Below are 57,671 nucleotides of genomic sequence, written 5' to 3'. Positions count from 1 at the left end.
TTCGTTCTGGCTCGCGGGAGGACCGCTCGCCAGACTGCTTCGCCGGCCTGGTTCTGTGGTGCCAGCAGCAGGTTTTCCAGCACGGTCATCTCCGATAGCTCCCGTGCGATCTGGAAGGTCCGGACGAGGCCCTGGTTTGCGACCTGATCCGACCGGTACCCCGTTATCTCCGTGTCGTTGAACTCGACTTCGCCCCCGTCCGGGCGTTGCACACCGGTAATCAGGTCGAACGTCGTCGACTTGCCAGCCCCGTTCGGGCCAATCAGGCCGGTGATCGACCCCTTTTCGACGTGGAAAGAGACGTCGGCGACAGCGGTAATACCGCCAAACGTCTTTCGTAGGTTCTCCACTTTGAGTATCTGCTCTTGCTGTCCCTTCTGGGTCTGGTCGCTCCGTGCTGAGTGCGCGTTCTTACTCATTGTCGTCCTCGCGAGTCGCCTGTTGTGCGAGGTCAACGCTCGATGCGATTGCTTTTCGATGGCCAAGCAGCCCGTCCGGATGCCGTTGCATGAGATACACCAGAACGGTACCTAGCAGCATGAGACGGAGCGCGGAGATGCTCACGTCCTGCACGGAATAGGCCAGCAGCGGCGTGACATCAAGGGTCCCCAGCTCGGCAAGGGCACCGACAAGCGTGTCGGGGGCGTTGCTGAGCTGGAGATACTCTGCCACGACCCGGCGGACGAACGAGGGTCCCTCGAAGAGCAGACTCGCGAACAGAGCACCGCCGACGATACTTCCCGTTGGCGACCCAGTCCCGCCGATAAACAGCGCAATGAAGATGTAGAACGTCTGTATCGGCTTGAACATCCGTGGCGATGCATAGCCTCCGGAGAGCCGCCAGAGGATGGCGATCAAGCCCATGAGCGCACAGCCGAGCGCGAACGTCTTGATCTTGAACAGGCGCGTGTCTTTCCCCAGCGCCTGCGTGACCTGCTGGTCCTCGCGGATGCTCTTGAGGACCCTGCCGAAGGGTGACTTCCCGATACGGATCATCAGCCAGTACAGGAGGCCGAGACAGAGACACAGCACGACCACGTACGCCCAGCCGATGACCAGCGTCTGCTCGATTCCCAGTGGTTCCACGGCGCTGAACATCGCCGCACCCAGCGCATTGGGCGCCGGGGCTGTTGCGGCCGGGTCTGTGTAAAAGAGAATCCGGATCGGGTTCGATGGGAGGGACAGGCCCGTCGCACCGCCAGTCCCGAATGCGACGCCGGCAATGCGAGTGTTCGCGAATTCCGGGGCACGGAGTGTGAGGCGAACGATTTCCGAGAACGCGACAGTTACGATTGCGAGATAGTCGGCACGGAGTCGGATCGCCGGCAACGCTGCGAGGCCGCCGACGACCCCGGTCACGAGGATAGCAGCCACGATGGCGACCGGAAGCGGCAGCCCGAAGCCGGGTGGACTGGCCGTCACTGGGGCGGCCAGTATCCCCATCGTGTACACACCGATCGCCATGAACCCGGCCGCTCCGAGATTGAACAGGCCCGCGTACCCCCACTGGAGGTTCAGTGCGAGCGCTAACATGGCGTAGATCGCCGAGAGGAACGCAACACGACGGAGCGTGTTGACTGTGCCGTTCAGCTGGAACCCGAGAACGACACTGAAAAGCGCGTACAGTCCCCCGATCGCGAGAGCAAGCGCGACAAGCAGGCGCACGTCATTGTTGCCAAGCCAGCCCTCAGCCCGCGCCTGAATGGAACCCGTACTCATGCCGTCGTCCTCCCACTGAACAGACCCGACGGGCGCACGAGCAGCATGACGATCATAATGACGAATGCCGCAACCAGGAGGAAGCTAGCCGGGATCCAGACGAGCGCGAGTCGACTCGCGATGCCGAGGATGACCCCGCCGACCATTGCGCCGTAGATCGAGCCGACACCGCCGAGGATGACCGCTGCGAACACCAGTAACAGCAGGTCCCACCCCATTGTAACTGTGAGCGTTCCCTGCTGTAACGCGATAAGAAAGCCCGCACACCCGGTAAGCCCGCCGCCGATAATCCATGTGAGCTTGACGACGCGCTCCGTTGGGATGCCCGTGACTTTTGCGAGGTCTTTGTTCGCAGCCATTGCGCGCATCGCCATGCCGATTTTGGTGTACTGGAGCAGAATGTGCGTGCCGAGCATCAGGAGTGCGGCGACGACGACCAGCGTAATCTGGTGCCCTCCGAACGTGACATCCGCGATGGTAAATTGGGGGACGTTGCCGCCTGTCAATCCGCGGCTGTCAGTCAGGAACGAAAAGGTGAGGAAATTACGAAGGAACAGTGCGACGCCGACGCTGGCAATCATCAGCGTCACGCCGTCGGCACTGCGCATCGGTTTGAACACGATTCGATCCAGCAAAAGCGAGAGGACGGCTGTGAGGGCCGCGGCGACGAGTAATCCAGCCAGAAGCGCCAGTGGGGTGTTGACGACGTTTATTCCGAGCTCATTCGAACCGACTGCGATTGGGCCGCCGATGAGGACGAGCGCTTCGACGGAGAATTCCCCCAGGCCCGCAATCAGAAACGCTGTCGCCCATCCGGCGAACGCACCGCTCGTAATCAAGTCACCGTGGGCAAAGTTCGCGAAATTGAGGATACTGTACGTCATCGAGAGGCCGACACCGGCCAGTCCAAGCGACATCCCAAGCACCAGTCCGTTCCAGAGATAACTCATGAGGTCTGTGACGACGATTGTGCCAGTGCCTAACTGTCGAAGGATGTCGAATACGAGAAACACGCCGATAACGGCGAATATAACGAGTACTGGGCGGTTGTATAGTAGATTCTGTCCACGGCTGTAGTAGTCTCGTGCCGCCATATTATCGTGCTCTGTACCCAGTGTTAAAAATCTTGATGTAAAATCGTCATAGAATCACAGGGAACCGAAGATATACGCCCGTTTCATGCTAGTACTACACACGGTAATTACCAACATATATCAGACATTGTAACTAAGTCAGGCGAGCTTTGCAACCGCAGGCGTTGATATCAGGGTTCAGCGTTGATACCAGGGGTCAGTACACAACCGCGGGCGCATACGCTCCCGACTTCGGCAGTGCTTCCTTGAATCGCATATGTATCTATGTCCACGACGAGAAATATGAAACCGATTGCCGGAAGGCGAAGTCAGTCGCGAGTCCCTGCTGGCGCGCTACAGAGAATCCGTGACCGTTCCCATCACTTCCAGCGCCTCTTTCAGTTCAGCTGTGCTCGTAGCATACGAGATCCGCGCCTGTCCCTCACCGCTCGGCCCGAATGCCTCGCCAGGAACCACGATGACGTCGTTGTCCAGCATCTTCTGGGTCCATCCGTCCGGGACGTGGGGCATCGCGTAGAACGCTCCCTTCGGCACTGGTGTGTCGAGGCCGATATCCTCCAACCCATCGAGAAGTACGTTTCGACGCTCTTCGAAGGCCGACACCATCTCTCGCACCGGTTCCTGTGGGCCGGTAAGCGCCGCTTCAGCAGCGTACTGCGATGGAGCGCTGGCACACGCCTGCACGTACTGGTGCACCCGGAGCATCCGTTCGATCCGCTCCGAACTGGCCGCCACCCACCCGAGCCGCCACCCCGTCATCGAGTACGTTTTCGAGCACGCGCTGGCCTGAATGACCCTATCGGAGCTAGCGAACTCCGCCGGTGAGTGGTGTTCACCGTCGAAGACGATCTTCTCGTAGACCTCGTCGGAGAGGCAAATGACTTCGTGCTCATCCGCTAGCCGCGCGAACTCCGCCATATCCCGCTTCGATTGCACCGCACCGGTCGGGTTCGCAGGACTGTTAACGATAAACAGTGACGTGTTGTCCGTGATGGCATCCTCCACAGCAGCGGGGTCGAGGGTCAGGTCATCTCTGAGTTCGACCCGCTTCGGTTCGCCACCGGCGAGTAGCACCAGTTGTTCGTAGGCCAGAAACCCGGGGTCGGGGCAGAGCACTTCGTCACCTGGCTGGACGTGGGCTTCGATGGCGACGTGGATCGCCTCGCTTGCGCCGGCAGTGGCGATGATGTTTTCGGGCGGTATGTCCTGTCCGTTGTCGGTGGCGTAGCGTTCACTGATGGCGTCTCTGAGTTCTGGAATGCCCTTGTTGGACGTGTATGAGTCGCCCATCCCATCCTGAATCGCACTCGTCGCTGCCTCCCGGGCGTGTTCTGGAGTTGGGAAATCAGGCTGACCGAGACCCAGGTTTATTGCGTCTTCGCCTGCCGCCTCGAAGACTTCTCGGATGCCGCTGATATCCATCTCTTCGACGCGTGCTGCGTACTGAGACATCAGTTCATGAGTATAACGGTATTTGATTATAGTCTTTCGGTTGTACGACAGGTGCCGTCCCTTCAACTTTGCCAGACAGTATGATGACTAGGTTCTATCTGAGCCACGGCAATGGTACAAAATCCACTTCGACTGTCATACTGAGGGGCAATTGCAGTTAGAGGAGAAAGCCCAGCAGTATTTCGGTTACACCTCCACCTGTTCGATATTCTCTGTGCCGTCCTCCGTGTACCTGAAGTAGTTGTACACGGCGCTGGCCAGGTCCCCGTTCTCGTCGAACTCAACCGGACCCGAGACGCCCTGATAATTGATTTCGTTCCCGTCGGCCGCCAGCGAAACACCCTCTCCAAGGTTTTCGGGTCCGACTGTTTCGCCGCCTGGTTCTGTGACTGCCCGCATTTGATCGCGGATTGCGGTCCCAGCATCTTCACCGGCTGCCGCGCGTGCCAGCAGCAGAACCGCCGCAGCATCGAACGACTGCTGATTGAACGGTCCCGGTGCAGAGTCGTACTCGTCTTCGTATGCAGACCTGAAGTACTCGATTCCCGGTCCGGCCGAGGACGGATTGGTCCCGCGGACGTTTGTCATGTCGTGGCCCACATTCCCGGGCAAGTCATCGGCCCTGAGCCCGTCCGGCACCAGGATATCCATGTCCGCTCTGTCGAAGTTCTCGTAGAAGTTCCGGAAGATCTTGTTCCCACTCTCCGGATAGCCGATAATCACGAGCGTCTCCGGGTCACCGTCAAGCACGTTCTGCAACTGGGAGGTGTACGAGGACCGACCCGCCGAGTACGAGACCTGATTCAGGACCTCACCGCCGTACTCCCCCTCGAACGTCTTCGTGAATCCGTTCGACAGGCCGTTCCCGTACGCGTTGTTGAGAAAGAGGATAGCTGCGCTCTCCTTCTCAAGCCGTTCGGCCGCTATCTGTGCCAGCAGTGATCCTTGCAACTTATCGGTCGGCGGCGTCCGGTACACGAAGTCGTTATCCTCCAGTGATGTGACGTCCGGCGACGTCGCCGATGGTGAGCACATCACGGTCTGGTTCGGAATTGCGACGTTCTCCGCGACCTGCAGTGTCACCGATGACGCCAACCCCCCGCAAATCATCGGGTAGCCACCGTTCACGAGGGCTTCCGCGCCACTCACACCCCGACTGGGCTTGGTCTCCGTATTCTCAAACTGCGTATCGACTGCGAACCCGTTGTCCGCGTCTCGGACCTGTTTTACGGCTAGTTCTGCTGCGTCCCGAATCGCGGGACCCACTTCGGACAGACCACCTGTGACTCCCATTAGGATACCCATGCTGATGGTGTTCTCGCTGCCACCATCACCACCATCTGCCGAACAGCCTGCAAGTCCGACAGCGCCTGCGGCACCAATGCTCTTCATGACAGTTCGACGGCTGACTGTATCGTGCATCGCAACACTACCCATGACACCATCTTTCGTGATAAACGTTATTATGAACCGTAGCGGTTCTGCTCAGAGACGAAACGGGCCCTGAGAGGGACGAGTCCGATCCGATCTCGAACACACCGATACGCAAAAGGCTCTCACCTGACGTGCCTGTATTGTCCACGTTGTCTTGTGCGTGCCGCGCCAGTGCCGATATTCGTTCGAACCATACGAACGGTGTCCGCGACAGGGTGTCGTACATACCCTATACCCCTTCAACCTACTTCTGGCCCTCATAGGCACGGATATCCAATGCGAAAACTCTGATTCGCTCGTCCAATCGGTCACCAGCGCTGGACCAGCTGCGCCGAGCGCGTAGTCCGGTTCTCGTATCGGAATGCAGTCTCAGATTCGTCGATCCGTCGTCACTCTCCGCTCGGACAGACAGCTATCCGGAGGTTTCTGGTATATAAATCAATCGTAGAGCGTAGTGGTTCGAATTATTCGAACAAACAGACAGCCACGCCCACTGAATCCCCGTCTGTAGTTCGGTGAATAAGTCCCCAGCTGCTACGGACTCCTCAGAACCGCTACTGCCTCTACAGCATCGAAGAACCGATAGTTCCGCTCCAAGCAAGAGTTATTCGTCGAGGTAAATAACAAAGATATGAGGACAATGACAAACGAGCCTGCACAGCAGTTCTGTTACAGCTATATGAGTGTAACAGTATGCGGAAATCGTGTGACAAACGCTGTTACAACAGTAACGCTGTAATCCCCCAACCGTAGTATCCGATGCTCCAAGGTTCAGGTGTCTTACTCAGTAGGTGAAGTCGAACTTAGAGGGGCTTTACCGACTATTCGGATAATCTATCACTTCTGTGGATATATGAATCTATATATTCTTCACTGGAATTTATTCTGTTCTAACTATTAGAACAGTTTTCGGGAGCTATAACGAGGAATCCGAGCGGTCAAAGGACCGAGTCTGCTAGAAATTGGTACTATGGCTTGGTCGAATTACTTGAACACCGCGGCAGGACATCTAGTTTCGCAGGGCCCCGAATAGTACGTCCGTGCAACCGGGATTGGTGCAACGTTGACCCCAAACTCTATATCTTGGGAGTCACCCACAGTGGGACGTAACGCGACAATCGATAATGACTCCCAAATTCACTACCCATGACTGAAACAGGAAAGCGCCTTGTCGAAGAACTGGACGAACAAGGCGTCGAGTACGTCTTCGGATATCCCGGCGGTCGTGCCATCGAGATTCTCGATCACGTACCGGATGCCGACGTCGAGATGGTTCGACCGCGCGACGAGCGCGAAGCCAGCGTCATGGCCGAGATGCACGGGCGCCTCACCGGCAATCCCGGGGTCCTCGCGGGGCAGGGCCCCTGGATCGGGAGCCTCGGCGCGATCGGCCAGATGGAGGGAAAGCTCGCTTCCTCCCCAATGGTCGTCATTACCGAGGCGAGCGAGCGTGGCGACTATTCGACGCTCGCGCCGTACCAGCAGGCTCGCGGTGACTACGGCGGACTGGACCTGCCGTCCGCGCTCGATGCCTACACCAAGGAAAACTGGTTCCCGCGCTCACCGACGGAGACGGTACGGAGCCTCCAGCTCGCGTTCAAACACGCGACTGCCGGCCGGCCCGGACCGACTGCGATAATCCTCGACGGCGACGCCGTCACCGAGGAGATGCCCAAGGACCCGATTCCGCCGGTCTGGGACGGCCACGATCAGGTGCAAAACTGGGAATCGCGACCGGCCCGCGAGGACGTCCAGACAGCGATAACAGCCCTGAGCGAAGCTGACCGACCGGTCATCATCGCCGGCAACGGCGTTCACGCGGCCGACGCCTACGACCAGCTCGAAACTGTCGCTGAGGCTACTGATGCCGTCGTCACTACCTCCTATCTCGGCAAGTCGACGTTCCCCGAAACCCACGACCTGGCTGCGGGCGTTATCGGCTCCTTCGGGCACGAGGGCGCAAATCAGGTTGTCAGCGAGGCAGACGTCCTCCTCGTCGTGGGCTGTCGGATGAACCCGATGGACACGAACTGGCAGTCACCGGAGTTCATCCGACCCGACGAGCAGACAATCATCCACGCTGACATCGACACACGCAACGCTGGCTGGGTCTACCCCGCGGATGTCGCACTCATCGGTGACGCCGCACAGAGCCTCGACGACCTGGCGGCAAACCTCCCCGAGAGCGCTGGAAACGACTGGGCGCGCGACCGTGCGGCCGCGGCGCAGGAGTCGTTTTACGCCCCCAGATGCGAGTCGGACGCGTCGCCAATCAAGCCACAGCGGGCAGTCAAGGAGATCGAGGCAGTGGTTGATTCGGAGACCATCGTGACCGCCGACTCGGGCAATAACCGATTCTGGTTGCTGAACTACCTCCAGACACCGGACACCGGGACCTACTACGGCAGCGGTGGCGTCGGCGCGATGGGATGGGCAACGCCGGCCGCGGTGTCCGCCGCCATCACGACGGAAAAAGATGTCATCGCCGTCGCCGGCGACGGTGGCTTCACCATGACGATGACGAGTGTGGAGACAGCCGTCGAGAACGGCGTCGCGCCCACGTTCGTCGTCCTCAACGACACCAGCCTGGGGATGGTCCGTCAGATGCAACACGAGGCGGGCGATATCGCCGGCGTCGAGTTCCACGATACCGACTTCGTGAAGGCAGCCGAGGCGTTCGGCGCTGAAGCGACGCGAGCCGCGACGCCTGCTGAACTCGGGGATGCACTCGCCGAAGGAACCAGCGCCGATGTCCCGTTCGTCATCGACGTCCGCATTGACCGGGACGAAGAGATGGTCGAGTCCCTCCAATCGTCGTTCTACAAGGAAGTCGGCGGGCTCCACGAATGACGTCCCAGACACGGGTTAGCAAAGAATATAAATCAACCACGGAACACACACTGATATAACAATGACAGATACGACGGTGCTTGTCACTGGTGGAACCGGCTTCCTCGGCTCGTATGTGGTCGAGGACCTCATCGAACACGGCCACGACGTCGTCGCCTACGACCTCTCGACGGACGACCACATCCTCTCGAAGTTGGGTGTCGCCGACGACGTGACCATCCGACGCGGTGACGTCTCGGAGGCGACGGACGTGATCCGGGCGGTGAAGGAGACGGGGACGACACACATCGTTCACCTTGCGGCACTGCTGACGAACACAGCACGGGACAACCCGCGGGCTGGCCTCGATGTCAACATCAAAGGGACGAACAACGTCTTCGAGGCCGCACGCACCCTCGACGACCAGATAGAGCGTGTCACCTGGGCCTCCAGCGCTGCAGTGTACGCGCCGCCACACAACTACGCCGCCGAGTACGTTGACGAGAGCGAACTCGTCTATCCTGACACGCTCTACGGCGCGACCAAGGAGTACAACGAACATCAGGCCCGTGTCTACCACGAGGACTACGGCGTTGACCACGTTGGGCTTCGTCCGACAGTCGCGTACGGCCCCTACCGCGAAACCGGTGGGTCGGCGTTCCTCGCAAACATCATCGAAAAACCGGCACTCGGCGAACCGTTCAGCGTCGAGTACGGTGACCAGGTGATCGACTGGCAACACGCCCGCGATATCGCGCAGGCGTTCCGGAAAGCGACGTTCGTTGACGAGGACAACCTCAGCCAGCGTATCTACAACGTCCGCGGCGTCCTCGCGACTATCCGTGAAGCCGCCAACGCTGTCCGGGAAATCGTCCCGGACGCCGACCTCGATGTCTCCGACGAGGGCGAACTCCCCTGGACGCAGAATCTCGATATGACCGCTGCGCAGAACGATCTCGGCTACGAGGTCGAGTACGACCTCGAATCCGGGTTCCGGTCCTACATCAACACGCTCCGGGAAGAGAACGGGCTCGAACCGCTCTGACACTGGCCCGCCGGCTGTGTGCGTGCTTCCGAACAGGAGTGGCTGCGAGCGTGTTTGCCTCATTGTATCAGGGTGAACCCGGTGTTTGATTAGGGACCTCCGTGTACGCACAGGTGATGTACGAGCGCGACTTCATGGAAGGAACGCGTGGCACCATGGCCGTCGACTGGGAAGAGCGGATCGACGTCCAGCGGATGCGACGCGAGCGCAAAGAGCGAGCCCTCGACCGACTGCAGGACTCCGAACTGGGGTCGATGCTGCTTATCAATGACCCGAATGTCCGGTACGTCACTGGGCTGGCGATGACCGGTGGGAGCGGGGCAGATCACTACACGCTCCTGACCGAAGACGGCGACGTAGTCCACTGGGACACTGCGGACCACGCATCGAACCAGCGGTTCAACTGTCCCTGGCTCGACGACATCCGGTATGCCTGTCCCGGACTCGGCAACGTTCCCCGGGCGTCAGGCAGCGCCTCCGCGCGTGACTGGCTCAAAGACAAGATGGCCGAGACGGTGTACACGGCCATGGAGGAGTACGGTGTCGACCGGGAGCCGATGGGTATCGACGTGGGGAACGGGACGCTCATCCAGAAGTTCGAGGACCGCGGCGTCGATGTCGACACCAGTGCAGCGACCGACATCATGCTCGACGCGCGGAAGACCAAAACCCGCGACGAGGTCGAGTGTCTGCGACAGGTCGCTGCCATCTGTGAAGCGGGCTTCCAGAAGATTACTGAGAGTGCGAAGCCAGGCAAGCGCGAATCGGAAGTCTGGGGCGACGCGGTCGGCGAACTCTGGGGGCACGGCGCGATGGCCCAGGGTGGCTACGTGACCGCTGGTCCGAACACCTGGCCGAAACACCAGGCGAACACGACCGACCGAATGATCCGGCCGAACGACCTCGTCTACGCGGATTTCTACAACATCGGCTACCTGGGCTACCGCTCCTGTTACTACCGAACGTTCAGCATGGGCGAACCGACGCAGGCACAGAAAGACGCCTACGAAAAGGCGCGTGACGACCTCTACGACGTCCTCGAACGAATCGAGCCGGGGGCCACGACCGACGAGATCTGCAAGGGCTTCCCCGACAGAGAGGGGGAGCACATGGACTGGTACGACGCCGACGAGTTCTGGCAGATGACGACCAACCACTGGGCCCATGGGCTGGGGCTACAGCTCTACGAGACGCCGCTCATCTGGCGCGGGCTCTCGCCGGACCACCCGATTGAAATCGAGGAGGGCATGACGATGGCTGTCGAGACGATGCAGCCCGCGGAGCGGCAGGGCGTCCGCGTAGAGGAGATGGTCGTCGTCCGTGAGAACGGCGTCGAAATCCTCAGTGAGTGGCCCGTGTCGGAGATCACTCGGATCGACTACTGACTGGCAGGCATCGCGGCCGGTCTCACGCACTGTTTGGGTGCCGGCGCGCCACTACCGTTAAGTCGGTCGCGCCGTAACGGGGATTTATGCAACTGGGAACAGGCCTGTTTACCTGTCAGCAGCGCCCGGACGACGACCGCGAAACCAGCGAGATTTACGACGAAATGCTCGAACTGGGGGAAGTTATCGACAATGCGGGTCTCGATAGCGCCTGGGTCTCAGAGCATCACTTCCTCGACGACGACTATCTATCGGGCGTCACGCCGGCGCTTGGGGCGTTAGCCGCAGTCACCGACGACATCGAAATCGGGTCCTGCATCGCACTCGCGCCGCTGTACGATTCGATCCGGCTCGCCGAGGATATCGCAACGGTGGACCAGATATCCGGTGGCCGCACGACGCTCGGGCTGGCGATTGGCTCCAACGTCTCCGAGTTTGACGCTTTCGGGATTCCTGACGACGAACGGGCCGAGCGGCTAGTCGATACGGTCAACACACTTCGCGGGGCCTGGTCTGACGGGCCGCTCGACTACGACCCGGAGTTCCACGACATCTCGTCGGACGTCACTGTGACACCGAAGCCTGCCCACGACGTCCCGCTCATGCTCGGTGGCGCGTCGCGGCCTGCCGTCCGGCGGGCCGCCCGAACCGCCGACGCATGGTGTGCCCCGTCGTCACTGTCAGTCGGTGGCGTCCGCAAGCGTGTTGAGGACATCCGTAACGTCCGCGACGACGAGGATATCGAGGGCGACTTTCAGGTATATGTCCTGCAGCATGGGTTCGTCGGCGACTCCCGCGAGGACGCGTGGGAGCGGATGCGCGACGGCTACCTCTACATCCAGCGCCGGTACGAGGAGATATTCTCCGGCGAGACGGTTGCGGAACTGGACGAAGACCGCAAACAGGAACTCAAAGAACAGGCTATCTTCGGGACGCCCGAGCAAGTCACGGCGGAACTCGAAACGTACCGCGAGGCGCTGGGCGACGACATTCACTTCATCTTCCGGACGTACCACCCGGGAACCGGAACGCAGGAGATGGCCGAGTGTATCCGGCGGCTGGGTGAAGAGGTGCAGCCGAAGGTCAGGTGAGAACTGGGACATCGTGTCTGTGACCGGCGAGACGCCAGACGAAGTCCGGGCCAAAGGGACTGAGACACTACGAGCGCCAGGGGACTCCCTTGATGCCGCCCGTGTGGTCCGGCCCCCTGTGAACACCAATACTTATTTCCCCAGGTGAAGAACCGAATAGATGAGTATGGACATCGAAGCGTTCTTCGAGAACATGCCGTTTGCCGACCTGCTCGATATCGAAATAACCACAGTGGACAACGGGTACGCCGAAGGCCATATCGAAATGCGCGAAGAACTGTCGTGGAACGAAGACCAGATAATGGCCCATGGCGGCGTTACATTCACGCTCGCAGACACCGTTGGCGGGGCCGCGCTCGTGTCCCTCGTCGACCAGCCGGTGCCGACCATCGACATGCGTATCGACTACCTCGAAGCCGGGACAGGTGACCTCCGAGCGGAGGCGGACGTGGTTCGCCACGGGGGAGACGTTGGTGTCGTCAGTGTTGACGTGTACGCTGAAGACGGCACACAGGTCGCGGACGCACGCGGCGTCTACAAGACGGGGTAGCTCAACTAGACGGTAGCTCGACTGCAGCGACTGCACAGCTTCCGGACACTGTCACAGCCACTTGAATCCAATGTCAGACTCACTCACAGCACTCGAGGAGGTACGGTACGAACCGAGCGAGGCGTTCGTCACCCAGAGCAACGTCTACGCGTTCATGCAAGCGCACGGCATCGAGACCTTCGAAGAACTCCACAGACGGACGGTCACCGATATCGACGGTGAGCCGGCGTCCGGACTTGACTGGTTCTGGGACGAGATAGTCGACTATCTCGACCTGGAATTTTACGAGGCGTACGAGCAAGTCCGCGATGACACAGACGGTCCGCAGTTCACGGACTGGTACGTCGGTGGAGAACTCAATATCGCTCACAACGTCGTCGACCGTCACGCGGCCCCCGACTCAGAGAACCGAAATACCGTCGCGACAATCTGGGAAGGCGAGGGCGGGACCGTCCGTGAGGTCACCTATCACGAACTCCACCAGCAGGCCAATCAAGTCGCCAATGCACTCGAAGAGCGCGGTGTCGGAACCGGCGACACCGTCGGGCTGTACATGCCGATGGTCCCGGAGATCGTCCCACTGCTGTACGGCTGTTTCAAAGTGGGTGCGATTGCCGTCCCTATCTTCTCCGGCTTCGGGGTCGACGCGACAGCAACTCGCATCGAAGACGCCGAGTGTTCAGTCCTGTTCACCGGTGATGGTTTCTACCGCCGGGGAAGCGAAATCGACCTGAAGTCGGCCGCAGACGAGGCTATCGAAGCGGCCGGTCACGTCGAGCACACAATCGTCTACAATCGGCTAGGTTCTCGGGAATCAACCCTCTCGTGGGACCCCGCTCGTGACGAATGGTGGGCGGATGCAGTCGGTTCCCAGTCTGCCGACTACGAGACCCAGTCCCTTCCCGCCGATCACGAGTCGATGCTGCTGTACTCGTCCGGGACAACGGGCAAACCCAAGGGTATCGTCCACACGCACGCTGGCGGGCTCGTCCAGCCGGCGAAGGAGATCTTCTTTTCGTTCGACCACAAGCCCGCAGACCGCTTTTTCTGGGTCTCGGACATCGGCTGGATGATGGGGCCGTGGACGCTAATCGGCAATCACGCCCACGGTGGAACCGTCTTCCTGTACGAGGGGGCACCCGACTATCCAGACCCGGACCGGTTCTGGGAGCTGATCGACACCCACAATCTGTCGGTGTTCGGAATTTCACCGACAGCAATCCGTGCGCTACAGAAACACGGCGACGAGTGGCTGGAGGGACACGACCTCTCGACGCTGCGCCTGCTGGGTTCGACCGGTGAGCCGTGGGACCCGGACTCCTGGGAGTGGTTCCTTGAGAACGTCGGCGGCGGGACGACACCGATTATGAACATCTCCGGGGGAACGGAGATTTTCGGCTGTTTCCTCCAGCCGACGCCGCTGCATTCGCTGAAGCCGGGGACGCTCGGCGGCCCGGCGCTCGGCATGGACATCGACGTCGTCGATGCACAGGGGGAATCCGTCGCCGAAGCCAACGAGAAGGGGTATCTGGTCTGTCAGTCGTCAGCGCCGTCGATGACAAAATCGCTGTGGAGCGGTGACGAGCGGTACCTCGAAGAGTACTGGTCGCGGTTCGGCGATATGTGGGACCACGGCGACTGGGCCCAGAAAGACGAGGACGGTTTCTGGTTCCTGCACGGTCGTTCGGACGACGTGCTCAACGTCGCCGGCCGGAAGGTCGGCCCGGCCGAGGTCGAGAGCGCACTCATCGAACACGATGCGGTCAACGCCGCTGTTGCGATCGGTGCGGACGACGAAACGAAGGGGACCGCGGTCGTCACATACGTCATCTGCAACGAGGGGTACGAGGAATCAGACGAGCTTCGCGAGACGTTGCGGACGCAGGTCGGGACTGCGCTCGGCAAGCCGTTCCGACCGCGTGAACTCCACTTCGTCGACGCGTTCCCGAAGACCCAGTCGGGAAAGATTGTCCGGCGAATCGTTCAGAACGTCTACGAGGGGGCAGCACTGGGGGACCTCTCGAGTATCGAAAACCCCGACGCGATCGACGAAATCGACAACGCGCGATGAGATAATTCCCGACCTGGTTGCGACTGTTTACAGATACAGGCAAACGCGAGGACGTCGCCGATCTCGCTACGATACTATCGAACCGCGGCGGCGGACGGAAGCGCGGCCGGCGTCTACGTAAAGCTCACACCGACATCGTGCATATCCTCGTTGTATCGAGCGATGTTGATGAGCAGCGGCGTCAGACTCTCGACTTCCGCGGCGTTCGAAAGCGGCCCAGCAGGGATCGGTCGGACGCCCGCCAGGTCATCGGTTAGCGCCACGACTCGTTCACTGACCGCCGGGTCGTCCGCGACCACTAGCGTATCCACATCGAGCGTGGCCTCCAGATCCGCTAGCCGGTCCGCGGCGAGGTTATGGAACGCGCCGGCCACTGGAACCGATTCAGGGGCCCGCTCCGCGACAAACTCAGTTACGCTTCCCGTCGACGGCGGTCGGTAGTGGAGCCCATCCCCGTCGCCGTTCATCCCGACGGCAGGGCTGATGAGCAGTTGGTCCGAGAGCACGTCATCCGCAGTCAGTGCTTCAACCGTATCGCCGACGTGGTGTGGCGGAATAGCCAGGATAACCACGTCTGCACCGGCCGCGGCGCTACTGTTGTCTGTCCCGTTGATTCCAGTCTCGACGCCGTGATCGGACAGTCGTTCTTCGTACGCGCTCGCCCGGTCGGTGGCTTTTGCAGCGTCCCGTGAGCCGATCGTAATCGTATGGTCCGTGTCCGAGGCAAACCGCATCGCGAGTCCCTCACCGATGTCACCAGTACCGCCCAGTATTGCTAACTCCATGCGCTTGCATAATGTCCCTTGAAACAAGAAGGTTTGTTCTATCGCGCGAACCGCTGGATCGTAGTTGATGCTGGCAGACGAGAGCCGAGCGCGTCAGCAATGTGAAGACCACCCAGTTGAAAACGCGAACGGTTATTCGACCCAGACCGTCTTTTTGTTGACGAACTCTTTGATTCCCATCTCCGAGAGTTCACGGCCGTAGCCGGCGTCTTTGATGCCGCCGAACGGAACCCGCGGATCTGATTTGGTCATCTCGTTGATGTAGACACAGCCCGCGGAGACCTCTCGTGCCAGACGCTGGCCGCGTTCCCTGTCCGCAGTCCAGAGGCTCGCACCCAGCCCGAAACGGGTGTCGTTCGCGACTGCAATCGCTTCCTCCGCATCGGCGACCTCGTAGACGGTCGCCACTGGGCCGAACGTCTCCTCGGTGTCAGCAGGGCACCCTGAAGGAACGTCAGTCAGTACTGTCGGCGGGTAGAAGGCCCCGGGCCGGTCAAGCGGTTCGCCGCCAGTCAGCACCGTTGCACCGTCGGCAACGCTGTCCCGTACTTGTTCGTGGAGTTCGGCCATGAGGTCCGGATCAGCCTGCGGGCCGACGTCGGTTTCGTCGGCCATCGGGTCGCCGACAGTGAGGTTTTCGAAGGCAGCGACGAGCCGATCAACGTACTCATCGTAGACGTCTGTGTGAACGATGAAGCGCTTGGCGGCAATGCACGATTGTCCGCCGTTGAGTATCCGTGCTTGTACCCCAGTCTCAACGGCAGCATCGAGGTCCGCGTCGTCGAGGACGATAAACGGGTCGGACCCACCGAGTTCCAGCACGGTCTTTTTCAGATGTTCACCGGCTGTTTCGGCGACGGCACGACCAGCGGGACCACTTCCGGTAAGCGTCGCCGCGCGAACGCGGTCGTCTGCGAGAACGCCGTCGATGTCGCTAGAGCCGACCAACAACGTTTGGAATGCGCCTTCGGGATAGCCCGCTTCGGTAAACACCTCTTCGAGCGCGAGCGCACACCCGGGAACGTTCGAGGCGTGTTTGAGGAGGCCGACGTTGCCGGCAGTGAGATAGGGCGCGGCAAAGCGAACGACCTGCCAGAACGGGTAGTTCCAGGGCATCACCGCGAGTACCGGCCCGAGCGGGTCGTGGACCGTCTTTACTTCTGTCCCCGGCGGGCTGGGGTGGTGCTCATCGGAGAGATATTTGTGCGCGTATTCAGCGTAGTGGTCACACGCCCAGGCACACTTTTCGACTTCAGCGACGGCCTGAGTGATGGGTTTGCCCATCTCCCGGGTCATCAGCTCTGCGTACCGCTGTTTGTTCTCCCGGAGGACCTCGCCGGCGTTTACAAGCAATTGCTCGCGCTCACGCAACGGGACATCACGCCATTCCTCGAACGTCGATGCGGCTCGGTCCAGTTTTCGTTCGACTGTGTCGTCATCATCCGGGTCATACACGTCTAGCCGCTCACCCGTGGCTGGGTTTACTGACTCCATATCGGTTCAGTCTTCGGCGTCACGCGTACATTAATCTTTACTGACCTAACTAATCTGATAGACGACAGCGTTAGCTTTTATATTCATAGGTCAGAAATGTGCTGATGATGTACAAGCACGTAGCCCTGTTAGTCAGACAGGACGATATGTCTCACGAGGAGTTCGTCGACTACTGGCAGACCAATCATACGCCGATCGCGAAGGACATCGAGGGCGTGGTTCGCTACCAGCAAGTCCTTCCAACAGAACCAGCACACGCCGAATTCGACGGACTGGCGGAGCTGTACTTCGAGACGCTTGCGGACCTGCACGAGGCGCTGGGTAGTCCCGGCTCCCGTGACTATGACCCCACGAAAGCGGTCGCCGCGAAGGCCCGCGAGGACGTGAACAACTTCCTTGCTGTCGAGGAGCGGCCGCGTATTATCGGCGAGGAGATCGTCCAGAAAGACGAGGTCGACGGCGACACCGATGGCCTCTACAAGCACTCGGCGTTTCTCGTCCGGCAGGACGACATGACACACGATGAGTTCGTCGACTACTGGCAGACCAACCATACGCCGATCGCCCGTGAGATCGAGGGCGTCGTCAAGTACAATACGGTCATCCCCACTGACCCCGAGAACGCCGAGTTCGACGGCGTCGCCGAGCTCTACTTTGACGACCTCGAGAAGCTATACGACGCGCTCGGCAGCGAAGGATCGCGGGATTACGCGCCTGACAGAGGGAAAGCGAAAGCGGCCCGCGAGGACGTGGATAACTTCTTGGCTATCGACGAGCGGCCCCGGTTTATCGGCCAGGAACAGCTCGTCAAGGACGAGGGGTAGTATGCCCGACTACGAGGAGCAAGTCACGGAGGCGTTCCCGGAACTCGACTACATCTCGTCGGACAGCCTCCGCAGCAACGTCATCGAGGCGTGGACACTCGCGCTCGACCGAGGTGGCTGGCGCGACATTACGGATATCCCCTACGCCTGGAACATCCACGAGGTAACCAACGTCAGGCACGTCCGCGGTGTCACCAGAATCGCACGGGAATCCGCTATCGAGCAGCAGGAGTTCCACGGTGCCGATCCCGATATGGACGTCATCGTGGCAGCCACACTACTCCACGACGTCGGAAAGTGCTACGAGTACGTCGACTTCGTCGAGGACGAGAAGCTCCTCGACCCGGACCCGAGATACGCAACCGAAGAGGTCCCACACTCCCTGTCGGGCTATGCACTCGCACACGAGGTCGGCTGTCCGCTGGCGGTCCAGCGAGCGATTCCGCACTTTATCGGCGAGATTCCGACGCGGACACTGGAAGCCGAACTCGTCAAGAGTGCGAACTCCGCGTCCTCGAACGCGATTACGCAGTCAACGATGGGCATCACGCTGCAGGAGTGGGTCGATGAGTACTCCCAGACGTAGCCACTGGCGCGAACGATAGCGCGCTCTGCTAAGGCGTCGACCGGCGAAATTAGTCCATTTGCGATCACTGGTCGGAGGTATGCTATCTCCCCTTCAAAGTTCGCTGACACCTTCGGGTTCGACGGTACGCGGAGACACTAACCACGATTACCCTCACTCGCATTTCGAGCGGGCGGGGCGGGACGACGCAGCGCGTCCACTGTCCGTGCGGCAATGAGTCGAGACCACATCGTCAGTCTCCGAACGCGTTTTGGGGGACAACCGAAGGGATAGCTGTGCATTCAATAACAAAACTGTCGACCGCTTCGAACGTGCTCTGGGATTCAGCAGCTAAATAATGTGTACGGAAGCAGTTTTGAGGGTTTCATTTTGAGGGTTCAATGTATTTCTACGCTCTCAACAGATACTTACGTCTAAACATGCCGTAGGTATCTTCATATAACAATATTGTCGACATAAATGCCTCCAGAGAAGCCCGGTATCGAATTTTCTCGTCAAAAGAGTGACTAAGGCGATTATTTATGTAGAAATGCGGAGGGGATACCACTCTCTCAAGTGAATATGCACATATCGATGGTATGCTGCAGCTTATGTGCTGAATTCGATGTACGATTTGATAGTCTCCGGTGACTCCTCGAATGCGTCTGCAAACTCCGACACCGAACACTGGGTCGTCATGATAGACGCAAGGAACCAGTCCGGGTATTCTGCAAGTGTGTTACGAGCGCGTTTGTAATGCCGGACGTTGGAGTTCACGCTCCCGAGCAACGCTTTGTTCTGGAGGACCAACTGCCTGTGAAGCGCCCCGCCATTGACAGTGAATTCCCAATCCTCGGGGATGCCGAGGAGGACGCCGACTCCGTTCGCACCGAGTGCCTCGACCGTCGAAAACGCGTGTTTTGCGTGCCCCGTCGCCTCGAACACCAGATCCATCGGCTCGTGGACATCGGGTATCTCGTCGACGGCCGTCTGTCGAGAATTGACGTAGGTAGCCCCTAGTTCCTCGATAATGTCGATGGTCGGGTCCGGCCGTTCACGACGGCCGAGACAGTACGTCCGCTCACACCGGTCTGCAAGCATCGCCAATGTGAGCAGTCCTAGCGGTCCGTTTCCGAGGACGAGTCCGGCAGAATCCTGCCACTCGAAGGTCGATCTGGAGCGCTGTGCCAGCTCAAGTGCCTTTTCGGCATTGCTGATCGGTTCGACCAGAAATCCGACATCTGCCAGTGGTTCCGGAATTGGGACGAGAAACGATGCGGGTGTGGTGAAGTACTCGGCCATGTAGCCGTGCGCCCCCGCAATCCCCCGTTCGACATACTCACCTGGTGGAGCCATATCGGGCTCGTTGTTCTCGAAGAACCGGCTCGACGTGTTTGCGGGCCGCCGGACTGTCGGGACGACAATCTCTCCCTCGTTCAGCGCGGTCCCGTTCGAGGACTCCACGACGCCGACGGCCTCGTGGCCCAGTATCTGGTAGTCGCTGCCCTCGGGAAACTCGCCATGTGATCCCGATAGCACCTCAAAGTCCGTTCCGTCGATGCCAACACGGAGCGTCCGCACGAGCACCTCTCCCTCGTCCGGTTCCGGGCGCTCGATGTCGATGCGTTCTGGCCGAGTCTTCCCCCGCTTGACAGCGATTGCATCCATTGTTGTAGGTATCCCCGTGAGTGAAACGCACCATCCATCAACAGTTGAATGTTTCGACCAATCGACAGAGGGAGTTCGGCGAAATTATTTCGTATTATGAAAAGCTGTGGGGATGCGGGAAGCATACTGAACGACAGCGGTGGAACGGCAAGCAGATGAAAGCGGACCGGTAGAGCACGGCTACAGGATGATATGTGCATATTTGGGAGAGGCTGGGTTCAACTAAGTGAATGGGTATAATAAGTGTACGTCTGTTATACCATTCGCGGCCCGCTCTCAAATAGTTTCGCTAAAAGAAATACTCTACTTCGGATGAAAATTTTTGTTGAGATATGTCTGGCATTGCTGAAACTGCCGTCGGTCAAATAGGACCGGGGTTGATGCGACTGTACTGGGCATTGCCGATTGGCTGTCCTGATAATGGCCGTGAACAGGAATGGCTGACGAATGACTCACATTTGCTCCGCATTGAGTTGCCTGACGGCGCTCAGAATCATCCCGGGGACATCCTCCTGTAACCGCTTCCCGCTCAGCCGTTCAGCGTGTCCTGCCACGTACACGGCTGCGGTTGTAGACTGGTCCTGAATCGGAACCGCGACACAGTTTACGTCTGGATACTGCTCGCGACGCTCAAACGCGATACCCCGGTCCCGGATATTGTCGAGTTCGGCGGTGAGCGTCTGGCGATCCGTAATCGTGTTCTCGGTCATTGCAGGCAGACCAGTGTGGTCTAAAATAGCATCGACCGCCTCTGGGTCGGTCGCCGCGAGGATTGCCTTTCCCGGAGCGCTGCAGTGAAAACACGGGGAGTTTACGTGTCTCGGAGAGTCGTCAACGGCGGTATGATAGACGTCGGCAATTTGCTTTTCGCACTTGATAACCAGTCCGGCGGACTCGCCGGTCGTCGCCGATATCTGGTCTATCTGGGGCTTCGTATCGTGGTAGATGGGTGCCTGAGATTTGACGTGTTCGCCGATATCGGCAAACTGTAACGTCAGCTGATAGTTCCCTGTACTCTTTGTAACGTAGCCTGACTGCAACAGCGTATTCAGGTGCTTGTATGTCGTACTCCGAGTGTACCCGAGTTGCTCGGCCACCTCTGAGACGCCAAGCGGCCCGTCGGCGTCTCTGAGCACGTCGACGATGGCGAACGTCTTCATCGGTGCCGAAAGTGTTGCTGTCTCAGTTTTATCGGGCATAAGATTACTACTCCCGTCTATAGCTTAAGTTTTTATTATTATGAAACAATCGTTACCAGTCGGCGACGCTGCCGTCCTCGTGCCGCCATATCGGGTTGTGCCAGTCGAGATCGGCTTCTGCCTTCTCCCGAACGACGTCTAGCGCTACGTCGATACCCAGTCCCGGGCCGTCCAGCGTCTTCAGGTAGCCGTCGTCGAACGCAAACGGGTTCGAATTCAGCAGGTCGTGTGCGGGACTGGTCGTCTCAGAGTGTACGTCGAACCCCTGATCCTGGACTAACAGGTTCGGAACGACCGTATCGACCTGGATCGACGCAGCCAGCGCAATTGGACCCAGTGGGCAGTTCGGTGCAATGGCGACGTCGTGTGACTCCGCCATGTTAGCCAGTTTGACCATCTCTGAAATACCGCCTGCATGAGAGACATCGGGCTGAATCACGTCAATCGCCCCCGTTTTGAGGAGGTCTTTGTAATCCCATCTCGAATACAGTCGCTCACCCGCTGCGATTGGTGCGCGTGTCTGGGCCGCGATGTTCGGAAGGTGTTCGATGTTCTCGGGAAGCACCGGCTCTTCGATGAACATCGGTTCGACGGATTCGAGGCGGTTGGTGAGGGTCTTGGCCATCGATTTTGATACTCGGCCTCTGAAATCGATCCCGATATCCACTCGGTCGTCGACTGCTGTTCGAACGTGCTGAATCCGTTCTGTGATCTCGTCGAGCGACGCCTTTGTTTCGATGAATCGGGTCTGATTCGTCGCATCCATTTTGAGTGCGGTGTAGCCAGCCTCGGCTAACCGCGTCGCTTCTGCAGCGACATCCTCAGGCCGGTCACCGCCTATCCATTTGTACACTCTGACCTTATCGCGGCTTTTGCCACCCAGCAGTTCGTACACAGGTGCACCGAAGTGTTTTCCCTTGATATCCCAGAGCGCCTGATTGATACCAGCGATTGCAGACATCAGGATCGGTCCGCCGCGATAGAACCCGCCACGGTACAGCGCTTGCCAGTGATCCTCGATTCTAAACGGGTCCTTCCCGATGAGATACTGGTCCAGCATCTCCTCGACCGCCGCTCGAACTGTTTTCGCTCTCCCCTCGATGACGGGCTCACCCCACCCCAGAACTCCGGTGTTGGTTTCTAGTTTCAGGAAGACCCAGCGGGGAGGGATTTCGAACAGTTCGTATCCGGTGATTTGCATACTGCCGCATCGTATCCGGAGTGTGATTAACCTTCATGATATAATCTGCATAATCCAGCGCCCGCCGGGATTAATATCGGTTGTGCGGCTGTGTATCGTGGCGTTCGTCCCGCTGGCAGCTATCGACAGGACTCCAGATCGATACGTGCCATTCGCTAGGGTTGCTGGTGTAGCCCGCTATCCCAGCGCACTCCACTCGATATGTTTCGAGAGTTCCGGTGGATCGTCCGGATCGTATCCCTTCTTCACGGCCGTCTTGTACGTGAGCGATTGCAGAATCTTCAACGGGACTATGGGGTGGTCTGGCGATTGGGACGGGAGTTCGATTGAGATGTCTCCACCGTAGTCGTTCGTCGGCCGCCGCAGGACAATTGTGGTCACTCCGGCGTCGCGTAGCTTTGAAACGACCTCGCTGGTCAACGACGACTTCGATTCTCGGGTCGCAATGACGAGTGCCGGCTCACCGGCAGCGTTTGCGATGGGACCGTGGCTGATTTCCGGTGTCGGGAGCGCTGTCGTATGCAACAGTGCACCCTCGCCGAACTTCGTCGCCGCCTCGCCTGCAAGTCCATATTCGATCCCCTGTCCGAGAGTGTAGAGTGTCTTGGCCTCCGCGAGGACGGCGACGGCTGCCTGAAAGTCCTGATCGATGACGTTCCGGCATGTGCGTTGCAGTTCGCTCGGTGTGTACTCACTGTATTTGCTTTCGAGCAACGAGAACGTCAGTATCAGCGCGGCATCGACTGTTTTGGTAGCGAGGACTGCCTTCTCGGTCCCCGCCGGCGTGACGAGGACCTCGTCCGCTACTGACCCCAGCGTCGAATCGTCACTGTTTGTAACACCGATAACGACCGCACCCCCCTCTTTTGCTCGTCGAGCGGCTGTAACGGTTTCAGACGTCTCGCCGGACTGGGAGTAGGCGACGACAACCGTTTCCTCAGTAATCGGCGGACCGGCGAACAGGTATTCTGACGCGGCGTGCGCCGTTGCATCGATGCCGCTCTGGAAAGACGCATACTGACCGATCACGCCGGTCCAGTACGAGGACCCACAGCCGATGAAGTGGACTCGGTCAGCGTGTGCAATACGCTCGCGTGGCTCGGAAAGGTCGTGCGTACTCAGTTCGAAATGATTCAGTCGATCGATACCGGTTCGGATCTCGTCGTAGACTGCGTGTGTAGTCATGTTTTGGTGTTCAAGGGGCGGCACCGTGGTCAGTTGTTTCAACGACAACGCCGGCAGAGACGCTCCGGTCAGCCAGCGACTGTCTGACTGATCGGACTCGCTCTGCGATCACTTAGATTACTGATTGATGGCAGTGGATAATAAAACCATACGATAGGTATTTGTGATAGGCTGTAGGATCTGTTGCGAAGAATATCCCAAACAATTAATTATATATACTACATGGGTCGTTGGTGATAGCATATGTCAGACAGTAGTTTGCGGAGTGGCAAGCGACGTCGCTTCATCAAAAGCGCCGGAGCGGCAACGGTCACGCTGCTCGCGGGCTGTGGCGGCAACGAAAGTTCAGAGAGTTCCGACGGGGACGGCGGGGATGGCGACTCCGGCGCGAGCACCGGGGAGCAATCGAACGATATAACGACACTCACTGTCCGTCACTTCGTCAATGACCACATTGAGACGTTCTACGAGAAGCACAATCCCATACTGAAGAAAGAACACGGGATCAGCGTGGATTTCGAGACGATGGGCTGGGGCGTCGCTCGGAAGAAGCAAAACAACAGTATCTCCACTCGGACCGGTCCGGACGTCGAAGAGATCGCATCGACGTGGATGCCACAACAGGTCAATTCCGACGGCTGGATGGACCTCGAAGAAGCCGGCGTCTCGATGCCGACAGAGAATATCTATGATTCGCCGCTTCAGATCGGCAAATTCGACGGTGTCCGGGCTGGGTTCCCCTGGTTCTGGGGACCCCGCGGGCACATTTATTATAAATCGCTGTTCGAGGAAGCCGGTATCGACGGCCCTCCGTCGACCTGGGACGAACTCGCGAATGATGCGTCGAAGTACAACACGCAGGCCGAAAAGTGGGAACAGGAAGGCTACAACACGAGATACCTGTTCGGCATTCCTGGGGCGAACAACTGGGCAGTCGTCCAGTACTATATGATGCTCATCTGGCAAAACGGCGGGAGCGTGATCGCCGGGTCCAAGCCGACATTCGACAGCGACGCGGCGGTGGAGGCGCTGAATTTCTACAAGGACCTGTCGACGACGCACAAAGCGTCCCCACAGGCCTCAGTCGAGTGGAACGGCGTTGCACGGAACAACGCGTTTAGCAGCAAACGGATAGCCTCGACGTGGCAGGGGCTCAGGGTAGCAAACGATATCGACGCCGAACTCGGCGTCGGCAAGCCGCCGGCCGGTCCCCGGGGAGAGTCGTCGACCTTCTTCGGAGTGAACCTCATGGGCATCCATCCCTGGACGAAGAAGAAGAGCGAAGCCGCGACCTTCATCGAGTATCTGATGCAGCCCGAGGTCAACGCAGAACTCGCGAAGGGCTCTGGCTTCTTGCCGACGATCAAGAGTAGCTTCGAGCAAGACGCCTTCCAGGGTGAGCTGTATCAGTCCTTCAGTGAAGACGTTCTGAACAACACAAACGCCAAGACAGCGCCGCAAGTCGTGGGCTGGGGTGATGTCTCCGGAGCGATCAAGGGGGCTGTCACGAAGGTACTCACGAAGGCAGCAACGGACTCCTGGTCCGAAGGCGATACCGAGAAGGCACTCCAACAGGCTGCGATGCAGGCAGAGAACGCGCTTCAGGGATAAACTCCGGAAACAGATCGTTGGAGTGTGGGTCTGTGCTTGTCCCGTCGAATAGCTACTATAGTAACAATTGAAACGATTTACACACTGATCGCACTGCCATCGTGCGATCAGGTGTGCATTGATTTTCAACGGCTACTATAGCTTTGTGTCGGGACCGTGTCACTCTACGTCGTGCAGAACGATTAAATACATTGCATAATAATCGATTGTGTATGCTCCTGTCCGCGTACCAGCGAGTCAGACGTCGACTCCCAGCGGTTCATATCCCATACGTTAGCTCGTTACCTGCAAGCCAGCGCTTCGGGCTCAAGCTCATTGCCCCGGCTCTGGCAATGATGCTTCTCGTCCACGGGATTCCAGTCATCCTCGGGTTCGTTATGAGTTTCTACGAGTTCCCGTCGCTCAGATACACTGACTGGTTCCGCCCAGAGACGTTCGTCGGGCTTGACCACTTCGCGAAGGTCTTCCAGAAGGATACGATCTATGGCGCACAGTTCTGGAACTCGCTCAAAGTCACCATTCTGTACACGGTTGGCTCGGTCGTAGGGACGTACGTTCTCGGGCTCGTCACCGCACTCACCCTCGATAAGCAATTCCGAGGGAAGCTTGTCGCGAGGACCGTGATTCTGATTCCGTACGTGACACCGGTTGTCGTCACGCTTCTCACCTGGCGGATGATGTTCCGGAGCGATACTGGAGTCATCAACGCGTTACTCCGGCAGGCGGGACTCATCGAGGGGTCCCTGTTCTGGCTTCTGGGCCCGAACTCGCTGTACGCGATAATCATCGCGAACGTCTGGCGGAACTTCCCGTATGCGGCGATCATGTTGTACGCCGGACTGCAGTCGGTACCGGAGCAGTTGTACGAGGCTGCAGAGATAGACGGGGCCGGCCGATGGGGGAAACTGCGGTACGTGACGCTGCCACAGTTGAAGCCCGTCTCTGCCGTCATTCTACTGCTGTTGATCCTCTGGACCTTCATCAACTTCCCCGTCCCGTATATTTTGCTGGGCGGGTCACCGAGCGAATCGGGGAACGTCCTGATGTTGCTCATCTACTCCTTTGGCTTCAAACAGAGTGCGTACGGGATCGGGTCCGCGCTCAGCGCGATGCTGTTCCTGTTCTCTATGACCATCGCATACGTCTATTACAAGCGCGTTGTGGCGTCTAGCTACGACGGAGGTGCTATCTGAGATGCTCAGTTCGCTCATGGCTGCCGTTGGGTCAGAAAGTACGGTGGTGCCCGACGAAATGCGACTGACTGCCGACGGCAAAGAGCTCGTGTACCAACTACTCTGGCGCTCCGTGCTCATCCTCGTTCTCATATTCGCGATATTCCCCGTCTGGATGATGTTCACGACGTCGTTCAAAACCCGTGATGAAGTGCTGCAGCTCGGGCTCGACATAATTCCGGCGGACCCCTATGTCCAGAACTACTTCCTGATGTTCCAGCGGTTCCCGCTCGTCGACTACTACGTTAACAGCCTGATCATTTCGAGTGTGACAACGGTCCTCTCGCTGTTCATCGGTGGACTGGCTGCCTACTCGTTGTCGCGATATGAGTTCCCCGGCAAGGAGAAGTTCGAGATGGGGGCACTCGCAACGCAGATGATCCCCGGAGTACTCATCCTCATCCCGATGTTTCTGTTGTTCATCGTCATGGACCAGTCGGCGAACGTGCCGATGAAAGACACGTACCATGGAATGATATTCCTCTATACGACGTTTACCGTCCCGTTCACCATCTGGATGCTTCGTGGGTACTTCGACACGATACCGACCGCGCTGGAGGAAGCCGCGCGGATCGACGGCTGTACGCGGACACAGGCCCTGTTCCGCGTCGTCATGCCGCTTGCAGCACCGGGCCTGGCCGCGACTGGGATGTTCGTGTTCCTGCTCGCGTTTAACGAGGTGCTTTTCGCGTCGGTCCTGGCGACCGACAACGTCACGCCGTTCTCCATTGGGATTCAGAACTTCCAGCAGCAGGATCAGACGATGTGGGGCCAGATGATGGCTGCCTCGACGCTCGCCGCTGTCCCACTGCTCGCAATCTTCGTCGTGTTCCAGCGGCAGATCGTTTCCGGGCTGACGTCCGGGAGTGTCAAGCAGTAATCTTCGGCTCCAGTTTTGTGGCGGTTCGCGATTCCAAACGTAGTTTTATATCCCCAGCACGTCGGATGTTGTCATATGCAGACTCAGACGGTGGCGAGTATGCCATTAGCACAGAAAGTCGGCCAGTTATTCATGGCTGGCTTTGACGGCACCGAACCGACTGATGGGATACGGGAACTGATTCGTGAGTACAACCTCGGCAACATCATTTATTTCACCCGAAATATTACGTCGCCCGCGCAGGTGGCAGCCCTCTCGGCGGAGTTGCAGTCAGAAGCCACAGCAGTCGGCGCTGGCCTCCCACTGTTCGTCGCCACCGATCAAGAGGGTGGCGTCGTCTCACGCCTCGACTGGGGCACGCAACTGCCGAGTCAGATGCTCATTGGGGCCTGTGATGACGAAGCGATGGCTCGGAAAGCAGGTGTGACCGTCGGACGGGAGCTACGGAGCCTCGGAATCAATCTGAACCTCGCGCCAGTCCTCGACGTCAACAACAACCCGGACAACCCCGTAATCGGCGTCAGGTCCTTCGGTGAAAACCCCGAGCGTGTGGCTGCGCTGGGCGCAGCCATGGCCCAGGGCCTCCAGTCCGTGGCTGTCGCGGCCTGTGGGAAGCATTTCCCCGGTCATGGCGACACGGCAGTCGATTCACATCTCGACCTGCCGGTGGTCGCCCACGAGCGATCCCGACTGGAACGCGTGGAGTTCGCACCGTTCGAAGCGGCGATACAGAGCGGTATCGACGCGATCATGACCACACACGTTGCCTTTCCGGCGATAACAGGTGACGACGAACTGCCAGCGACGATATCGTCGGCAGTCCAGACAGCACTGCTTCGAAAGCAATTGGGGTTTGATGGGTTACTCGTCACGGACTGTCTCGAGATGGATGCGATTGCCGAAGGCGTCGGTCCCGCCGAAGGGGCTGTCCGTGCAATCGAGGCTGGGTGTGATATCGTCACTGTTTCACATACGCTCGAGCGACAGCGTGCAGCGATTGAGGCCGTGCTTGCCGCCGTCCGAACGGGACGGCTTACCGAGGAGCGAATCGACCGGTCGCTGCAGCGCATCCGGCGTTGTAAACAGCAACGGATGGGTGCATCTGAGACTGCCGAAGAGCCGGAGTGGAATCGCTGTGCGACCGAATCGAAACAGCTTGCAACCGAAATCGCAAACTGTGGGGTAACACTCGTCAGGGACGACAGCGAGACATTGCCGTTCGATACGTCGCGTCACCTGCATGTGGTCAGCTTTACCGGGACGCGGGGGTCGCCCGCCGAGGACGAGCGATACGACCCAGAGATGGTCGCTGCTGCGCTCAGCGAGGTCGGGTTTGAAATCACGACACAGACCGTGGCGACCGGTGAGACTGTCGAGATAGCGGCAGCGAACGAGCAGATTGTCGCTGTCAGTTACGATGCCCTGGCAAACGAGTCACAGGCAGCGACGCTCCGGACACTCATTGCGCACCACGACCGGCTGGCAGTCCTTGCCGTACGGAACCCATACGACCTCTCTGTCTGTCCAGATGCGGCTACGTTTTTGACGACGTACGGCTACTCGCCAGGTGCGATTCAGGCAGCGGCGAAAGCACTGGCAGGGACGGTCGACCCAACGGGGACGCTTCCGGTCACGATTCCCGACTGAGGTAGCTTCAACGACAGTGCTGGTGAAACGCCGGCGACCCTATCCGAGAAACTCCTGTGCGGACTCGTGCAGCGGGACGAACCCCTCCGCACTGCGGGCACCGGCCTGCTTCCCGAACACGAGATTCTCGGCGCGAAGTCCGTCGATGAGGTTGTCGAACTCGGCGTCGATGCCCCCGTGCTCGACGAGGAACTCCACCTGTGACTCGTGTTTCTTGATCGCCGTGACCTTCTGTTCCAGATACCCATCGATATCGATGAACATGGAGGGTGTAAACTCCGATGTCGGCTTGCCGAAGTAGTAGATGTTGTCCGGATCACAGGGTTCGAAATCCGTCTCAACGAGGGGGAGCGAAGCCATGTAGTACGCGTCCGTAACTAAACGTGACGTCGCTCGGTGGTCTGGATGCAGATCGTCTTTGTAGTGCGTGAGGATGACGTCCGGGTCGTACTCCCGGATGACATCCACCATCTCTACACGGTTCTCCAGGGAGTAAGTGATCCGCCCGTCTTTGAACTCGAGGAACGCGACTTCCGAGGCGCCTAACACCGCCCCCGAGTCGCGGGCCTCCTGTTCACGGACCCTCCCGACGGCTTCCTGTGAGTCCGTTCGCAGCCCGCCGTACTCTCCCCGAGTCATGTGTACGATACTGACCTCGTCACCGCGTTCAGCGTGCTTTGCTATCGTACCGCCACAGAAGACATCTGCGTCGTCTGGGTGGGCAACTACTACGAGGACGTCCATACTATGCTATGGTATTGTAAGTTATTATTTATATCTTTTCTCTGTTACAGATGTGTGAGCAGGCGGTCGACGACGTACGCAGCACCGTCTTCGTCGAGACACATTGGGTTGAGAACGATCTCTCCCTCGTCGATGCGGTCCTCACCGACATACACGCGCGGGTCCTCGCGCTGCAGTTCTGTCACCAGCGCGGCTGCCGAGAGGGTAGATTGGGAGTGAGTTATATCCACAACGACCCGTGGAGCAACACTCTGCTCACCACCAGCGACGACTGTGGTCTCCACGCCCGCTGCCTCGAGCTGGCTCGCCATGTTTTCGGCGAGGTTCTCCCACTCGGCGACAATCGCTTCCTGATCCTCCTCGATGAACAGTTCCAGCGCGCGAATGAGGCCGACAAGTTCCTCCTTACCGACCTTGAGCGACCGTCCGATTCCCTGTCTGGGGACCCCATCGAACCGTTCCGTCTCGATAAGCGAGCTGGGTGGGTTCCAGACCCGGCGGTCGACGTGCATATCCTGATGCTGCACAGCGATTGAACGGATATACTGACGTTTGCCGGCGATGATACCCGTCGTCTGTGGGCCGCGGATTCCTTTGCCACCGCTGAACACCACCATGTCGGCTCCCTGCTCGACGAAACGAGAGAGGTTCTCAATGGGCGGCACCTCGGCGGCAGCGTCGACAATCACGGGGACATCGTGTCGGTGTGCGATCTCCGAGACCGTCGAGAGGTCCGGCTGTGTGTATGTTTTCTGGACGTACGCGACCCCGGCAGTGTTTTCGTCGATGGCGCTTTCGATCTCCCAGGGTTCCACGTTTGTTGCGCCAGTGCCGAGGTGGTAATCGTTTGTCCCGACATCGACGATGTTTGCGCCAGCCGCTCGCAGTGCGTGGTCGTACCCCGTCCGGTGAGTCCGGGGCATCACGATGTCGTTTGGTGCGTCTGTCGGATGGGGTAACTCCGACATAGTTTTCGGGTCGTCCCCCGCGATCGCGGCAGCCGCGGCCAACAACAGGCCGGCCTCAGCACCCGGCGAAACGTATCCGGCTTCCGACCCGGCGATCTCAGCGATCTGTTCGGAAGCCGTTGCCTCTAGGTCACTCAGCTGAACGAATTCGTCGGCAGCAGCGCGCATGGCGTCCGCGGCTTCCTCTCGAATGAGGCTGCCGCCAATCCGCGTTTTTGTGCCCGCTGCATTGACGACCGGCGTGACACCCAACTGACGATACACCGACTCTGACTCTGTTGTGAATGGAACCATAGTTGTGCTCTTTTCACTACCGCTAGTCCCGTATACGAACTCAAACCCGCTCCAGGTATATGAAAGGTTCCCATCTATAATCGAAGAACACAAACTATTATATGTCTCTGTGGAACAATAACAGGTATCGCATGGCACAGTTAGAGCTCGATAACCTTGTCAAGACGTTTTCCGACGGGAGCGACGAGGTTGTCGCTGTCGATACGGTGAATATGTCGCTAAACGACGGCGAGTTTCTGGTACTGGTCGGCCCGTCCGGCTGTGGAAAATCGACAACCTTGCGGATGGTCGCCGGGCTTGAGACGGTGACTGAGGGCGATATTCTGATCGGAGACGAGTCTGTTATCGGCACCGAGCCCCGTGACCGCGACATCGCGATGGTCTTTCAGAACTACGCGCTCTATCCACATATGACCGCAGAGGAGAACATGTCGTTCGGGTTGAAGATGACGACGGATCTGGATACAGAAACGATTGAACAGCGTGTAACCGAGACAGCCGAGATGATGGGCATCGAGGACTTGCTTGATGATCCGCCAAAGGAGCTATCTGGGGGCCAGCAACAGCGGGTGGCGCTCGGGAGAGCAATCGTTCGGGACCCAGCGGTGTTCTTGATGGACGAGCCACTGAGCAATCTGGATGCCAAACTCCGGACGAAAATGCGGACCGAACTAAAGAGCCTCCAGAACGAACTCGACGTGACAACGATCTACGTTACTCACGACCAGACGGAGGCAATGACGATGGGCGACCGTATCGCTATTCTGGACGACGGCGTGTTACAGCAGGTCGGAACGCCACTGGAGTGTTATCACCGTCCAGCCAATCGGTTTGTCGCCGGGTTCATCGGGTCGCCCTCGATGAACTTCATTCCTGCCGCTGTCGAGGACGGGTCGCTAGTGCACCAGGAGTTTACCTACGGGCTGTCCGCTGAAACCACCGCCCAGCTCGACGGGTACGAGGAAGTCATCCTCGGTGTCCGGCCCGAAGATATTCAGCTCAGCACCGCGACTGGCCCGGAGCAGACCGTTACCGCGACCGTCGACGTCGTCGAGCCACTTGGGGACCTGTTTCATGTGTACGTGACTATCGACGGGCAGCAGTATACAGTCACCGTCGAGGATGGGTCAAACCTCGGGAATGGCGTCACGGTCGGATTGCGGTTCCCAGAGGAGGTCATCCATCTCTTTGATGCAGACTCCGGCACTGCGATCAAGAACAGTGAAACGGAAATCGACGAAGAGAGTCCGGTTGCAGCCTGATTTTGCTCATTCCGCAACGCTCGATAGAATGTGGCTTGAGAGTACCCGTGAAGGGTTCCCAGTGGTAGTGACGGCCGGGAGAATACCCAAGGAGCCACTGGGAGGAAGCACCGCGGAACGGACCCGCTTTAACAGCGCGCTGAGAGCAGGGCTGGCTGACGAGACTATCTGAGACGTGCTTACTCAGTATTCAATATTCCCGCTCTGCGAGCGAGTATGGGAGTTCGTTTCGTAATGTGAAATGTATTCACGCAGTCACCAGCGAGGCGCAGTCACTTGCGATATGAACTGTTGTCGTTGTGAGGCGTCAGGACCGCAACGGCGCTGTGTTTCGTAATACGACATCTGCGTTGCCTTCAGATAACAGGCGTACAGATATTATCGGAGTGGTCGGCTTATCTACACGTCTCACTATAGTAATAATTGAAACGATGTACACACTGATCGAACTGCCGTCGGGCGATCAGGTGTGCATTGATTTTCAATGGCTACTATAGGCGGTCGAGAGTAGCGGAGAGACAGATGTAACCCTGACTGAGATTCAACACCTGTGAACAACCCTCACTGCAGGCCGGATGGTTGCACTGCGACTCTGGAGCGCGCATACCGCAGAGATACGCCCATAAGATAACAGGCGTACGGCTGTTATCTTTTTCAGAGTCGGCCTGAGAGTTACCGGCTGTAGGTGATAGTATCGGCGTTGGAGTGCAGCAGACCAGTATCGAGGCGATACGAGAAGTGATTGCGGTTGTGCAAGGAGAGTGCTGAGCACGAACAAGGCGAATCGAAGCGGACTGGGAGACTGTGACAGGACTAGTCCCGGTAACGCTGCTATCCTCGCTATGTTCTCATTTGTATTTCGTATGCTGCGGCCGAGTTCAAGCTGATTGAACAGCGTGGTGTACAGCAAAAGTGCCAGCGTCCGACATCTGCATCGGCCGGCACTAGAATACCGGGACGACGCCGCCTTACTCCGTTTCTCAGTGGCAATACAGTGGTCAGTAGGTACGTAAACGGAACGGACGGAATTTAGGAGGGTTACTGGATTGCCGAGTTTTGGGTAGGTATATCATGGTTCAGTCGTCGCGACGCCACTGGGAATACACCTGATAGCACAGTCCCCGGGCACATGATTCAATCTTGTTGAATAATTTTATAAACAGTTAGCCGAATATACGCGTATGACAGGACAAGGCCCGATAGAGTCCGCCGGGAGGGTGCTGGACATTATTGAAGCACTGAAAACGGAACAGGCACTCGGCGTCACTGAGCTGGCAGAGCGAGTGGAGATGCCCAAGAGCACAGTCCACGTTCATCTCTCGACACTCCAGAGCCGAGGCTACGTCGTCCAGGACCAGAACAAGGCGTATCGGCTGAGCTTGCGGTTTCTGGATATCGGGATGAAAGTCCGCGAGCGACAGGAAATGTACCAGGAGGTCGCCCCGAAACTGAACGAGATAGCCGACGAAACCGACGAGAAAGCGTGGTGGATCGTCGAAGAGAACGGAAAGGCGGTCTTCCTGGCCAAAGCGCTCGGCAGTCGGGCGATTCAGACAAACTCACAGATCGGCCAGTACACCGAACTGTACAGGCTCGCTGGTGGCATGGCAATCCTCTCAGTGTTGCCGGAACACCGGCGGGAGACAATCCTCGAAAGCTACGACTACCCTCTCCCCGACGGTCGGGATCGGCAGGAACTCGAAGCAGAACTCGACGAGATTCAGGACCGCGGCGTCGCCTACGGCATCGACCAGTTCCTCGAAGGCGTGGCCGGCGTCGGTGCCCCGCTGGTAGACAACGCCGGCAACACGTACGGTGCCATCAGCGTCTCGGGACCAGCGAACCGGCTGGACTCGGAACGCATCGAAAACGAACTGACGGACCTCATCCGTGGAATCTCCGGCGAGCTACAGGTGAATCTCTCGTATCAGTAGTTCTACTGACTCGAACACCGCCATTCTGGACAAGAAACCTGTGAAACCGCTCGATACCTCCGGAATAACGCTTTGACACGATAGAAACCGATTCAATAGAATAGAACGAGCCATGGGGTATGTTCACACACTGATGGTCGCTACTGCTCGGTGCATGGAGTTCGAACTATAGTCGGTAAGCCCCGTCCCGAACGGGGCCCTGCGCTATACGGCAAGTGACCGGGGATCGGGTCGTCGCCCGGCGATTGTCGCCATAGTCAGTCAGTGACACCGACGCCGAGGTGTCTGTCGAGTACGTCCTCGTTGTTCTGGATCTCCGCCGCAGTCCCCTTGTGGACGATTTCGCCCTTTTCGAGGATGTACGTGTACTCCGAGACCGCCAGTGCGACCGGGATGTTCTGCTCGACAACCAGCACCGTGATACCCTGTTCGTTCAGTTCGAGGATAAGGTCCTCTATCTGTCGGACGACATAGGGTGCGAGCCCTTCCGTCGGTTCGTCAAGCAACAACAGATCCGGGTCGGCAGTCAGGGCACGGCCGACCGCGAGCATCTGCTGTTCGCCACCGGAAAGGACCGACCCGTCCTTGTGTTCTCGCTCCGCGAGGTTCTCGAACATGTCCAGCACGTCGTCGACTGACGGCCCGTCAGGCGACTCGGCGCCGATCTCGCCCATTCTGATGTTCTCTCGGACGGTCAACTCGGGGAAGATCCGTCGCTCTTCGGGAACGAACCCGATGCCGCTCCGGATCGTCGCCTCGGCGTTGAGTGTCGTGATATCGTCGCCATTGAACGTTATTGACCCACCAGTCGGGGTGATGTTCCCGACAATCGACCGTAGCGTCGTCGTCTTGCCGACGCCGTTGCGCCCGACCAGCGACACAACGCTTCCGCGTTCGACATCCATCGAGACGCCCTGTAGCACCTCGGTCATCCCGTACCCGGCCCGGACATCTTCGAGAGAGAGGAGCGGGTCGGTCATTCGCGGACACCACCGAGGTACGCATCGCGGACGTCTTCGTTGTTTGCGATCTCGTCGGGTGTCCCGCTTGCGAGTTCTTCGCCGCGAGTAAGGACGGTAATCCGGTCCGAAACACGCATCACGAGGTCGATATCGTGTTCGATGAGCATCAACGACCGGTCTGAGAGGACCTCATCGATGAGGTTCATCGTGGCCTGTGTTTCCTCGCTACTCATTCCTGCGGTCGGTTCGTCGAGCATGACGAGGTCGGGGTCTGTCGCCAGCACGAGCCCCAGTTCGAGTCGTCGCTGATCGCCGTACGCCAAGGCCTCCGCGTGCTCGTCAGCCCTGTCTTGGAGCCCGATCTGTTCCAGTACTGTCCCGGTTTGCTCCGCGATCTCGTCGAAGCCGTTCTTGTCACGGAACAGCGCTTCGCCGGGGTTGATATCGTCACTGTGGACGGACTGTGCTGCCAGCCGAACGTTTTCTCGAACGGTGAGACCACCGAAAACGTTCGTAATCTGGAACGACCGGCCCAGTCCGCGGCCAACCCGTTCGTGTGGCGCGACGTCAGTGATGTCCTCACCTTTGAACCGCACGACGCCCGCTGACGGCGATAGTGCGCCAGTGATGAGGTTAAACGTCGTTGTCTTCCCGGCCCCGTTTGGCCCGATAACGCTCCTGAACTCACCGTCCGCAACCGACAGCGACACGTCGTCAACGGCGGTGAGCTTGCCGAACCGCTTCGTCAGTCCGTCCGTTTCGAGTACAGTCTCAGTCATCGCTTCTCACTTCCGGCTCATCCATGTCAACAGGACCGTCCGCGTTGTTGGCCGTCTCCAGCCGTTGTGCGACGAGAGACGGAATCGATACGATACCGCGTGGGACGAACAGCACGAACAGGATGAACATCGTCCCGATGATAAGCCGCCACTGGTCGGTGTACGACGAGAGGAACTCCTCGGCACCGAAGAAGACACCGGAGCCGATCATGGGACCGTACAGTGTCCCCATTCCGCCGAACAGCGCAATGACGATGACTTCACCAGAGTGGATCCAGTTGAGGGTCTGGTCCGGCGAAATGATGACAGTCGATGGACTAACTGCGAGGAGGCCGCCAGCCAGTCCAGCCATTCCGCCGCTGATGACAAACGCTCGGCGCTTGTATCTGTTGACGTCGTACCCGATGAACTCCGCTCGCTCCTCGCTTTCCCGAATCGACTGCAGGACACTGCCAAACGGCGCGTTCATCATGCGCCGAGCGAACAGGAGCGACAGCACGGCGATGAGCAGGGCGAGATAGTAGAACACGAACTGCTGTCCGAGTTCGTAGCCGAGGAGCCCGAACTCGATGTTCGAGAGCGACGCCCCGATAGTACCGAATCCGAGGAACGCCTCGAAGCCGAGCAGGCCGTCGCTCCCGCCGGTAAAGTCGAACTTGAACACAGCACTGTAGAGCAGCTCCGCGAACGCCAGCGTGATCATGGCGAAGTACACGCCGGACACCCGAATCGAGAGGCTGCCGACGATCCAAGCTAGGACGGCACAGATGAGAATCGCCCCGAGCAACACGACGAAAACCGACTGCGAATAGTGCAACATGACGAGCGCGGCGGTGTACGCACCGACGCCGTAGAACATGGTGTGGCCCAGCGGGACCAGGCCGGCATAGCCCATCACGATATCGAGACTCAATGCGAAGATTGCCCAGATCAGGATCTCGTTGAGAACGACGAGGTAGTACTGGTCGCCCATGAACAGAATCGCGAGTGGGGCGAGCGCGAGCGCGACAACGGCGATACCGCCGAGCCGTACCCGCGTGCTGTCCGCCAGTACCCCGCCGTACCCCCCGACGAGAATCTCGCCCTCGCTTTCCGACTCTTCACCTCGCGTTCCGAACAGTCCTTGCGGTTTCACGAGCAACACGGCGATCATGAGCAGGTACACAGTCAACCCCTCGAGATTGGGAACGCTCAGCGTGACGTCTCCGACCGTTGCCACGACAGACCCATTGTAGGCCCGCATCAGCGTCTGGACGACACCGACGAGCAACCCGCCGAAGACGGCACCCCTGAAGCTACCGAGGCCGCCGAGGACGACGACAACGAACGCCGGGATGATGACGCTGTTCCCCATCCCGGTGTTCACGTTCTGGTAGCCGCCGAGGACGATCCCGGCGACAGCAGCGAGCGCCGCACCGACACCGAAGACCAGCGTGTAGTACTGGTCGATGTCGATACCCACGTTGCGGACCATTTCACGGTCCTGCGATCCGGCACGGATGATCATCCCGTACTTCGTCCGGTTCAGCAGGTACCACGTCACTACCGCGAGCAGCGCCGCAAAGACGATCATGAAATAATTGTACACGGACACCTGGACGCCCAGTATGGACACTGGTCGGCTCAGATACTCCGGGACAGCCAGCTGTCGTTGCTGTGTCCCCCAGATAAGACGGATGCCGTCGTTGATTACGAGCACGAGCCCGAACGTCAGGAGAATGTGATATAGCGGGTCTCGACCGTACAGCGGTCGGACAGTCGTTCGCTCGATAGCGGCACCGATGAGACCGACGGCGACCGGTGCAACCACTATCGCGATCCAGAACCCAGTCCCCGCGCCGAACGGCGCGATGATGCTGAGGGAGAAATACGCGCCGAGCGCGAACAGTTCGCCATGGGAGAAGTTGATCACGTCCATCACGCCGAAAATGACCGACAGTCCGGCGGCTAGCAGGACGTAAACCATCCCCAGGGTGAGGCCATTCAGCAGTTGTTCGATGAAATCGGCAGCAACCATCGTACTACCTACATCTCACAGCCGAGGTCACTGGCCGGTGGCAGCGTCTCCGAACCCGGGACCTGCTCGAGGAGTTCGACATCCGCTGTGTCGCCATCGCCCGCGACGAGTTCGGCCATCCACGTCGGATTGGTGGCCTGGTGATCGCTCTCCCGAAGCGTGATGTCCCCCAGCACTGTCGTGAACGTGCCTCCTTCGAGGGCGTCCCGGACATCCCCCGGTTCGGTGCTCCCGGCTTCGTTCATTCCTTTGGCCATCAGCCGCATCGAGTCGTAGCCGACGCGGGCGAAGTTGCCGGGCTCTCTGTCGTTCTCGCTGGCGTAGGCCTCGACGAATGCCTGATTGTCCCCGGTCTCGAGCGAGGGGTCATACCGAGCGCCGCCGAAGGTGCCGACGCTGTTCGACCCGGTCCCGGCACGGACGCTCTGGAACGTCTGGGTCGGACCGACAACAGCCATCTGGTCGGTGAGGCCCTGATCTGCGGCCTGGTTGGTGAAGTTCACCAGATCACCACCGGTCATCCCCAACACGACCACGTCAGCGTCGGAGTTGCTGATCTGCGTGATGAACGAACCGTAGTTGCTGGCACCCAACTCCGACGTTGATGTCCCGACCTCGGTGTAGTCGTCGCTGGCGTTCTCCATTCGTCTGCTCGTGCGGTTGTACACCGAGTCGCCGTACGCGTAGTCCGCGTAGTGGAACCAGACGTTGTTCCCCAGATTGTTGACTGAATACGCCGATATCGCCTCGGCGATCTGTGCAGTATTCGTTTCAAAGCGGAACACCCATTCGTTGCAGGCGGACCCGGTGATCGGCACCGCTGCGCCGCCGGGGAAGTAGATATGCTCAGATTGCCCGGCAAAGTCGTTCAGCCCGAGCGCAACGGAGCTGGAAATCGCACCGAACACGAACTCTGCCCCCTCTTCCTGGACGACACGCTGGGCCTCGGACTGTGCGGCCCCGGCCTCGGTTTCTGTGTCGCCCGTCACCAACTCGAACTCGAAGTCGTAGTCGTCGGTGTCGTTTATTTCTGCTACAGCGAGTTCAGCCCCAGTGCGCTGGCCTGGCCCGAGAGAGCTGAACGGGCCAGTCATTGGATTCAGGCTCGCAACGGTCACTGCCTCCTCGCCACCTGTTGATCCACCTTGGCAGCCAGCGAGGCCAAGCGCGCCGGCCGCGCCGGCGGCGGCGATGAACTGTCTCCGTGAACGGTCGATTCCCACACTACTGTCTGGTGAGGTACCTTCGCTCGACATAGGTTCATTATCTATTGTTAAGCAAATCGTATTAAAGCCTTGCCCCCTGTCGGCGCGTCTCGCGCTGTTCGCCGCGTTCGGTAACTGCACTATCGCGTCTGGCGGCTCTTGGTCACCGCCGCTGTGGGGGCTAGCTGGTGTTGTCGTCTTGTCTGTACAGCCACGCCAGCGCAGTCCCGAGTACTGCGGTCGCCCCAGTGAGTGCCGTGAAGCCGGGACCACTGGCGGCAGTCCCGGTATTCGTCTCCGTCGCTGTGTCCGCACTCTCTGTCTCGGCAGGAGTTGTCGCCCCGCCGGCCACAGTACTCTCGTCTGTCTCAGTGCCCTCACTCGTCGGCGTGTCACCGGTGGCACCGTCAGTTGGGCTTGCTGACCTCGTCAACTCACGAATTTCAGACGTTGCGGACTCGATAGCGGCGTCGGCGAACAACAGCTGCTTGTACTCGAAGTCCTCGAACATCGCCAGCTGGTCGTCGTAATGTTCGCCGGTAGTGCTGTCCGGAGCGACGTAGCCGTCGTTTCCGGGCGGGAGGATGTTCTCAGCCTGCGGGTCGTCGCTGAGCCGGACGACGTGATTCTCGGTCCCACGGTTCATCAGCGCCGTGTTCCCCGCGGACGTGACGCCGATAGGCATTCCGAACAGCGCGAGGTTGTCGAACTCGTGCAGGGCTGCCTCACGCCGCCAGGACCCCGGGTCGCCGTCGTATCGCGCGGCGAGTTCGCTCACGGCCGTCCGGAACGCGCTGACCAACGCGTCCGTGATATCTCCATCGGCGTACTCTGCTTGCGTCGGCAGTGCTGTCTCCGCCGGGTTGAGGACCCGCATCAGGGTGCCGCGTCCGTAGTCGTAGTCGAGGAAGTACGATGCCGGCCCGTATGCGCTCCCGAACGTCTCGCCGAAAACCTCCTCCAGAATGTACGGGAACGTCGCATCCCAGATCGTGTACCCGGCAGAGTGGCGTCCCTCGTTGTCTTCGCCGTCGGCCTGGGCGAAGTGGTCCCACGAAGCCAGTTCGTCGCGGGCTTGCTGTTCGGTGCTGGAGAGGTCTGCGTCCGCAAGCGCGTCGAGCAGATGCTCTCTGTACCGAATCGAACGCAGGTCGGTGAAGGAGATATCGTAGATAACGGTCTTCAGGAACTCATAGTCGACTTCGCCGTCCTGAGCTAACCGCTGCTCTACCAGATTGATAATCCGTTGCACGCGGTGGTCGGTCGCCCACGAATAGCTCAGGTCGCCGTTGTTCCAGTCCGGTGCGGGTTTGTTGTTCCACTGTGCCGAGTACCCCGGGTCGGGGTTGATCGCGTATGGCACGTCACCGTCAGCCGCGCGCAGGTAGTCCGCCGACGTGAGTTCGTACTGCGTTCCATCGGCTGGCAGCCGAGTGTCCCAGTCGACTGCTTCGCTGTCTGGATACCGCCCCAGATGGACATACGCGATGTCGCCGTCCTTGTCTGCCCACATGAAGTTCAGTGCGTAGTCACAGCGCTGTGCTGACTCCCGGAACTCCTCGGCGTCCGTCGCGAACTGACACTCGTAGAAGGCCCGCCAGCAGTTCATGTGCCGGCCGGCGTATGACTTCGTCTGCGCCAGCGCTTCCCCGTTGTCGGGGTCCCACTGGGTCACGACACCGTGGCGTGTGAACCGTTCCGTGTACGTCACGTCCTCGCCGTCGGCGACAGTGATCGTCTGCTCGGCTGTTTCGACCTCGGACTCCTCGCCCTGGAAGGTGTACGTGTCCGGACCCGACGCGTTGGTCGTGATCGACTCCGTGAACATCTGGATGCAGTTGTCGATCCCGGCAGTCGAAGTCAGTGCCCCGTTGCGGTTGTGTCCGAACATGATGAACGGATACCCGGTAACGGTGACACCGGCGACGTCGAAATCCGGCCCGTGCAGGCTCGCCTCGTACATTATCGAGGGCGTGTTGAACCCCATCTGTGGCCCGCCCATCAGTAGCGCATCGCCACTGGACGTGATATCACCCTGGACAGCGAGGGCGTTGCTGCCGTACTTGATCGGGAGGCCCAGACTATCGAGTCCGGACGCAAGGGTTCGCATCCGCTCCATCTCTGCCTCGTGCATCCCTTCGGCGTCAGTTGGTGGCGTGTAGTCACCGCCAGTGACGAGGTTGCTCGGCATCATAGACGCGCCGGTTGCCCCGCGCGTCACCCTGTCCGTCTCCTGTCCCCCGGTCACGTCGGGTGTCGGCCCTGCACCTACGTCAGTATAGGGAGGGGAGTAGGCATCCGAGGACTGGACTGTCGAGGTCGGGCAGCCGGGGTCGTTACCCCACTGCAGGTCCTCGAAGAGCGCCATGGCACGCTGTTCGCTCCCTGTTTCCTGTGTGAGTGCGTCGAGGACAGTTGCGCTGAGGGTCTCCAGCTGGAAGCCGCTGAAATATGCCATACTCGCGACGAACATCCCCGCGGTGTCCGCCGTAGTAAACGCCTCGGGCTCGAACCCGTGCTCCTGAAACGCCTGGTGGAATTCCAGGTCCTCGCTCTCGCGGACTTCGGTAATATACCGGTTGATGCCGTCGGTAAACGCCTGCAGGACCGCTCGCTGGTCCGCCGTCAACTGTTCAGCGGCCTGCTCGTCGAGTGACGGCTCGCCGGCGGTGTTGCGCCGCGCCTCGATATCGAACTGGATCCAGTCGGTGTCCCCGTCACCCGAGCCGAGGATCTCTGCGACAGTCCCGTGATAGTACCGCCGGTACAGTTCTAGCTGATAGAGCCGGTCGGCCGCGGTCGCGTATCCGAACCCATAGAACACCGGGGCACGGCTGTCGGCGTCGCGGGCGTAGACGTGTGGTACGCCGTAGTCGTCGCGTCGTATCGTGACCGTCGCGTCATCGTCCTGTGCGTACGCTAACTCCGTCTCCACGGCTCCGATACCGGTCATGCCGGTAACCGCCGCGCCCGTTTTCAGAAGCGATCGTCGTGTGAGGTGCCGCCGCGATTGCTGGTGCTGTGCTGGCATCCCGTAGTCGACAGTCTGGATATTTAATAAATATTTGGGAACATTTCAGACGGAGTCGGGTGTGTCTGTTCGAGTCCGGTATCAGTGGTGCAGGAGTATAGATTATAGCAGGGAGGGGCCGGGTACCCTCCCACCGAGATTGACACTTATCGTCCGACCCAAGCATATAATTGGGAGCCTGACGCAGTCCTCGCCATGTCTCAGGAGACGCCGATCCGTGTCGATCATATCGGAATCGCTGTCGAGGACATCAGTGACGCCGAACCGTTCCTGTTCGCACTCGGCTGTCGGAAACTCATCGAAGAGTCCGTCGAAGGGCGGTTTCGCTGGGCGCAGTACGATTTCGAACGGGACGCGTCACGGCTGGAACTCATCGCACCGGAGGCACCGGACACGTTCCTCACGTCGTATCTCGACGACCACGGCCCGGGACTCCACCACGTCACGCTGGAAGTGGCTGCTATCGACGCAGTGAAAGCGATACTGGAACGCAACGGCTACAGCGTCGTCGAGTACCGCGAGTATGAGGACTGGACCGAGGCGTTTGTGCCACCGTCGAACCCGACCGGGGCGCTCTTTCAATTGTTCGAGTATCACGACAGCTACGACGCTGAGCGGCCGCCCGCCGAGAAACTCTACGTCGATGGGAGCCGACTCGATGGCTGACATCTGCAACGGTTCGCTCTCGGGAAACGGAGTCGAGCGGGAACAGCAGGAGCGACGCTATCAGTCGTCTCTTTCGTCGAGCTGGACCGTTTCCTCGACAATAAGTCGGGGGCCGGCCTCCAGGTCGATAAACTCGGCCGCGTCGGCCTGGACCGTCTCGGCGAGGTCGGAATCAAACGCCTCGCTGAGTGCGTCCATGTCCTCGAAATAGAGCTCAAGCACGCCGTCGTACGCCGCACGCTCCGGGTCTGTCGGCACAGACGTCACGTAGCGTTGCAGTCCCGGCAGATCCTTCGCCAACTCCGAGTGGTCGCCCTGCCATCGGTCAGCGAACTCCTCGTGACTGTAGCCATCTCTCCGGACGAGCAGATCGACGATTTTCACCATGCGTTCCCCGTGTCGCCCCGGAGTGGCTTTTACTTACCGATCAGACAGGGCTGCCACCGATTCAAGCTACTCGAACAAAACACTTGTAAGCCGGTTAGTCATGTGTGTACGTATGGCAATCCCGCCCGCTGTCAACAGGCCGGTCGGAACGATCGAGCGAGCGATCGAGATCATGGAGTATCTCAAGGAACACGACACGGCCACCGTGTCGGAGATGACGGCCCACCTCGACTGTGCGAAGAGTACAACGCACAGATACCTGAAGACGCTCGCGGCCAACAGTCTCCTCGTCGAGGACGACAACGAGTATCAGCTCGGTATCCGCTTTCTGGACTACGGCGAAGTGGCACGGAACAAATACCGGCTCTACGACGAGGCCAAGCCGAGAGTCGACGAACTCGCGGAGGAGACCGAGGAAAAGATCTGGTGTGCGGTCGAAGAACACGGCCGGAGCGTCCACATCTACGGCGCGCAGGGCAAACACTCGGTGCAGACGTACGCCCGGGTCGGCCATCGGAACTATCTCCACCAGCACGCCGCGGGGAAGGCCATACTCGCACACCTTCCGGATAGCCAGATCACGGAGACCATCGACAGGCATGGCCTGCCCGGCCGGACGCCACAGACGATCACCGACAGGGACGAACTCTGGGAGGAAATCGAGACGATACGTGACCGCGGCTACGCGTTCAACTTTCAGGAGTCTGTGGAGGGACTGCACGCGGTCGGGGCCCCCATTACGGACGAAAACGACGTTGCCATCGGGGCGATCAGTGTCTCCGGCCCGGCAAGCCGGCTTGAAGGCCCCATTCTCCGGGACGAACTGCCGACGCTGCTACTGGGCGTCGTCAACGAAATCGGGATAAACATGGCCCATCCGTGAGGCCACCAGCGTAGTTCTAGCGGGGCAACTGGCTGTTTTTGGACTGTTCTTCTCTGTGTGCGGTATCAGCCAAGCTGGGGACTTCGGTCTGGGAGCGGGGCGTGCTCACTCGCTGGTCCACTCCGGCTCTCTGTCTTCGAGGAACGCGTCGATCCCTTCGTCCTTGTCGCCAGTGGCGAACAGTTGCGCGAACAGTTCGGCTTCGTACTCGATGCCGGCTTCGAGATCCATGCGGGAGCTTGCGCGGACGGATTTCTTCGCAAATTCGAGCGCCGCGGGGCTTTTCTCTGCAATGGATGACGCTAGATCGTAGACGCGCTCGTCGAAGGAGTCGTCGTCGTGGACCTCGTCGACGAGGCCGATGTCAGCGGCCTCCGTCGCGTCGATGAGTTCGCCGGTGAGGATCAGCCGCATCGCGTGGCCTTCCCCGACCAGACGCGGCAACCGCTGTGTCCCGCCACCGCCGGGCATGATGCCGAGGTTGATCTCCGGCTGGCCGAACTTCGCGTCCGTGTGCGCGATCCGGATGTCAGCCGCCTGAATCAGCTCACAGCCGCCGCCGAGCGCGTGCCCGTTGATGCGGGCGATGACCGGCATCGGGCACTCGTCGACGTACTCGTAGACCCGCGGTCGCTTGCTTGCGTCCCGTTGCTGGAGCATATCCCGCTCCCGGAGTTCCGTCACGTCGGCACCCGCAACGAATGCGCCGGTGTCTGCCGCGCCAGTCAACACGACAGCACGAACGTCACTGTCCGGAACTGCGTCGAAGACCTGTTTGAACTCCGACCGCAACTGGGTGTTGAGCGCGTTTCGGGCCTCCGGACGGGTTAATTCGACGGTAGCGACGTTTTCGACGCGGTCGCCGACGCTCACCGAAACCGTTTCACAGTCCGCCGCGGCGTCAGCGAGGTCCGTCATGCGTCCCCCCAGTCGCCGCTGGTGCCGACGATGTCGCCGTCCTCCCAGACGTAGAACCCCTCGCCGGATTTCTTGCCGAGTTTGCCCGCGCGGACCTTCCGTTTCAGAATCTGTGGCGGGCGGAACCGTTCACCGAGTTCCGCACGCAGGTACTCGAGGATGTCGAGCCGGACGTCGAGACCGACGACGTCGCCGAGCTCGATCGGTCCCATCGGGTGATTGTAACCGAGCTCCATCGCGGTATCGATGTCCCCCGGTGTTGCAACGCCCTCCTGCACCATCCGCATCGCCTCGACGCCCAGCGAGACGCCGAGGCGGGAGGAAGCAAAGCCCGGTGCGTCGGCCACCTCGACCGGTGTCTTGTCGATCCCGTTCACGAACTTGCGGGCACGCGCGACCGTCTCGGCACTCGTCTGTTCCGCGACGACGATCTCGACGAGTGCCATGATGTGAACCGGGTTGAAGAAGTGAAGGCCGATGGCTCGGTCGGGATAGTCGAGGACGCTCGCTATCTCAGTCAGCGACAGCGAAGAGGTGTTTGACGCGATAAGCGTCGCCGGCTCGACGTGGGATTCGACCTCGGTGAGCGTCTCGTGTTTGATATCCATGTCTTCGGGGACTGCTTCCACAACGAGGTCTGCCCCGCTCACAGCCGCCTCCAGCGATGTCGTTCCGGTGAGGCGGTCCAAAGTTTCCTCGGCCGTGGATTCGGTCACTTTCTCCCGGGCGATACCCTCCTCCAGATTCGACTCGATGGCGGCCAGGCCGTCGTCGACGATATCCGCATCGATATCACGGAGAGAGACGTCGTGACCGGCCATTGCCGACACCTGAGCGATACCGTGGCCCATGGTACCGGCGCCTAGGATAGCTACGTGCATCGTTTCTCAGCACAGTAGCGAAGGATAAAAACGTTGCTTGCGTCTCGCCGCCGGTGTGGCCTGCATTTAATACGGCGGCCGCGATAGGAGTCGGTGAGGATGACTGCTTCCGACTCGCAAGCCGTTGTTGTCGACGCCGTACGAACGCCACAGGTACCGAAGGATGGCGCGCTGGCCGGGACACATCCCGAAGACCTCGTCACCACTGTGCTTGCCGCACTCGTTGACCGGACCGGGGTCCCGGCCGTCGAGTGGGACGACTTCCGGCTCGGGTGTGCAAACCAGGAGGAAGAGCAGGGGCGCAACCTCGCCCGGCAGTCGATACTCGCCGGTGGGTTCCCCGAGACGGTGCCCGGGGCGACGACGACCCGCCTGTGTGGCTCGTCACTGACGACGCTCGTCGACGCCGCTCGCGCCATCGAGGCGGGCGACGGGGCGGTGTATCCGGTCGCTGGCGTCGAACACATGAGCACCGTGCCCTTCTCCGACTGGCTCCATCCCGCTATCGAACAGCGGTACGACCCCGACAGGCTACCCATGGGGCAGACGGCAGAAACCATCGCACGGACCCACGATATCGGCCGTACGGCCCAGGACGAATTCGCGTTGCGGTCACACGAGCGCGCGGTCGCCGCTATGGAAGGCGGGCGGTTCGACGCGGAGACCGTGCCAGTCCACACCGACGAGACAGCGGTAGAGAGCGACAAAACACCGCGAGCAGACACGTCAGTCGAGCAGTTGAGCGAACTCCCGACAGTGTTCCGTGACGACGAGGCAGCGACAGTCACGCCGGGGAACGCGTCACCGCTGACCGACGGCGCGGCCGGGATGCTCGTCACTTCGGCGGCGTACGCAGAACAGCACGACATGGATGTTCTCGGCCGGGTCAAGACACGGTCCGTCGCTGGTGTCGACCCGCTAGTCATGGGCCGGGGACCGATTCCGGCGACGCGTGCCGCACTGGACGACACTGGCCTGACAATCGACGATATCGACCTCGTGGAACTCAACGAAGCGTTCGCGGCCCAGAGCCTCCACTGTAAGCGCGAACTGGGGATTCCGACCGAACGGCTCAACGTCAACGGAGGGGCTATCGCGCTCGGGCATCCGCTTGGCTGTTCGGGGGCACGAATCACGACGACGTTGCTGCACGAGATGCGTCGGCGGGATGCGACTCACGGACTGGCGACGATGTGTGTCGGTTTCGGTCAGGGCGTCGCGGTCGTGTTCGAGCGTCCCTGATACTGGCGTCTATCGGCGCTGACTGGCGACCTGCGCTTTGAAGCCGTATCTGATGACGCCCTCCTGCGTGTAGATGCGCCGCGTCGTCAGCACGACAGGGGTGCCGATGGTGACCTCGTCCGTCGCTTGAAGTACCTGTGCGGGAACACTCACGGTCTGCTCGCCAGCTGGACCATCGAGCGCGACGATGGCGCTATCGAACTCGCCGCTACTGGACTGCTGCGCGACGAACTCCGGCGGTGCACCGCCCTGTTCGATAGTCGTTACTGCCGCAACCGTCCCTGTTCCGGGCAGTTCGACGGTCTCGAACTCGCCAGCGCGCTCGTGACAGTCGCTGCAGGCCCCGGTCGGCGGGAAGTTCAACGCGCCACACGCAGCACACCGGCCGGCGACGAGTCGGTGGCGTTGCGGAATCGTCCGCTGCCAGGACGGGACGCTGACGTAGGCCCCGCCGCCCTCGGGTTCGTCGCGCGTAATCTCGCCACGCCGCCTGAGGTACTCGGCGTAGGACAGGGAGACGCCGCTGTCCAGTGCGGTGTTGACCGGAACGGGACCAGTGGCGACGAACAGCGTCGCACTCGCACCGCTTCCGTACGCGGCGATCAGCACGCGTTCGGCGTCGTCTGCAAACGCTGTCGCCGCCCCGAGAAACGCACTTGCCGCACCGGTGTCCCCGAGCGTACTGACTGTGTCCGCGGCGGCGATAGTGTCGGCGTCGGCCCCGAGTGGCCCTGTCGCCCGGTAGGGGAGTTTGCCGTCCGGGGACTGGACCGCTGCCGCGTCGACTGTCTCTGTCGGCACGTCCAGTCTGTCGGCCGCACTGCCGAGCGTGGTCGTAAACGCCTCGCGGTCGTACTGCGTCACACCGAGGCCAGTCGTCCGGTCGTCCCCGCCCGTTCTGAACCGCGTTCCGGGGTACGCCGCCGTGTGTGACGCCCGGTCAACGATGGTCCCGGGACCGTCCTCGTCGACGACGAGTGCGACACTCCCGGCACCGGCGGCGTGCTCAACGCCGCTGTCGGGGTCACCTCGTGGACAGTCACTGATAACGACGAGGCCGACGTCGTCCCCGAACGGCCCGCCGTCCAGTGTCGCGTCCAATGCCTCCGCGCCGGAGTGCGTGGAGCCGGTCATCGTCTGCGTCTTGGCGTCGTCCGGGACGTTGAGAATACTGCAGAGCCTCGCTGTGAGGTCCTCTTCCGCCATCGGCGGTGTCGTCGTCGCCAAGGCCAGGTGTGCGACGTCCGTACCGGACGCGTCGGCCGCAGCTAGCGCGCGACGCGCGGCTTCGACACCCATCGTGACCGCGTCCTCGTCGGCGTCGGGGACCGCCTTCTCGTCGATCCCCGCTGCATCGAACCGACCCCAGGCGGCTTCGAACTCCGCGGCGTCGATCCGGAGGCGAGGCGCGTACGCACCGATAGCCGCGAGCCCCGACGCGGTCATCGTGCAGCCTCCCGTTCGAGGACATGGACAACGGCGCTCCCCCCGCTCCCACCCACGTTGTGAGTGAGCCCGTACTTCGGGGCCGCTAGCTGCCGGTCCCCGGCGCTACCGGTGAGTTGTTTGAACGCCTCGACAATCTGTCCGGCCCCGGTTGCGCCGATGGGGTGGCCCTTCGATTTCAGCCCGCCGGAGAGATTGACCGGCATGGCTCCGTCGGCTTCGGTCGTTCCCTGTTCAAGCAACTGTGGGGCCTCGCCGCGGTCACAGAAGCCGAGGTCTTCGTACGCAAGCAGCTCGGCGATCGTGAAGCAGTCGTGTACCTCGGCGAAGTCGAGGTCGTCGGGGCCGATCCCGGCACGATCATAGGCCGTGTCTGCAGCGGCTTCCGATGCAGAGACCGCGGTGTAGCTATCTCGCTGGAAGAGCCCGACCCGGTCGCTGGCTGCGCCGACTCCGGCGATTCGCACCGGGTCGTCAGTGTACTGCTCGACGACATCTTCACTGGCGACGAGAGCGACGGCTGCACCGTCAGAGGTCGGACAGCAGTGATAGAGGTTCAACGGGTCCGCGACGACCGGAGCGTCGACGGCGTCTTCGAGGGAGCACTCGAAGCCCAGGTGGGCCTTCGGGTTCTTTGCACCGTTCCGATGGTTCTTGACCGCCACCATCGAGAGGTGCTCCTCGCTGGCCCCGTACTCCCGCAGATACGCGCTTGCCATCTGTGCGTAGACGCCGGAGAACGTCGTCCCGGTCAGCCGTTCCCACTCTGTTTCGCCGGAAACGCCGAGCCAGTACTTCGTCACGTCGCTGCTCATGTCTGTCATGACTTCGACGCCGCCAGCCAGCGCCACGTCGGCCATCCCGCTTTTGACCGCTTGCACTGCCTGACGGACGGCGTAGCCAGACGCGGCACAGGCGTTTTCGACGCGCACGCTGGGGATTCCGTGCAGCCCGGCGTGTTCGGTTGCTGCCGGTCCCGAGAGACCGAGTTGTCGACCGCCCACGCCGAGTGAGCCGACGACCGCTTCGTCTATCGCATCCGTGTCGATACCGTGGTCGACACTGTCGAAGGCGTCGCTGACTGCGTGGTCGAACAGTGATCTGTAGCTCTCTTCGGGCATCGAGCCAAACGGCGTTTGCCCTGCGCCGATGAGATACGCGTCCCGCATACATGGAACTCTGAGGGTACTGAAAAATAGCTTTGCATCACTTGCCGACAGTCACACAGCAAGCACGACCGGCACTCGGAGTGGTCAATCCCAAACCATTTTATCACTATCATTCCACTCTATCATTGACGATGGTGTACAAGCAACTGGAGGCGGCTGACCGTACAGAGCTGCGTGCGTTGCAAACCGACCGGTTACAGGGGATTGTTACGCATGCCTACGAGAACGTCCCGTTTTACCGGGAGAAGCTCGACGAGGCGGGCGTCTCACCCGAAGACATCCAGAGTATCGACGACATCACGAAACTGCCGATGACGACGAAAGAGGATTTCCGCGACGAGTACCCCGACGGCCTGTTCGCCGTCGACGATGCGGACGTCGCCCGGATCCACGCGTCGTCCGGGACGACCGGGAAGCCGAAAATCGTCTCGTACACGGATGACGACCTCGACAGCTGGAGCGAAGTCGTTGCCCGTTCGCTGGCTGCGAGCGGGACCGGACCGGGCGACACCGTCCAGAACGCCTACGGATACGGGCTGTTCACCGGCGGATTGGGGCTTCACGACGGAGCCGAGGAGCTGGGGGCCACAGTTATCCCTATCGGGAGCGGCCAGACCCAGCGACAGGTCGAGTTGATGACCGACCTGGAGAGCGATGTGTTCACATGCACCCCATCGTATGCGCTGTACCTCGCCGAAACGGCCGAGGAAATGGGCCACGACCCAAGCGACCTGCCGATCTCGACGATTATCTTCGGAGCGGAACCGTGTACCGACCCGATGCGGGCGGAAATCGAAGAGCGGCTGGGCGTCGACGGCATCGATGTTTACGGGCTCTCGGAGATCATCGGTCCCGGCGTCTCGTGTGAGTGCCACGAAGCGCAGGACGGGCTCCACATCTGGGAGGACCACTTCTACCCGGAAGTCATCGACCCACAGACGAAGGAGCCGGTCGAGGAAGGCGAGGAGGGTGAACTCGTTCTCACAACCCTCACCAAAGAAGCGTTGCCGGTCTTCCGATACCGGACCGGGGATTTGACGACGCTGAACTACGACGAGTGTGCGTGTGGACGGACGATGGTACGGATGGACAACGTCACCGGTCGGACTGACGACCTCCTCATCGTCCGTGGCGTGAACCTCTATCCCAGTGAAATCGAACACGCTGTGCTGGACATCGACGGCGTCGCTCCGCACTACCGGATCGACCTCTACGAGGAGAACAACCTCGACGTTCTGGAACTCACCATCGAACGGACCGCGGAGCAAGGGCCGGGTAACGAAGCGCTGGAAGAGGAAATCATCGAACGGCTGGAGAACGTGCTCGCGTTCACCCCGGACGAACTCGAACTCGTTGCGCCCGGGAGCATCGACCGAACGCAGGTCGGCAAGGTAAAACGCGTCTACGACCACCGTGACTGACTGTCAGGGCCGGTAGACTCGTCCGCGAAACGTCGCGATACGCTCGCCATCCTGCGCAGTCACCGTTACCTCGTACTCTGCGGTGCTGTCCGCGAGATGCGTCTCCTCGGCGACCGCAGACAGCGTCTCACCGGTTTCTACGGCGTCTAAATACGAGATGTTCGTCTCCAGTGCGACCGCCGCCTCGCCGTGCGAGTTCGACGCCGCGGCGAAGGCTGCATCGGCGAGCGAGTAGACCGCACCGCCATGGGGCGTCCCATGAAAGTTCAGCAGGTCCTCAGTAATCGTCAGTTCAGTCTGGGCGTACCCCGAGTCGACTTCGACGACGTCGATGCCGAGGGTTTCGCAGTACGCGTCGGATTCGATGCGCTCTCTGACTTCGTCGGCGACGCCGGACATACGGCCTGTGGTTCTATCAGGAATAATAAATATATACCGGTCGCCGCTGCTGTCAGCGGAGCGTAAAAATATAAATGTCTGCTATCAGATGGGGAACTATGGCGTACAGCTACGAGCCACATCACTTCGAGGACTTCGAAGAGGGACAGGAGTTTATCAGTGTCGGCCGGACAGTCACCGAGTCCGATTTCGTCATGCACTCTGCGCTGTCGGGCGACTGGACGGAACTGCATACGAACAAGGAGTACGCGGAAGAACAGGAGTTCGGTGAGCGGATCGCACACGGGCCGATGACGTTCGTGCAGGCGACCGGCTTCGTCTACCGGACCGGTATCGTCGAGCGGACCGCGTTCGCGTTCCTCGGAATGAACTACATGGACCTCCCGAACCCGGTCCACATCGGCGACACACTCCAGTTGGAGATCGTCGTTGACAACACCAAAGAGGTCGGGCGCGACGACGCCGGGTTAGTCGTCCTCGACACTGAAATGGAAAACCAGGACGGGACCGTCGTCTTCAAGGGCGACATGAAGTTCCTCATCAAGAAACGAGAGTGAACCCAGTGGCGCGTTCGAATGCGGGGCATCGGTAGCGGCTGGTACCTCGATGTACGACTGGAAAGTCGGAGCCGGCGCACCCGCCAGCCAAACATGAATAATAAATAATAACAACTAAGACGCCGCGCCCGCCCTCTGTTATTGCAATGGAGTACACCGGCCCGACAGACCTGTATATCGGCGGCGAATGGCGAAAAGCGACCAACGGCGGCAGCATCGAGACGGAGGACCCGGCAACGGAACAGCCCTACGCGTCGGTACAGAAGGCCGAGGCGACTGATATCGACGATGCGGTACAGGCGGCACAGGCGGCCGTCGAAGGCGGCTCCGAGTGGGCGACGATGGACCCGGGGACGCGCCGGGCGAAACTCCACGCGATGGCCGACGCCATCGAGGAGATGAAAGACGAGCTCTCCATGGTTGAATCCCACGACAACGGGAAAACGCCGTTCGAAGCCGGGCTGGAAATCGACATGGTCACCGATACGTTCCGCCACTACGCCGGGTGGACGGACAAGATACGCGGCGACGAGATCCCCGTCGAGGACGGCCGGCTCAACTACACCGTCCGCGAGCCGGTCGGCGTGACCGCACACGTCGCGCCGTGGAACTATCCCTTCCAGCTCGCCGGCCGCGGCCTGGCACCGGCGCTGGCGGCGGGGAACAGCGTTATCCTCAAACCGTCCGCTATGACGCCGTTATCGGCGCTGTACTACGCGAAAGCTGCCGAGGAAGCGAGCCTTCCTGACGGCGTCGTCAACGTTGTTCCCGGGAAGGGCTCCGAGGCCGGCGACGCACTCACCGGACACGAGGGCGTCGATCACGTCACCTTCACCGGGAGTACAGGTGTCGGAAAGACGGTCCAGCGAAGTGCTGCCGACGCGGTCGCCGACGTGACACTCGAACTCGGCGGGAAGGGGCCGGCAGTCGTGTTCCCCGACGCGGACCTCGATGCCGCCGCCCGCGGCATCCAGTACGGAATCTTCATGAACGCCGGGCAGATGTGCTGGGCGAACTCGCGTATCGTCGTCCACGAGGACGTCTACGACGAGATGGTCTCTCGGATGGCTGAGATCGCAGAGAACATCCCGCTCGGCGGCGGCATCGACGACGACGGCCAGATGGGACCGGTCGTCAGTGCGGGCCGACAACAGGAGATTCTCGACTATATCGAGACCGGCAAAGAAGAGGGGGCGACTGTTGTGGCCGGCGGTGGCGTTCCTGCGGACAGAGACACCGGTCACTTCGTCGAGCCGACCGTCTTTGCCGACGTGGACAACGAGATGACGATTGCACAGGAGGAGATCTTCGGTCCCGTGCTCACCGCAATCGAAGTGAGCGACGAGGAAGAAGCGATTGCGGTCGCGAACGACTCACCGTTTGGCCTCACCGCCTGCGTCTGGACGAACGACCTGACTCGCGCGCACACCGTCACGGACAGACTTGACTACGGGATGGTGATGGTCAACGAGACGCCCAACACCTGGCCACAGACACCCTTCGGCGGCACGAAACAGAGCGGCCACGGCCGCGCACAGGGCGAGCAGGCCATCGAGAGCTACACAGAGGTCAAAAACGTCCACATCAACCTCGGCTGAAGCTCTCGCTGACGAGTCGTGATTAGGCTGCGGGCAACAGTCCCACCGCTCTGCCTCACGCTGTGAAACTCCGAAGGCAGAACTGGCGAGTAATAACGGCTTACTCGAACTTCTTGAACTGCTGCAGGCACTCGTTGCAGTAATGAATCGACTGGCACCGCGACGGCCCGCGTGGGTGTTTCCGCTCGGTGTCGGTCGAGCCACAGTACGGGCACTCCGCGCCCGTCTGTTCGCCGCTGGTCGTGACACTGGGGTCGGGTTCACTCATCCGTCGAAGCTCATCCCGAAGTCCCGCAGCGCTTCTTTGCCCTGTTCTGTGACCAGATCAATCGACCAGTCCGGGGCCCAGACCAGTCGGACCGACGCGGTCTCGATTCCGTCGACACTCTCGGCGGCTTCTTCGACCTCATCGAGGATGATCTCGCGCGCTGGACAGCCGCTGTAGGTGAGCGTCATGTCGACCGTGACAGCACCGTCGGACACGTCGAGCCCATATATGAGACCCAGATCGACGATGCTGACCGGCATCTCCGGGTCCTCGACCTGATACAGGGCCGCCCACACGTCGCGTTCAATGCCGTCGGCGTCTTCGCCCGTGGCCGGGACGTCGTCCGCTACGTGGTCTTTGGTCTCGTAGTCGGTATACGAACACGCGGTAGCATCAGCGTCCGCGCGTGGCCGGTCGTAGTCGCTACTCATCGTCGGCCGCCATTATCAGCGTCGCTTCGTCACGGCCCAGATTCCGGTAACTGGCCGTCATTTCTTCGTGCAGGTCGTGCCAGTGGTCGGTATGTTCGTTGTCCCGGCCTGCCGGCGTTGCGGGGGCAGCATCGGTCGGCACGGCGAACCCCAGTTCGGTCAGGAACGATTCGACGCGGGTCTCCCACTCGGTGCGCATCTCGTCGAGGGTCATCGTGCGGATGCCCAGCCGGTCGATGTCGGCCTCCACGTCGCCGACGGGTTCGAACAGCGTGAGGGCGTACGGATAGAGCTCGTCGATAGCCGCCTGGACGCGTTCGCTGGCCTCCTCGTCCAGCGCCATCCGGTCCAGCCAGCTCTCGGCGTGTTCGAGGTGATAGCCTTCCTCGCCCTGGATGCGACTCGTTCTGTTCCGGATAATCTCGTACGACGAGTCCTCGAGCGCGGAGAGGCGGATGTCTTCAGCGACGTCGTAGAGGTACGCTCTGACGATAGCATCGGCCCAGTCACCTTCCGCAAACGGTAGCTCGACGAGCGTACTGTGCTGGAAGTCGCTGGGGTCGCTCTCGTAAATGAGCGATTCCTCGGAGTAGCCGAGTTGCTGTACCGCATCGTACCACAGTCGTGCGTGGCCCAGCTCGTCCTGTGCGTTGTTGGAAATCGAGAGGTCCGATTCCAGTGTCGGCGCACGCACCTGCCAGAACGTGTAGCGTTCGGCCTGAACCAGCTCGTCGTCGGCGAGCCGGAGCAGCTGTGCCTCGACTGCGCGCTGTTCGTCCTCGGACAGGTCGGCTGGACCGCCGAGGTCGGATTCCGTTGTTGCCATTAGATCTCACCTCGCTGTTTCTCCGCTTCTATCTGCTCGGACTCGGAGGCTTCGACCTCCTCGGCAGCCGGATCGACGTTGTACGTCTGTGCGAACCGGTAGGACTTGTTGGTCGTCCCACCGAAGCTCACGTCGTCCTCGGTGACTTCGCCGATGTACTGGTGCTGTACGACCCAGAGACTGTTGGGGTCGTCGTCACTGAACGTTGCAATCGCCGCCTGTTCTGCGCCGGCGGTGCTGGGGGCTTCGACGTCACCGCAGTGCGTGTGATACCCGCCGGGCTGGTCCTGCCGGAAGACAGCCCACGGTTTCTCGGCGCTGTTTCCGACCTCGTCACGGCTCTCTGCGTCAGGATCGACCTGCGTGATTTTCTCTTGCGGGGCAACCCAGAGCGCGTGGGTCGGCTTCCGCCGCCCGTGCTGGATGACCGAGAACTGCTTCGCCATCTCTCGGTCGGGTGCGTGGACGTCCCGGCAGTGAACGAAATCCGCGTCCGGACTCTGTTGTCGGAATACTTCCCAGATCATCGTTCTCAGTCCGCTGCCTGTGTCTGCGGGCCGCTGTTCGTGGTCGTCTGGTCGTCCATCATGTCACGGACCCACTGCACCGCTTCCTGGGCCTGCCGGCGACCGCTGATCTGTTCGATGCTGCCGTCGTATTCGTTCTGTGAGACAGTGAAGAACTCGTCCCAGTCGAGGTCGTCCTCGACGACCTCGTAGGTCCCGTCACCGTTGTCCCGGATGCGTGGCTCGTCGGGCATCTCCAGCCCGTATTTCTTGGCCTTCGGGATGTAGGTGTTGAGGAACGCGTTCCGAAGCTCGTCGTTCGTACACGTCTTCAGCCCGACTTCCGCGGCGAAGTCGTGGTGGGTGCTCTGGTCGTCGGTCGGGCCGAAGAACTGCAGGATTCGCGGCCACCACTCTTCGAAGGCCTCCTGAGTCATGCGCTGTTCCCTCCGGGAGCCGTTCATCAGTTCGCGGAGGATCGACTCACCGTGCTTGACGTGCATCCCCTCTTCGAAGCAGATCTTGTCCATCGCGTGGGCGTACGGCTCCCAACTGGACTTTTTCAGGGTCGCCTGGCGGCGCATCGCGGCCCCGTCGACGAAGAAGGCGATCATCGGCGTCTCGACGTAGCTCTCCATCGGGTAGTGGAAGCAGTTCAGGAACTTCCCGTCCCCGTTCGCCAGATCGTCGAGCATCTCTTCGCGGGTCTTGACACCGAGCGACTCCGCCGCTCGGTAGAGCATCTGGCCGTGGCCGATTTCGTCCTGCACCTTCGCGCTGAAGGCCATCTTTCGCTCGATGCTCGGGGCTTGTCTGATGAAGGGCCGTTCGAGGTACGCCCCCATAATCTCGCTGTTGGCGTGGAACTCGAGCATCCGCGTGGCTGCCTGCCGATACTCTTCGGGAAGGTCGTCTTTCGGGCTGAACTCCCGGGGTCCAGCGCGGGCTTTGACTTCGTCAACGTTCATATGTGTCCCATAAATCGTGAGGAATGTTCTTACTAATTTGCCCCTATATAGACGGGTTTTATAAGTATATCCGCACATATACGAGGCAATGATAGAGGAGTGTCTAATGGTCGAATTTCGCATCGAGGGCGATAACTGCCCATTGGCAGATGCGAGTAGTGCCACTGGCACGCCCATCGAGGCGGCCCCGCCCCTCCTCCGGGATGACCGTAACGTATTGTTGCGGTTCAGCGCGCAGGCGAGTGAGGAACTCGGGGACTACCTCGACGGCGACGACCGGATCCGCTATCTCTACCAGTCAGTTACCGAGGGTCGGTACAACTACCGGTGTCTGTCGCTCCAGCAGTGTGTCGTCCACAAACTCATCAGCGCGGGCTTCATGGTGGAATCGCTGACCTATCGGGACGGAAACGCGATTCTGACTGGCGCTGTAGTGGGCCACGAGATCCTCCAGACGGTCATGGAGACGGCCGGTGAAACCGTCGGCGTGAAGCTGCAGCGGGTGTACGCACTGCGTGCGAGAGAAGACGCGTCTATCGCCCAGCAGTGGGACCTGACCCCGGCACAGACGGAAAGTCTTCGGTACGCGGTCGAGATGGGCTACTTCGTCATCCCACGACAGACTACCGCTAGTGAAGTCGCCGCCGAACTCGGTATCAGTAAGTCCGCGTTCCTCGAACGACTCCACCGCGCACAGCACTCGCTGTTCACACAGCTGTTCGGCGGCATCGGCGAAGGCCGACCGGACGACGACCGGGAGTAAAGTACCCGCGCGTGTGAGTACGACCATGCGCGTTGAAGACGGCGCTGTTCGACGAATCGTATTCGACCGTCCCGATGTCAAAAACGCGATGACCGGGGCGGTCGCGACTGAGCTCGCTGCTGCGCTCGCTGACCTCGACCCGGCGACACACGATGCCGTGCTCCTCACCGGCGACGGCGACGCCT

The 57,671-nt window shown here is 60.2% G+C and carries 50 protein-coding genes and 2 pseudogenes (2 of these 52 cut by a window edge); 22 read left to right on the top strand and 30 right to left on the bottom strand.

Features of this window, described 5'->3' with window-relative positions; translation table 11 throughout:
* From C442_RS05275 to C442_RS05255, 5 genes are all read right to left on the bottom strand, one after another.
* Positions 1-419, bottom strand: the 5' portion of a protein-coding gene (locus tag C442_RS05275; RefSeq protein ID WP_008308439.1) for an ABC transporter ATP-binding protein. 409 nt of this gene lie to the left of the window's left edge; only the first 419 of its 828 coding nucleotides appear in the window; the start codon lies at positions 417-419; the stop codon falls past the left edge of the window.
* On the bottom strand, positions 412-1,719 hold the full coding sequence (locus C442_RS05270; RefSeq protein ID WP_008308438.1) for a branched-chain amino acid ABC transporter permease: 1,308 nt from the start codon (positions 1,717-1,719) through the stop codon (positions 412-414). The genes C442_RS05275 and C442_RS05270 overlap by 8 nt, the downstream gene beginning before the upstream one ends.
* Positions 1,716-2,813: a branched-chain amino acid ABC transporter permease gene (locus C442_RS05265; RefSeq protein ID WP_008308437.1), complete on the bottom strand. Its 1,098-nt coding sequence runs from the start codon at positions 2,811-2,813 to the stop codon at positions 1,716-1,718. The genes C442_RS05270 and C442_RS05265 overlap by 4 nt, the downstream gene beginning before the upstream one ends.
* Positions 2,814-3,146: 333 nt before the next feature.
* A complete protein-coding gene (locus tag C442_RS05260; protein ID WP_008308436.1) occupies positions 3,147-4,265 on the bottom strand; it encodes a pyridoxal phosphate-dependent aminotransferase in 1,119 nt (372 codons plus the stop codon).
* A gap of 186 nt (positions 4,266-4,451) precedes the next feature.
* Positions 4,452-5,657, bottom strand: coding sequence for an ABC transporter substrate-binding protein (locus C442_RS05255; RefSeq protein ID WP_008308434.1), 1,206 nt, complete (start codon positions 5,655-5,657; stop codon positions 4,452-4,454).
* A 1,188-nt stretch (positions 5,658-6,845) separates the two neighbouring features.
* Between C442_RS05255 and C442_RS05250 the strand changes: the two genes are divergently transcribed.
* From C442_RS05250 to C442_RS05225, 6 genes are all read left to right on the top strand, one after another.
* Entirely contained in the window at positions 6,846-8,549 is a 1,704-nt protein-coding gene (locus C442_RS05250) for a thiamine pyrophosphate-binding protein (RefSeq protein ID WP_008308431.1), read from the top strand.
* 61 nt (positions 8,550-8,610) lie between these two features.
* On the top strand, positions 8,611-9,573 hold the full coding sequence (locus tag C442_RS05245; RefSeq protein WP_008308429.1) for an NAD-dependent epimerase/dehydratase family protein: 963 nt from the start codon (positions 8,611-8,613) through the stop codon (positions 9,571-9,573).
* Between the two features lie 116 nt (positions 9,574-9,689).
* On the top strand, positions 9,690-10,958 hold the full coding sequence (locus tag C442_RS05240; protein ID WP_008308427.1) for a M24 family metallopeptidase: 1,269 nt from the start codon (positions 9,690-9,692) through the stop codon (positions 10,956-10,958).
* A gap of 86 nt (positions 10,959-11,044) precedes the next feature.
* Positions 11,045-12,049, top strand: coding sequence for an LLM class flavin-dependent oxidoreductase (locus C442_RS05235; protein ID WP_008308425.1), 1,005 nt, complete (start codon positions 11,045-11,047; stop codon positions 12,047-12,049).
* A gap of 166 nt (positions 12,050-12,215) precedes the next feature.
* Positions 12,216-12,599, top strand: a complete 384-nt coding sequence (locus tag C442_RS05230; RefSeq protein ID WP_008308422.1) for a PaaI family thioesterase — start codon at positions 12,216-12,218, stop codon at positions 12,597-12,599.
* 70 nt (positions 12,600-12,669) lie between these two features.
* Positions 12,670-14,670 (top strand): AMP-binding protein, encoded by a 2,001-nt coding sequence (locus C442_RS05225; protein ID WP_008308420.1) that lies wholly within the window; start codon positions 12,670-12,672, stop codon positions 14,668-14,670.
* Between the two features lie 113 nt (positions 14,671-14,783).
* Here C442_RS05225 and npdG read toward each other — a convergent pair whose 3' ends face one another.
* Positions 14,784-15,455 (bottom strand): NADPH-dependent F420 reductase, encoded by a 672-nt coding sequence (gene npdG, locus C442_RS05220; protein ID WP_008308418.1) that lies wholly within the window; start codon positions 15,453-15,455, stop codon positions 14,784-14,786.
* Between the two features lie 132 nt (positions 15,456-15,587).
* Positions 15,588-16,949, bottom strand: coding sequence for an NAD-dependent succinate-semialdehyde dehydrogenase (locus C442_RS05215; RefSeq protein WP_008308416.1), 1,362 nt, complete (start codon positions 16,947-16,949; stop codon positions 15,588-15,590).
* Between the two features lie 104 nt (positions 16,950-17,053).
* Between C442_RS05215 and C442_RS05210 the strand changes: the two genes are divergently transcribed.
* Entirely contained in the window at positions 17,054-17,773 is a 720-nt protein-coding gene (locus C442_RS05210; protein ID WP_008308414.1) for an EthD family reductase, read from the top strand.
* Between the two features lies 1 nt (position 17,774).
* Positions 17,775-18,359, top strand: a complete 585-nt coding sequence (locus C442_RS05205; RefSeq protein ID WP_008308413.1) for an HD domain-containing protein — start codon at positions 17,775-17,777, stop codon at positions 18,357-18,359.
* A 588-nt stretch (positions 18,360-18,947) separates the two neighbouring features.
* On the opposite strand, the gene C442_RS05200 is transcribed toward C442_RS05205, so the two are convergent.
* The 4 genes from C442_RS05200 to C442_RS05185 all read right to left on the bottom strand — a co-directional run bounded on the left by C442_RS05200 (position 18,948) and on the right by C442_RS05185 (position 23,591).
* Positions 18,948-20,006: a glucose 1-dehydrogenase gene (locus C442_RS05200; RefSeq protein WP_008308412.1), complete on the bottom strand. Its 1,059-nt coding sequence runs from the start codon at positions 20,004-20,006 to the stop codon at positions 18,948-18,950.
* A 452-nt stretch (positions 20,007-20,458) separates the two neighbouring features.
* Entirely contained in the window at positions 20,459-21,205 is a 747-nt protein-coding gene (locus C442_RS05195) for an IclR family transcriptional regulator (RefSeq protein ID WP_049942841.1), read from the bottom strand.
* A gap of 52 nt (positions 21,206-21,257) precedes the next feature.
* Positions 21,258-22,406 (bottom strand): galactonate dehydratase, encoded by a 1,149-nt coding sequence (dgoD, locus tag C442_RS05190; RefSeq protein ID WP_008308410.1) that lies wholly within the window; start codon positions 22,404-22,406, stop codon positions 21,258-21,260.
* Between the two features lie 177 nt (positions 22,407-22,583).
* On the bottom strand, positions 22,584-23,591 hold the full coding sequence (locus tag C442_RS05185; RefSeq protein ID WP_008308409.1) for an SIS domain-containing protein: 1,008 nt from the start codon (positions 23,589-23,591) through the stop codon (positions 22,584-22,586).
* A gap of 243 nt (positions 23,592-23,834) precedes the next feature.
* Here C442_RS05185 and C442_RS05180 point away from each other — a divergent pair, with 243 nt between their 5' ends.
* The 4 genes from C442_RS05180 (at position 23,835) to nagZ (ending at position 28,961) form a co-directional block, all read left to right on the top strand.
* On the top strand, positions 23,835-25,202 hold the full coding sequence (locus tag C442_RS05180) for an extracellular solute-binding protein (protein WP_049942840.1): 1,368 nt from the start codon (positions 23,835-23,837) through the stop codon (positions 25,200-25,202).
* A gap of 332 nt (positions 25,203-25,534) precedes the next feature.
* The gene (locus C442_RS05175; RefSeq protein ID WP_008308407.1) at positions 25,535-26,395 is read left to right on the top strand and encodes a carbohydrate ABC transporter permease; all 861 of its coding nucleotides are present in this window, start codon (positions 25,535-25,537) and stop codon (positions 26,393-26,395) included.
* Between the two features lies 1 nt (position 26,396).
* Entirely contained in the window at positions 26,397-27,314 is a 918-nt protein-coding gene (locus tag C442_RS05170; RefSeq protein WP_008308406.1) for a carbohydrate ABC transporter permease, read from the top strand.
* Between the two features lie 75 nt (positions 27,315-27,389).
* Positions 27,390-28,961: a beta-N-acetylhexosaminidase gene (gene nagZ / locus C442_RS05165; protein WP_049942839.1), complete on the top strand. Its 1,572-nt coding sequence runs from the start codon at positions 27,390-27,392 to the stop codon at positions 28,959-28,961.
* Positions 28,962-29,000: 39 nt separating this feature from the next.
* On the opposite strand, the gene C442_RS05160 is transcribed toward nagZ, so the two are convergent.
* Together C442_RS05160 and C442_RS05155 are read right to left on the bottom strand one after the other, a co-directional pair.
* A complete protein-coding gene (locus C442_RS05160; RefSeq protein WP_008308403.1) occupies positions 29,001-29,705 on the bottom strand; it encodes a PIG-L deacetylase family protein in 705 nt (234 codons plus the stop codon).
* Between the two features lie 44 nt (positions 29,706-29,749).
* Complete coding sequence (locus C442_RS05155) at positions 29,750-30,967, bottom strand: aminotransferase class V-fold PLP-dependent enzyme (protein ID WP_049942838.1); 1,218 nt, start codon at positions 30,965-30,967, stop codon at positions 29,750-29,752.
* A gap of 131 nt (positions 30,968-31,098) precedes the next feature.
* Between C442_RS05155 and C442_RS05150 the strand changes: the two genes are divergently transcribed.
* Positions 31,099-32,229 (top strand): ABC transporter ATP-binding protein, encoded by a 1,131-nt coding sequence (locus C442_RS05150; protein WP_008308399.1) that lies wholly within the window; start codon positions 31,099-31,101, stop codon positions 32,227-32,229.
* 1,181 nt (positions 32,230-33,410) lie between these two features.
* Positions 33,411-34,163, top strand: coding sequence for an IclR family transcriptional regulator (locus C442_RS05145; RefSeq protein WP_049942837.1), 753 nt, complete (start codon positions 33,411-33,413; stop codon positions 34,161-34,163).
* Positions 34,164-34,420: 257 nt separating this feature from the next.
* Here C442_RS05145 and C442_RS05140 read toward each other — a convergent pair whose 3' ends face one another.
* From C442_RS05140 to C442_RS05120, 5 genes are all read right to left on the bottom strand, one after another.
* A complete protein-coding gene (locus C442_RS05140) occupies positions 34,421-35,143 on the bottom strand; it encodes an ABC transporter ATP-binding protein (RefSeq protein ID WP_008308395.1) in 723 nt (240 codons plus the stop codon).
* Complete coding sequence (locus tag C442_RS05135; protein ID WP_008308393.1) at positions 35,140-35,904, bottom strand: ABC transporter ATP-binding protein; 765 nt, start codon at positions 35,902-35,904, stop codon at positions 35,140-35,142. The genes C442_RS05140 and C442_RS05135 overlap by 4 nt, the downstream gene beginning before the upstream one ends.
* Complete coding sequence (locus tag C442_RS05130) at positions 35,897-37,921, bottom strand: ABC transporter permease (RefSeq protein WP_008308392.1); 2,025 nt, start codon at positions 37,919-37,921, stop codon at positions 35,897-35,899. The genes C442_RS05135 and C442_RS05130 overlap by 8 nt, the downstream gene beginning before the upstream one ends.
* 8 nt (positions 37,922-37,929) lie before the next feature.
* Positions 37,930-39,177, bottom strand: a complete 1,248-nt coding sequence (locus tag C442_RS05125) for an ABC transporter substrate-binding protein (RefSeq protein ID WP_049942836.1) — start codon at positions 39,175-39,177, stop codon at positions 37,930-37,932.
* Between the two features lie 130 nt (positions 39,178-39,307).
* On the bottom strand, positions 39,308-42,157 hold the full coding sequence (locus C442_RS05120) for a penicillin acylase family protein (protein WP_049942835.1): 2,850 nt from the start codon (positions 42,155-42,157) through the stop codon (positions 39,308-39,310).
* A 195-nt stretch (positions 42,158-42,352) separates the two neighbouring features.
* Between C442_RS05120 and C442_RS05115 the strand changes: the two genes are divergently transcribed.
* Positions 42,353-42,823 carry a VOC family protein gene (locus tag C442_RS05115; RefSeq protein WP_008308386.1) on the top strand — a complete coding sequence of 157 codons (471 nt, stop codon included), beginning with the start codon at positions 42,353-42,355 and terminating at the stop codon, positions 42,821-42,823.
* A 60-nt stretch (positions 42,824-42,883) separates the two neighbouring features.
* Here C442_RS05115 and C442_RS05110 read toward each other — a convergent pair whose 3' ends face one another.
* Positions 42,884-43,210: an EthD domain-containing protein gene (locus tag C442_RS05110; RefSeq protein ID WP_008308384.1), complete on the bottom strand. Its 327-nt coding sequence runs from the start codon at positions 43,208-43,210 to the stop codon at positions 42,884-42,886.
* A gap of 112 nt (positions 43,211-43,322) precedes the next feature.
* Between C442_RS05110 and C442_RS05105 the strand changes: the two genes are divergently transcribed.
* On the top strand, positions 43,323-44,093 hold the full coding sequence (locus C442_RS05105; RefSeq protein ID WP_008308382.1) for an IclR family transcriptional regulator: 771 nt from the start codon (positions 43,323-43,325) through the stop codon (positions 44,091-44,093).
* 105 nt (positions 44,094-44,198) lie between these two features.
* Here C442_RS05105 and C442_RS05100 read toward each other — a convergent pair whose 3' ends face one another.
* Both C442_RS05100 and C442_RS05095 read right to left on the bottom strand, forming a co-directional pair.
* Complete coding sequence (locus C442_RS05100) at positions 44,199-45,011, bottom strand: enoyl-CoA hydratase/isomerase family protein (RefSeq protein WP_008308380.1); 813 nt, start codon at positions 45,009-45,011, stop codon at positions 44,199-44,201.
* On the bottom strand, positions 45,008-45,892 hold the full coding sequence (locus tag C442_RS05095) for a 3-hydroxyacyl-CoA dehydrogenase family protein (protein WP_008308379.1): 885 nt from the start codon (positions 45,890-45,892) through the stop codon (positions 45,008-45,010). Before C442_RS05095 ends, C442_RS05100 begins: the two co-directional genes overlap by 4 nt.
* A gap of 99 nt (positions 45,893-45,991) precedes the next feature.
* On the opposite strand from C442_RS05095, the gene C442_RS05090 reads away from it, so the two are divergent.
* A complete protein-coding gene (locus C442_RS05090; protein ID WP_008308378.1) occupies positions 45,992-47,134 on the top strand; it encodes a thiolase family protein in 1,143 nt (380 codons plus the stop codon).
* 9 nt (positions 47,135-47,143) lie between these two features.
* Here C442_RS05090 and C442_RS05085 read toward each other — a convergent pair whose 3' ends face one another.
* A complete protein-coding gene (locus tag C442_RS05085; RefSeq protein WP_008308377.1) occupies positions 47,144-48,580 on the bottom strand; it encodes a zinc ribbon domain-containing protein in 1,437 nt (478 codons plus the stop codon).
* Entirely contained in the window at positions 48,577-49,749 is a 1,173-nt protein-coding gene (locus C442_RS05080) for a thiolase domain-containing protein (RefSeq protein ID WP_008308376.1), read from the bottom strand. Before C442_RS05080 ends, C442_RS05085 begins: the two co-directional genes overlap by 4 nt.
* Positions 49,750-49,880: 131 nt before the next feature.
* Between C442_RS05080 and paaK the strand changes: the two genes are divergently transcribed.
* Complete coding sequence (paaK, locus tag C442_RS05075; RefSeq protein WP_008308375.1) at positions 49,881-51,170, top strand: phenylacetate--CoA ligase PaaK; 1,290 nt, start codon at positions 49,881-49,883, stop codon at positions 51,168-51,170.
* A 3-nt stretch (positions 51,171-51,173) separates the two neighbouring features.
* On the opposite strand, the gene paaI is transcribed toward paaK, so the two are convergent.
* Positions 51,174-51,569 (bottom strand): hydroxyphenylacetyl-CoA thioesterase PaaI, encoded by a 396-nt coding sequence (gene paaI, locus C442_RS05070; RefSeq protein ID WP_008308374.1) that lies wholly within the window; start codon positions 51,567-51,569, stop codon positions 51,174-51,176.
* Between the two features lie 98 nt (positions 51,570-51,667).
* On the opposite strand from paaI, the gene C442_RS05065 reads away from it, so the two are divergent.
* Positions 51,668-52,126: a MaoC family dehydratase gene (locus C442_RS05065; protein ID WP_008308373.1), complete on the top strand. Its 459-nt coding sequence runs from the start codon at positions 51,668-51,670 to the stop codon at positions 52,124-52,126.
* A 146-nt stretch (positions 52,127-52,272) separates the two neighbouring features.
* A complete protein-coding gene (locus C442_RS05060; RefSeq protein ID WP_008308371.1) occupies positions 52,273-53,724 on the top strand; it encodes an aldehyde dehydrogenase family protein in 1,452 nt (483 codons plus the stop codon).
* 100 nt (positions 53,725-53,824) lie between these two features.
* Here the strand turns inward: C442_RS05060 and paaE are convergent, their stop codons facing one another.
* From paaE to paaA, 6 genes and pseudogenes are all read right to left on the bottom strand, one after another.
* Positions 53,825-53,992, bottom strand: coding sequence for a 1,2-phenylacetyl-CoA epoxidase subunit PaaE (gene paaE, locus C442_RS22040; RefSeq protein ID WP_004594293.1), 168 nt, complete (start codon positions 53,990-53,992; stop codon positions 53,825-53,827).
* The gene (gene paaD / locus C442_RS05055) at positions 53,989-54,423 is read right to left on the bottom strand and encodes a 1,2-phenylacetyl-CoA epoxidase subunit PaaD (RefSeq protein WP_008308362.1); all 435 of its coding nucleotides are present in this window, start codon (positions 54,421-54,423) and stop codon (positions 53,989-53,991) included. The genes paaE and paaD overlap by 4 nt, the downstream gene beginning before the upstream one ends.
* On the bottom strand, positions 54,416-55,249 hold the full coding sequence (gene paaC / locus C442_RS05050) for a 1,2-phenylacetyl-CoA epoxidase subunit PaaC (protein ID WP_008308360.1): 834 nt from the start codon (positions 55,247-55,249) through the stop codon (positions 54,416-54,418). Before paaC ends, paaD begins: the two co-directional genes overlap by 8 nt.
* Positions 55,249-55,548 (bottom strand): annotated as a pseudogene (locus tag C442_RS23060) (PacF protein); the annotation flags it as partial. The gene paaC and the pseudogene C442_RS23060, both read right to left, overlap by 1 nt.
* Positions 55,549-55,602: 54 nt before the next feature.
* Positions 55,603-55,776: pseudogene (locus C442_RS23055) on the bottom strand (PacF protein); the annotation flags it as partial.
* A gap of 5 nt (positions 55,777-55,781) precedes the next feature.
* Positions 55,782-56,723, bottom strand: a complete 942-nt coding sequence (gene paaA, locus C442_RS05040) for a 1,2-phenylacetyl-CoA epoxidase subunit PaaA (protein ID WP_008308357.1) — start codon at positions 56,721-56,723, stop codon at positions 55,782-55,784.
* Between the two features lie 106 nt (positions 56,724-56,829).
* Between paaA and C442_RS05035 the strand changes: the two genes are divergently transcribed.
* Both C442_RS05035 and C442_RS05030 read left to right on the top strand, forming a co-directional pair.
* Entirely contained in the window at positions 56,830-57,486 is a 657-nt protein-coding gene (locus C442_RS05035; RefSeq protein WP_080504284.1) for a helix-turn-helix domain-containing protein, read from the top strand.
* 25 nt (positions 57,487-57,511) lie between these two features.
* On the top strand, positions 57,512-57,671 hold the start of the coding sequence (locus C442_RS05030; RefSeq protein WP_008308355.1) for an enoyl-CoA hydratase/isomerase family protein. 602 nt of this gene lie beyond the right edge of the window; the window shows 160 of its 762 coding nt (coding positions 1-160); the start codon lies at positions 57,512-57,514; its stop codon lies off the right edge, out of view.

Origin of the sequence: Haloarcula amylolytica JCM 13557 (genome assembly GCF_000336615.1) — an archaeon.
Taxonomy (GTDB): Archaea; Halobacteriota; Halobacteria; order Halobacteriales; family Haloarculaceae; genus Haloarcula; species Haloarcula amylolytica.
The sequence above is the reverse complement of the archived record's forward strand: the minus strand, read 5'-3'. Positions and strand labels throughout refer to the sequence as shown.

Bases quoted from the DNA above. Each gene is read 5' to 3' on its own strand.
- C442_RS05270 (WP_008308438.1), bottom strand. From the start codon at position 1,719: ATGAGTACGGGTTCCATTCAGGCGCGGGCTGAGGGCTGGCTTGGCAAC.
- C442_RS05265 (WP_008308437.1), bottom strand. From the start codon at position 2,813: ATGGCGGCACGAGACTACTACAGCCGTGGACAGAATCTACTATACAAC.
- C442_RS05260 (WP_008308436.1), bottom strand. From the start codon at position 4,265: ATGTCTCAGTACGCAGCACGCGTCGAAGAGATGGATATCAGCGGCATC.
- C442_RS05255 (WP_008308434.1), bottom strand. From the start codon at position 5,657: ATGAAGAGCATTGGTGCCGCAGGCGCTGTCGGACTTGCAGGCTGTTCG.
- C442_RS05250 (WP_008308431.1), top strand. From the start codon at position 6,846: ATGACTGAAACAGGAAAGCGCCTTGTCGAAGAACTGGACGAACAAGGC.
- C442_RS05245 (WP_008308429.1), top strand. From the start codon at position 8,611: ATGACAGATACGACGGTGCTTGTCACTGGTGGAACCGGCTTCCTCGGC.
- C442_RS05240 (WP_008308427.1), top strand. From the start codon at position 9,690: ATGTACGAGCGCGACTTCATGGAAGGAACGCGTGGCACCATGGCCGTC.
- C442_RS05235 (WP_008308425.1), top strand. From the start codon at position 11,045: ATGCAACTGGGAACAGGCCTGTTTACCTGTCAGCAGCGCCCGGACGAC.
- C442_RS05230 (WP_008308422.1), top strand. From the start codon at position 12,216: ATGGACATCGAAGCGTTCTTCGAGAACATGCCGTTTGCCGACCTGCTC.
- C442_RS05225 (WP_008308420.1), top strand. From the start codon at position 12,670: ATGTCAGACTCACTCACAGCACTCGAGGAGGTACGGTACGAACCGAGC.
- npdG (WP_008308418.1), bottom strand. From the start codon at position 15,455: ATGGAGTTAGCAATACTGGGCGGTACTGGTGACATCGGTGAGGGACTC.
- C442_RS05215 (WP_008308416.1), bottom strand. From the start codon at position 16,949: ATGGAGTCAGTAAACCCAGCCACGGGTGAGCGGCTAGACGTGTATGAC.
- C442_RS05210 (WP_008308414.1), top strand. From the start codon at position 17,054: ATGATGTACAAGCACGTAGCCCTGTTAGTCAGACAGGACGATATGTCT.
- C442_RS05205 (WP_008308413.1), top strand. From the start codon at position 17,775: ATGCCCGACTACGAGGAGCAAGTCACGGAGGCGTTCCCGGAACTCGAC.
- C442_RS05200 (WP_008308412.1), bottom strand. From the start codon at position 20,006: ATGGATGCAATCGCTGTCAAGCGGGGGAAGACTCGGCCAGAACGCATC.
- C442_RS05195 (WP_049942841.1), bottom strand. From the start codon at position 21,205: ATGCCCGATAAAACTGAGACAGCAACACTTTCGGCACCGATGAAGACG.
- dgoD (WP_008308410.1), bottom strand. From the start codon at position 22,406: ATGCAAATCACCGGATACGAACTGTTCGAAATCCCTCCCCGCTGGGTC.
- C442_RS05185 (WP_008308409.1), bottom strand. From the start codon at position 23,591: ATGACTACACACGCAGTCTACGACGAGATCCGAACCGGTATCGATCGA.
- C442_RS05180 (WP_049942840.1), top strand. From the start codon at position 23,835: ATGTCAGACAGTAGTTTGCGGAGTGGCAAGCGACGTCGCTTCATCAAA.
- C442_RS05175 (WP_008308407.1), top strand. From the start codon at position 25,535: ATGATGCTTCTCGTCCACGGGATTCCAGTCATCCTCGGGTTCGTTATG.
- C442_RS05170 (WP_008308406.1), top strand. From the start codon at position 26,397: ATGCTCAGTTCGCTCATGGCTGCCGTTGGGTCAGAAAGTACGGTGGTG.
- nagZ (WP_049942839.1), top strand. From the start codon at position 27,390: ATGCAGACTCAGACGGTGGCGAGTATGCCATTAGCACAGAAAGTCGGC.
- C442_RS05160 (WP_008308403.1), bottom strand. From the start codon at position 29,705: ATGGACGTCCTCGTAGTAGTTGCCCACCCAGACGACGCAGATGTCTTC.
- C442_RS05155 (WP_049942838.1), bottom strand. From the start codon at position 30,967: ATGGTTCCATTCACAACAGAGTCAGAGTCGGTGTATCGTCAGTTGGGT.
- C442_RS05150 (WP_008308399.1), top strand. From the start codon at position 31,099: ATGGCACAGTTAGAGCTCGATAACCTTGTCAAGACGTTTTCCGACGGG.
- C442_RS05145 (WP_049942837.1), top strand. From the start codon at position 33,411: ATGACAGGACAAGGCCCGATAGAGTCCGCCGGGAGGGTGCTGGACATT.
- C442_RS05140 (WP_008308395.1), bottom strand. From the start codon at position 35,143: ATGACCGACCCGCTCCTCTCTCTCGAAGATGTCCGGGCCGGGTACGGG.
- C442_RS05135 (WP_008308393.1), bottom strand. From the start codon at position 35,904: ATGACTGAGACTGTACTCGAAACGGACGGACTGACGAAGCGGTTCGGC.
- C442_RS05130 (WP_008308392.1), bottom strand. From the start codon at position 37,921: ATGGTTGCTGCCGATTTCATCGAACAACTGCTGAATGGCCTCACCCTG.
- C442_RS05125 (WP_049942836.1), bottom strand. From the start codon at position 39,177: ATGTCGAGCGAAGGTACCTCACCAGACAGTAGTGTGGGAATCGACCGT.
- C442_RS05120 (WP_049942835.1), bottom strand. From the start codon at position 42,157: ATGCCAGCACAGCACCAGCAATCGCGGCGGCACCTCACACGACGATCG.
- C442_RS05115 (WP_008308386.1), top strand. From the start codon at position 42,353: ATGTCTCAGGAGACGCCGATCCGTGTCGATCATATCGGAATCGCTGTC.
- C442_RS05110 (WP_008308384.1), bottom strand. From the start codon at position 43,210: ATGGTGAAAATCGTCGATCTGCTCGTCCGGAGAGATGGCTACAGTCAC.
- C442_RS05105 (WP_008308382.1), top strand. From the start codon at position 43,323: ATGGCAATCCCGCCCGCTGTCAACAGGCCGGTCGGAACGATCGAGCGA.
- C442_RS05100 (WP_008308380.1), bottom strand. From the start codon at position 45,011: ATGACGGACCTCGCTGACGCCGCGGCGGACTGTGAAACGGTTTCGGTG.
- C442_RS05095 (WP_008308379.1), bottom strand. From the start codon at position 45,892: ATGCACGTAGCTATCCTAGGCGCCGGTACCATGGGCCACGGTATCGCT.
- C442_RS05090 (WP_008308378.1), top strand. From the start codon at position 45,992: ATGACTGCTTCCGACTCGCAAGCCGTTGTTGTCGACGCCGTACGAACG.
- C442_RS05085 (WP_008308377.1), bottom strand. From the start codon at position 48,580: ATGACCGCGTCGGGGCTCGCGGCTATCGGTGCGTACGCGCCTCGCCTC.
- C442_RS05080 (WP_008308376.1), bottom strand. From the start codon at position 49,749: ATGCGGGACGCGTATCTCATCGGCGCAGGGCAAACGCCGTTTGGCTCG.
- paaK (WP_008308375.1), top strand. From the start codon at position 49,881: ATGGTGTACAAGCAACTGGAGGCGGCTGACCGTACAGAGCTGCGTGCG.
- paaI (WP_008308374.1), bottom strand. From the start codon at position 51,569: ATGTCCGGCGTCGCCGACGAAGTCAGAGAGCGCATCGAATCCGACGCG.
- C442_RS05065 (WP_008308373.1), top strand. From the start codon at position 51,668: ATGGCGTACAGCTACGAGCCACATCACTTCGAGGACTTCGAAGAGGGA.
- C442_RS05060 (WP_008308371.1), top strand. From the start codon at position 52,273: ATGGAGTACACCGGCCCGACAGACCTGTATATCGGCGGCGAATGGCGA.
- paaE (WP_004594293.1), bottom strand. From the start codon at position 53,992: ATGAGTGAACCCGACCCCAGTGTCACGACCAGCGGCGAACAGACGGGC.
- paaD (WP_008308362.1), bottom strand. From the start codon at position 54,423: ATGAGTAGCGACTACGACCGGCCACGCGCGGACGCTGATGCTACCGCG.
- paaC (WP_008308360.1), bottom strand. From the start codon at position 55,249: ATGGCAACAACGGAATCCGACCTCGGCGGTCCAGCCGACCTGTCCGAG.
- paaA (WP_008308357.1), bottom strand. From the start codon at position 56,723: ATGAACGTTGACGAAGTCAAAGCCCGCGCTGGACCCCGGGAGTTCAGC.
- C442_RS05035 (WP_080504284.1), top strand. From the start codon at position 56,830: ATGGTCGAATTTCGCATCGAGGGCGATAACTGCCCATTGGCAGATGCG.